Consider the following 57,671-nt stretch of genomic DNA (forward strand, 5'->3'; position numbering starts at 1 on the left):
GATTCATTTTACTTTGGCATTTGAGGCCTCTTTGAAGTATTTCATTGGAACCCATAACATTCCGAAACATTCGCCCTGGTATTTCCCTAAGTGTTTATGATGCATTTTATGGGCCCTTCTGATGGCCATAAAATAGGGAGCATTAGAGTTTCTGAACCATTTAAATCTTTGATGAATAAATACATCGTGGACCAGGAAATAAGCGAACCCATAAATCGTGATACCCAGTCCGATCCACAGCAGGGTGTTATAGCCCTCATAAATGCCCAGATAGAGACAAAGGATCCCAGGGATTGCGAAAATCAGGAAAAAGAAGTCATTTTTTTCAAAAAAATCTTTGTCATCCCTTTTGTGATGGTCGGCGTGAAGTGACCATAGGAAGCCATGCATCAGGTATTTATGAGCCAGCCAGGCTACGCATTCCATTCCCACGAATGTGCCTGCGACAATTGATAGGTTAATAATCCAGCTATTCATGATGATTGCAAATTGAGTTGGTTCTTTTCAATACTTCTGGAAGGCATATCTTAAACCATTCAGTATATTGTTCGGGATGAAGGGCAAGGTCGGCAAGTAAAGACTCTGCTGACATATATCGGTATCCAGCCGCTTCAAGGGGATTGGGAAGGGGCAATTCATCCGTAACACCGATGTATACATGGTCTATTTCATGCTCTATCAGATCTTGATCCAGCTGAGCATGGTACTGAAACTGGAAGACAAACGCAAGAGGCGTCTCCAGGCCCATTTCTTCACGAAGTCTTCGGTGTGCAGCCTCCGAGGTAGTCTCTCCATTATGCGGATGACTACAGCAGGTATTCGTCCAAAGGCCCTCTGAGTGGTACTTTCCATGCTGTCGCTGTTGAAGAAGCATCTCACCTTTGGAGTTAAATATAAATACGGATATGGCGCGGTGGAGCGCCCCTTTCTCATGGGCCTCCAGTTTTTCCATCAGGCCCGTTTGTTCATCGGCTTCGTTCACCAATATCACCATTTCGTTTCTCATATCCTCTAATTTTCATTGCTAACATTACCCTAGGTCTGCGGCTAAGACCAGCGAAACAAGGGCCAAAAGGCATGATCTAAGCCCGACTTGTCTGAGCAGAAAACAGGCGCTTAGCATCATTTGTTCCTTATCCAACAATTGTCCTAACCTATAAAAGATTAAACTGATGTCTTAAAAGGGATCTACACATAAGGCCGATTTTATTAAAATCGGGTATTCTGATCCGGGCATTCATTACCTTTTCAGGTGGGGTAGCTTTAATTCGTAAGTACAATTTAAAATAGTAATAGTAGGCCAGATATACTCCTCTGCGTGCTCCCGCTGGTAGCATCCGTATTCCGACCAGCGCCTCTGCAAAATCACTATCTATCTCCATTTCAATTTTTTCCTTATCGGCTTTGGAAAAATGATTGAAGTTAACCCCCGGGAAATAAGTACGACCCAGAACCTGATAGTCGGCCTTCAGGTCGCGTAAGAAGTTAACTTTCTGGAATGCCGCCCCCAGCTTCATCGCATAAGGTTTGAGTTGCTCATATTGCCGTTGATTTCCTTCAGTAAATACCCTCAGGCACATCAGCCCAACTACTTCCGCAGAACCCAATATGTATTGATTGTAACTTTCACTGGTATAAGATATGTCTTTTAGGTCCATCTCCATACTTTTAAGAAAGGTGTCAATTAATTCCCATTCAATATTATAGCGATGTACGACATGTTGAAAGCTATTCAAAATAGGGTTAATACTGATCTGATTTTCCAGGGCCAGCTCAGTATCCGTTCTAATCTTGCACATAAGGGCATCTTTGTCATAGTCGTGAAAGCTATCGACAATTTCATCGGCAAGTCTTACAAATCCGTAGATACCGTATATAGGATTTCTAAGGGCGGGTTTTAGGAAATAAATCCCTAGAGAGAAAGACGTGCTGTATAGTTGCGTGGTTTTTTTGCTACAGGCGTCCGATAAGTTGTCGAAGAGAATTTTCATACATCTAAATTTAGGGATTTGAGTAGTTCTTGAGCTGCAATTTGCCCTGAGATTATAGAAGGAGGAACCCCTGGGCCCGGCACTGTAAGTTGGCCGGCATAATAAAGATTTGCAACCTTTTTACTGCGCATTTTAGGTTTGAAAAAGGCGGTTTGCATCAAGGTGTTTGCCAGGCCATAAGCATTGCCTTTAAAGGCATTATAATCCATGATAAAATCTTTTACGCAATAACTTCTTTTATACTCAATTCTTGGTCGTATAGGTTCTCCCGCAAATTTTTCTAACCGCTCCATCAGCATATCAAAATAGGTTTCCCGTAAAGCTTCCGTATCTTCCAAGCCGATGGCGATGGGCATGAGTATGAAAATATTTTCTTTGCCCTCCGGAGCTACCTCAGGATCGGTTCGGGATGGGCAGCAGACATAAAATAATGGCTTATGAGGCCATTCCGGGGTTTTGTATATTTGCTGGGCGTGACCCTTAAAATCTTCTTCGAAAAACAAGTTATGGTGTCTTAATCGATTTAATTTCTTGCCGATGCCTAAATAAAAAATAAGGGAGGAGGGGGCGAAGGTTCGACCATCCCAATATTCTTTGGGGTAGGACTGATGCGATTTGGGAAGCAGCGAACCTTCAATATGCGCGTAGTCTGCTGATCCTATGAGAGCATCCGTCAAATACTGCTTTTCTGCCGACTGAATGCCAACTACTTTATCATTTTTTATGTTGATCCTGTCTATCGTTTGATTATAAATGATATTAACACCGTTTTCCTGAGCAATTTTATGAAACGATTCTGCCACTTTGGCGAATCCCCCCATGGGGTAAAAGGTACCTTGTTTTAATCCAGCATAATTCATCAGACTGTACATGGCAGGGGTGTCCGATGGCATTGCACCTAAAAATAAAACGGGAAATTCCATGATTGCCAATAGTCGGGGATCCTTGAAATACCGGCGAATATGGTTGCTGAATGAGGAAAATATCTGTAATCGGAAAGCATCTTTTACCAAAGAAAAGTCCATAAATTCTCTGACAGAATGAGCGGGTTTATATACCATATCTCCAACCCCTACCTCATACTTATATGCCGCATCTGCCATAAATCGAATTAAATTTTCTCCTGCTCCTCTTTCTATTTCTTCGAATAATCGACAAATGGCTTCAAAATCGGCAGGGATATCTACTACCTCCTGATTAGCAAAAACAACGGCAAAGCCAGGATCTAGCTTTTTAAGGTCGTAGAAGTCGGAAGTTGTATATCCAAATAAATTATAATAGCGTTCATATACATCAGGCATCCAGAACCAGGAAGGCCCCATATCGAATCGAAATCCTTGTTGAACAAATGACCTGGCCCGGCCTCCGCAGGATTCATTTTTTTCGTATACCGTCACTTCAGCGCCTTCTTTTGCTAATATAGCCGCGGCTGATAAGCCGGCAAATCCAGCTCCTAATACTGCTATGGAGGGCCTAAGTTTTTTCATTGTTCTAACTGTAGTTTTAGGGCGTCTATACTGTTGATGAATTCTATTTGTCGCGGGTAATTAGAAGAGGCTGAGGGGTGACTTTGCCCTGCCACGCAAATCTTGACATTTCGAAAAGATTCTACTAAAGATAATAAAAAGTGTTCTATATATTCCACACTCTGGTTACTTACGATAAAGGTACAGAGGTGAGTGGGGTTACAAATCTCCACCACTTTTTGTAAGTTAGGAAGGGGGACTCGGCAGCCTAGATAGACTACCTTCCCCCCTTGTCTGCTGATGATATAATGTGAAAAAAGTAGACCGATTTCATGATCTTCCCTTTCATTAAGAAAGAGAATCCAGGTTTGGCCATTGCCCTCGGTGGGTCTTAATGAGCTTATAGCCGTAAAGAGCCTTTTTCTTATAATATTGGATAAGAAATGTTCCTGTGCAGGGATTATCCGATCGCTTACCCATAACAGACCAGATTTTACAAGAAGTGGATATAGGAATTTTTCATAGGTCTCTTCCAAGCCTATTTCCTCTTCCAATTTGTCTATCAGTAAATCTAAGTTGTCTTGATCGAATTGTGTCATTAATAGAATGGCCTTCTTAATTGCTACCGTTATTTTGCCCTCGGTAGGGGCTTGATTTTCCCAGCTTTGAAGAACGAGTGCTTCAATTTCTTCTTTGGCTAACAAGCCTATTTTTGAAATTTTCATGCCAGTGTCAACCAGCATGGCCACATTTAATATTTTTTTTAAATCATCGTCGGAGTAAGTGCGGATATTCGTTTCTGTGCGACCCGGCGACAGGATATTATATCGTTGCTCCCATATCCGAATGGTATGGGCCTTAAGATTCGTTAGCCTTTCTAGGTCTTTAATTGAATAACTCCCCATTCTTTTTGTTTAATGTTTATCAAAAATAGTTAAACAAAAATACATTTAAAAATGTTACGACTTTATTTCTAGGAAAATTTAATGGTATGAGCCCTTAGACCTCTCGACTACCCGCATTTAAAAGAGTAATGGCGGAAGCGTAAAAGATGAAGGCTCTATACGTTATTAATTTATTTTCAGAGGGTTGTATTGTAAAAAAAGAATGATAAGAATTGAAAGTATCAAAAAAATAGATATATTTGATACTGCTAATATCTTTGTAACACTAAACACTATTTAAATGAAGAATCAGGCGATTTACTGGGCAGTTAATATTAAATTCTTGAGAATAAGGTATAAGTTAAGCCAGGAGGCACTAGCCGAGAAGTTGGGAATTTCCAGAGTCAAGCTTAATGCACATGAGAGTGGTCGTACGGCGAATCCTACGATAGATGACTTAATTAATTTTTCTGAATTTTTTAAAATGAGTATTGATAGTTTGTTGAAAATAGATCTTACTAAGCTTTCCGAAGGAAAACTTAGAGACCTTGAACAGGGCAGCGCCTTGTTTATGAAAGGGGAGAATATTAGAGTATTGGCTATCACAGTAGATAAGGAGGACAAAGAGAATATAGAATATGTGCCGGTTAAAGCCAAAGCAGGCTACAGGGCTGGCTATAGTGACCCTGAGTTTTTAGCTTCCCTCCCTAAGTTTAACCTTCCCAATCTTCCCCGTAATGGTACATTTCGTATGTTTCCTACCATTGGTGACAGTATGTTGCCTATTCCGGAAGGAAGTGACATTATTGCCAGATACGTACAGGACTGGACCAATATCAAGCCTGAAACTGCTTGTATTGTCATACTGAAAGGTGAACAGGAATTTGTATTTAAGCAGGTAACATTTCAGAACGATGGTTCTGTTTTGCTCCAGTCCTTTAATAAACAGTATTTCGCTTATACGGTCCCTGTAACGGAAGTCCTCGAAGTATGGGAATATTATAGCTTCCTAAGTAAATCCTTACCAGAGCCTCAGACTGACCTCCAGATATTATTAAAAATGTTACAGGAAATGAAATCTGAAATTAGCGATCTTAAAAAGGGAGAAAAATAGATTTGTTTATAGTAAATATTGGATAAATAGATAGAATTCGAACAAGGAATGTAGTAATTCTTAATTTATATGTCGAAACATATATAGAAGTATAATCCAGTATGAAAAATTGTGTGTAATAGTCTTTGGGGTTCCTATGTCGCAGATCTGGAAGGCCCCTCATGGTTTTAAAAGCAGACCCCCGAAACGGTCTGGTTAACCTCAATAAAACATAGGTTTAGACCATTTTTTTTAGCCTTTAAGTATGCTCCGTTAGATTTGTGGAAAAATAAACCCTAATCAACTATGCATATTTTACTAAAAAAATCGAAGGTTTTATCCATCCTGTTTTTACTGGTTTGCAGTATCTCTTTGGCTCAGAGCCCGACAGCTCCAGCTATGAAATTTAATATTTTCGTTAAAGGAAATACGATATTAAAATCCTCTGAAACGGAAGGCCCGGTGGCCATCGGTGGTGATCTTACTACCAACCAATATCAAATCAGTTTTGATAAAGCGAATGGTGTATTCTTTAGCGGAGGGGCGTCTATTGGTTTGGCGGTCAGAGGGGGGATTAAATTGAACAGTGGTTCGCTCACAATTAATGGTACGAATTATATTAAAATTGGAAACTGTACGAGTCCAACTCCACTTAAGACCTGGTATCGTGACAATAATGGTGCGGCTTCTACTATTAGAATTACTGAATCAGGAAAATCTTACAGTTCAAACCCAAACATTACCATCAATGCTTCCGCCACTTCTTTTGGGGGAGCCGAACTAAGTGATTCCAATAATCCGGTTTGTCAGAATGTTTTTGGAACGGGTCTGGCTCAAATCGACATGGATGGGGCCTTTACCAATATGATTTCCAACTCTGCCAAATTAGCAACCTTAGCAGACAATTTGCCAATCAGGGATCAGAATGGTAGGATAATTTCTGGAGCTGAGGTGGGACCTTACAGCGCTTCCAATCAATTTGGAAACAATCCCAAAATAATTGTGGACCCCAATAAGGTCAACGTTTTAACCGTGTCAGCTGAATTATGGAATTCCATTAATAACATTAATATTGAGGGTATACCGTCGGGACCATCGAAGATAGGGGATCCTATCCCTAATACGAAATTTGCTTTGATAGTTAATATTGTGGATTTCCCCTCTTTTAATAAGAAGATAAATTTTCCAGGTTTTGGAGGGCTTAATGATGCTCAAGGCAGCTATGTGCTATATAATTTTCCTGATGCCGTCGGAGCCTTATCTATCGGTGGAAACGCCCAAATATCTGGTACAATAATGGCACCTCAGGCGAAGCTTACCAAGGAAAATAATGGGAATATAAATGGGCAGATCATCGCAGCTGAATTTGTACACCTATCCGATGAAATTCACTTTTGGCCTTTCCAGCCTTCAGTACCCCTCCCAGAGGACAAAACAATAACGGCCTCGGGAAATTCTTACTGTGAAAAGGATGCTGCTTGGATGGCCTATACTATTACACCCAATTATGATGCTGCTGGTGCCATGGCTAAGATAGAATGGATCAATCCTTCGGGACAGGTAGTGAAGACAGAGACAAATCAGCCCTTAAACGGTAATATCCTGTTTCCCGGAGCAGCAGTAGATGCCGATGGCAAAGGGATTGCCTGGCCGGGATGGGTTAAGGTGGATGGGAAATGGAAGGAAGTTGATGATTTGAACGGATCCATTAAGCAGGCAGGTTCCAAAGTACGTGTAACGCTTACCCCATCAACTACCTTTGATATTACCTATCCTAGCTCCACGAACACCTGTAGTACCACGCCCACTTCTGATACGCCTTTGCCTGTCAAACTGGTACGTTTTGAAGCGGAAAATGTTAATTGCGAAATACAGTTGAAATGGGAAGTGGCTGAGGCTGAAAACTTCTCTCACTTTGAAGTTGAGCGCTCTTCGAATGCACGTTCTTTCGAATTGATAAAAGAAATAACTTTTACTTCTGCCCAAAATAAATATAGCCTTACCGATCGCCCCTATACTCAGGAGGTTGCTCAGGCAGGAACACAATATTATCGTTTGAAACAGGTCGATCTGGATGGAAGTTTTGAATATAGTAACATCAAGGCTATTGCCGAACAAGGATGCGCTGTAGAGCAGTCTGTGATGGTATATCCCAACCCTGCTATTAGTGAGGTGAATGTACGAAGCCAATCTGATTTAAAGATTCTGGAAGTTTACAACACCCAATCAAAGCAGATTATACGGTGGGCTCCTAAATCTTCCACTAAGGATATAGTCGTACCGGTTGGTGGACTGGACTCGGGTACTTATATTCTTAGGGTGGTCAATAGCTCTGGCCAAACTGTAAGTAAGTTTTACAAGCAATAAATTAGTGCACCTAGGATCGGAGTGCCGGAATGGATAGGTATTTTAAAGCGAACCAAACCAGTCTGATTATCATAAGCCAAGTCGGGCTATCAGACAATATTAAAGCTAAAAAATAGGATAGCTGTTGATTCCATTCAAATAGACTTTACTACTCAACTTGTGAAATCTTTTGGCGGGAGTGGCGTAAGCCACTCCCGCTTTTTCGGGTAAGAGCAGTAATATCAGCAATTCAGCTAAGCTGCCGATCCTTCCATATATAATGCTTGTCCTGGGCCGCCAGGCCAAAATAACTTACATAGAAAGGATAGACCAACTGGGTAAGTATTAAGTAGGGTAAAGAAGTCGTTTTACCAAAAAATTGCAGTACGGGAATCAGAAAAATCCATTCTGCCAGACATTTCAGGAGCCAACCCCAAAGCATTATAGAAATGGGAACGAAACCTGTGAGTGCCAGAATACTGAGGGCAAGTAACGAAAAATTGGAGATAAATATGAAAATGGCCAATACCTTTGGTGTGAGGCTTTTATAGTGTTTCCATTTGCTACCCCATCTTTTTCTTTGCTGGAAAAAAGAAGGCCAAGTCTGGTGAGCTCCCGTATATACAATGGCCTCCTGCATTTTTACAAAGCCCAACCTCCCAGGAAACTGATTTGCAATTTTATGCATTAAAAATTCGTCGTCGCCAGATGCAAGGTGATCAACGCCTGAAAATCCCCCAACCGAAAGAAATGCCTCTTTTTCGTAGGTAAGATTCGCACCATTGCACATGGAAGGGTAGCCTTCCGATAGCGAACATGCTCCACTAGCTACCAAACTGGCAAATTCAATAGTTTGTAGGTGGTCTGTCAGGCTCGATTCTGGTAAGAAGGTAACAGGGCCACTAAGGAGCTTATGGTTCGTCGTCTCATATGCCATTGCCAAACTATGTAGCCAGAATGGCCCTACGCGGCAATCTCCGTCCGTCGTGGTAATGAGCTGTCCTGAGGCAAGGTTAACACCCGTTTCAATGGCTCTTTTCTTAGGCGATTTGCTAGCGTGTACTGGGAGATCAATGAGCCGGAGCTGACATACGGAAGTCTCCATCTTGGCTTGCACCAGTTGGGCAGTACCATCTGTAGATCCATCGTTCATAATCAGGATTTCATAAAGGGCTTTCGGGTAGTTCTGAGCCTCCAAATCCTCAATTAGTGCCCTTATATTTTTCTCCTCATTCCGAACCGGAACGATAATGGTAAACTTGGTTCTGGGCAATGAATCGGGTGTCGATGTGTTAACATTTTTTATTCTATGCCAACTTATGGCCAGACCTAAGGTAAATAGGGCGTAACAAATTAGGAGAATCAATATCCCCATTCCAAGCAACATATTAAATGAAATCACCAGCATATGATTATTTTCCAAAATAATTTCTTTTGATTTTCACCTTCCACAACAAATACATTCCAATAAATAAAGGACCCAGCACATTCACTACCCATATTAGAAAGGTGGCCGCGAGAACCTCTTCAACTGGTAAATAAAATGATTGGAAAACATATAAGGCCGTGAATTCCCGGATGCCCAGATCGCCTATTATATTGATGGCTGGCAGGATGGTTTTGACCAAAAATATCAAGGAAACACATGAAGCCAGGGAGGCTGTATCGACAGGAAAGTGGAAAAGTGACAGGGCTAGCAAAAACTGTCCTAAAAACACCAGATACCTTAGCCCTCCCAAAAACGTAGCGTATAATAAATGTTGACTTTTATACGCTCCAATTACGGATAGGTATGTTTTTATACGGATCAGAAAAGGTTTTCGGGTGTTAAAAGAGATCAGGTTTTTTCTGAAAATTCCAATAAGAACTCCCATCAGACATAAACATATCAATAGTGTCAATATAGAGTCTTGTTGGCTGTTTGGTAGGCCGATTCGGTCGGAAATAGCAAGCCATCCTAGGGTTCCGCCTACAATAGAAACATAAAACTGAATGCCGTTTGAGACTAGAGCGGCTCCAAGGGCTCTCATCCTATTCTGGGAGGGTAAGGCGCCCAGGCGACCTAAGGTATCGCCCACTTGGGCGGGAACGGCCACACCTACCGCCAGGCCTGTCAGTGTGCCTCTAAAGGCCTGCCAGAATGAAATTTTAAAGATTTTGTTCACCAAAGTCTGCCATTTCAGACTTTCTAATGCCCAATTAAGGGGGATTAGTATAACCAATAGTATGATAATGAGAAGGTTATCGTTACTCCAGACTTTATTTAGGCTTACCAGAATATCGGATAGCCCCTTCTGTTCGCGTTGAAAGGTCTGAAAGATATAACTGAGAATTAATCCAGTTATCGTTAATTTTGCCAGAACAACTAATTTCTTCCAACGAAATGAAGGGAGGGATGTGTTTGTTTTTTTATCTTGAATCATCATGAAAAGCATACTGGCAAATAATAAGGAAAAGGTGATCATCGGAGTAGATCCGGGTACACAGGTGATGGGCTATGGGGTGATAGCCGTGAGTGGCCAGCAAATATCGCTTATTCAATATGGCGTCATACATTTGAGCAAATATAGTACGCATGAGCTCAAACTTAAAAAAATATTTGAAAGGATCACTCAGTTGATCGAGGATTACCTCCCCGATGAAATGGCCATTGAGGATCCATTCTTCGGTAAGAATCCTCAATCAATGCTCAAGCTAGGCCGAGCGCAAGGAGTGGCTATGGCGGCGGCTCTTGCCCGTAGCATACCCATTGTAGAATATGCCCCTCGAAAAATAAAACAATCGGTAACGGGCAGTGGAAATGCCTCCAAGGAACAAGTGGCGTATATGTTAGAAAAAATTCTTAAAATGGAGCTTTCAAGAGAGTTTATGGATGCTACCGATGGTATTGCCATTGCTATCTGCCATCATTATCATGCCAATTCCCCCGCGTCAACGGGAACAACCAAGGCCGGTAAGTCTAAAAAAGGTGGATGGAGTGCTTTTATAAGCGAGAATCCTGAACGTCTCAAATAGAAACTATGCGCTAAGGTTTGAACCTTCTCTAAATATTTATGGCTTCATTACTACCCTTAAAATCTCCTGAATTTTGGTCGCTGATCTGGCAATATTTTCGTGATCTGATAAGCTAAAACTTCTATCCAGGTAGTAAAATTGGCAACCTCAAGACCTGAAATGCTGCGAAAAGTGCCCATATTCTGTTTGGAATCTTCAGTTAAAAGATCAGTCCATAGCGTTTGTCATCAGAATTGGCTTGTTGCCTAGTGGTATGGGGACGAACTCATGGTCTGTAGCCAAGTATCAGCCATTCCTTTTGAACTGTGCAAAAAGGAACTCCATCGTTTTATATCATCTGCGATGGAGCAAGTCTTCCTGCAGCCAAATGCATATTCCTTCCCAAATCTTCCGGGTGAAACAAACTCCCTGTTCGATCATAAGGATAAATCTTGGTGCTCCTCCTGATGGCATGGGCAAGGGTTGGCAGTAACTGCACGTGACCGCGGTAGCGCCCAGTCTGAGAATCGGAAAGATAAGGAAGGGAGACACGCACTAGTGCTCATGCATACTGAAAATCTTTATTCATAATGCAGCATGATGAGGACAGCGGTAATCTGTTGGCTGATCGATTCAGTACCAGGAAAGGTCGGCCTCTAGAAATAATTCGAACCTTGCCAATTGATTATAAGTGGGACATAGTTTTCATGATGACCGCTATTAGTAAGAGGAGATCTTATTGAGAAGCCGGTTAGCCGAAATTGGAATTATTTAAATTATTCGGTCAAAATTATCATTATAAAACAGTTGTTTAAAATAATTAAACGTTTGTTTGATTATATATCCTGCTGCACTTAACTTTACGCCGAGATTTAGACCCTAACACAAAATATATATGGAATACGGACCAAAGCAACTTCAGATCATTTCGGTCGCCGAGGCTCTTTTTGCGAAAAAGGGCTTCGAAGGGGCTTCTATTCGAGATATTGCGCAGGAGGCAAAGATTAACATATCTATGATCTCTTATTATTTCGGCTCGAAAGAAAAATTGATTGAAGCCTTATTTGATGTCAGAATGGTAGAAACTCAGTCTACTTTGATGAGTATACTCCAAAACTCGGAATTAAATGCCCTACAAAAAGTAAGTATTTGGATCGATGGCATAGTGGAGCGATTAATGCGAAGCCAGAATTTTCATAGTATCATGATGCGTGAGCAGTTGTCTGCCCAGCGAAGTTTAGCGATATCAGAGCATATTATGAACTTGAAAATGAAGAATATCGAGCTTATGCGTCAAATGCTCGATATGGGCTACCGAGAAGGAATATTTAAGGAGGAGCACGATCTTAGTCTGATTCTTACCACGGTATATGGTACGGTCAATCAGGCGATTGCCAATAAGGCTTTCTATAAGAAAATTAATCAATTAGATCATTTAACGGAAGAAGAGTATATCGAAATGATGATTATGAAATTAAAGGTGCATTTAAAGAATATTTTTATTAATACTGTGAGTAATGAAACTAGCAATGATTAAAATTATCCTTGGAAGTTGCCTGATCCTGGCTATGCCACTTCTTACAAAAGGGCAGGGGGTGAAACGGATAAGTTTGGAAGAGTCCGTGGGCTTGGCTTTGTCGCATAGCAAGCAGTTGAAAATCAGTCAAGCCAATTTAGACCTGGCAGCATTACAGATTCGAGAATTAAGGGAAAGCCAACTGCCTTCACTCGAAGCGAGTGCAACCTATTTAAGATTAAACAGCCCGAATGTTAATTTGAAGTTGCCCCAGAGTGGTACAGATAGCAGCAACGCATTGGGAAATATGGCTCTGCACCAGGCTATGTATGGCATGGTTAGCACCAGTGTTCCAATCTTTGCAGGATTTAGATTTAAGTATGCTATCCAATCGGCTAGGTTTTTGGAGCGAGCAACCGAGCTCGATATACTAACAGATCGTGAGTCAGTAATATTAAATGTAGCTCAGGCCTATTGTAATCTCTATAAGGCCAGTCGAGCGGTAGTTCTGGTTTCTGAAAATTTAAAAAGTGAGCAAGAAAGAGTGAAGAAGTTTGCCGATAGAGAAAAGAATGGATTATTGGCACGAAATGATTTAATGAAAGTCAAATTGCAGGAATCAAATATTGAACTCGCCCTTTTAGATGCTCAAAATGAGCTGAAGATTACCCAGGTTAATTTTAACCTAATGCTAGGATTACCCACTTCAACGCAACTGGAAGTTGAAGAGTTATATTTTGATCAACTTCCGGAGGTCAGTCCATTGTCCCAGTGGTCCGAACAAGCACTTAGCCATCGTAAAGATCTGGCTGCAAATCACCAGAGACAAAAGGCCGCCAACTCCAACGTAAAGGTAGTCAGAGCGGATATGTATCCTTCTGTGGCCCTAACAGCGGGCTATGTGGCTCTTGGATTACCGGGGTTGGTTACGGTTCCAAATGCGATGAATGTTGGGATAGGCGTCCGATACAATATTGCCTCGTTATGGACGAATGATTCTAAGGTTAAAAAGGCCCGAGTAGAGGAGTTTCAATTAAGAACGGTGGAAGGGATGATTACTGACCAAATAGAGTCAGAATTGACTTCTGCATACTATCATTATATATCCAGTAAGCAAAAAATTGGGGTTTATGAAAAAGCCAAACAGCAGGCGAAGGAAAATTTCAGAATTACGAATAACAAATATGATAATAGTTTAGTAAGCACCACCGAGTTGCTTGATGCGGATGTGGCCCAGGTCCAATCGCAGATTAATTATGAAATGGCCAAGGCAGATGCCTGGTTTCATTATAAGAAATTGCAGGAAGCTGCTGGAATTATCAATTTAGATAGATCAGAAAACTGATTATTCTCGATCCTAATTATAAAGAAATGGAAAACAATCAAAATCCTAAAGAAGGCCCTAAAAAGACAAATAATCGTTTTATTATTATTTTAGGTTTATTGATATTGGTTAGTGGAAGCTGGGGTATAAGCAAGTATTTGCATGGTCAGCATCATGAAGAAACAGACGATGCCCAAATTGACGCCCATATCAGCCCTGTTATTCCCCGGATATCTGGTTATGTCACCCAGATCAAAGTGGAAGATAATCAACTGGTAAAAAAGGGAGATACTTTAGTCCTTCTCGATGATAAGGATCAACGAATTAAACTTCAGCAGGCTATGGCGGGACTGTTGGGCTCCGAAAGTAATTTAACAGTCGCCAATGCCAGTACTCAGGCCTCCAGAGCCAGTGGTAGTACCTACCAGGCCAACGTAGCTGTGGTTCAGGCTCAGATTGAGGAAGCAAAGGTAGCTGTATGGCGCGCAAATCAAGATTTTAGCCGGTATGAAAATCTGATTAAGGATCACTCCATTACTCAGCAAGAATTTGAACAGGCCCAGGCAGCCAAGCAGAAAGCCGAACGGGGACTTGCCGTTTTAGTTGCACAGAAGCAGGCAGCCGAAAGGCAGGCTAATGCAGCAGGTACCCAAACCGTGGCTACTTCCCGGCAAAAAGAAGTTGCTGCCGCTAATATTCAAGCACAACAAGCCCTAATTGAAAATGCCAAGCTATTGCTGTCGTATACGGTCATTACCGCGCCCACCGACGGACGGGTCTCAAAAATAAATGCTCAGGTAGGCCAATTTCTACAGGCTGGACAAACGCTATTTAGTATTATATCCAAAGATGAACCATGGGTAGTTGCCAATTTTAAAGAGACTCAACTCTCCAAAATGAAGGTAGGTCAGACTGTCAAGATTCATGTCGATGCCTACCCCGAACATATTTTCGAGGCACAGGTAGCTTCCTTTTCTCCCGCAACTGGAGCTCGGTTTGCTTTGCTACCTCCAGACAACGCCAGCGGAAATTTTGTCAAAGTTGTCCAGAGATTACCAGTTAAGATTGAATTTGTAAAGCAAGAGGCCTCACAGTTAGCCTTACTACGGCCGGGGATGAACGTGTTTGTGGATGTTGAATTAGATTAAGATGCTTAGGCCAGCGAGGTTAAAAACTCAGGCACTTGTTATATTGGATTTATGGAATTACAAGAATCTCTGGTCGAATATGGGTCCAGAAGGGTGATCATCACCATAACTGCGGTCTTGTGTGCCTTATTGGAAATAGTGGACACAACCATTGTAAATGTGGCATTAAATGACATGCGTGGCAATATGGGCGGTACTTTGTCCGAAGTCAGCTGGGTAATTACAGCTTATGCTATTGGTAACGTCATCATCGTTCCCATGACGAGTTGGTTGTCTCAACAGTTTGGCCGACGCAATTATTTTGCCGCCTCTATTATTATTTTTACTGTCGCATCTTTTCTCTGTGGTCAGTCTGGTACGATCTGGGAACTTGTGCTTTTTAGATTGATACAGGGTATTGGAGGCGGAGCATTATTGGTGACCTCTCAAACGCTGATAACCGAGAGTTATCCCCCTGAAAAAAGAGGTGTTGCGCAGGCTATATATGGCTTGGGGGTCATCGTTGGGCCTACCCTAGGGCCTCCGTTAGGTGGCTACATTGTCGATAATTTTAGTTGGCCTTATATCTTTTATATCAATATACCACTGGGGGTAATTGCTGCATTGATGACCCTCGAGTTTGTTCGGAGTCCTAAATTTGCCAAAAAGAAATCGGCTAATGAGATTGATTGGTGGGGAATTGTTTTTCTAGCTACTGCTGTTGGCTCCTTGCAGTTTGTATTAGAAAGAGGCCAAGAGGAGGATTGGTTTAATAATAGCCATATCGTCTTTTTTACAGTTACTGCCGTGCTGGGACTGTACTTCTTTATTTGGAGGGAGTTGACCTATAAAAATCCCATAGTAAATCTGAGGGTACTGAAGAATGGAAATTTAAGAGTGGGTACCATCCTGTCGTTCATACTCGGCTTTGGCTTGTATGGATCTACATTTATTATCCCCTTATATACCCAAGCGACCTTGGGGTGGACAGCGACTCAATCTGGTATGCTTATGGTACCTGCAGCCATCGTAACGGCTATGATGATGCCGGTTGTTGGGCAATTAATTCAAAAGGGTATTCGACAGCAGTATCTGGTAGCGGCGGGAATGCTATTTTTCTTTATCTATAGCTTTTGGGGCTATAAGATTCTTACACCTGACACAGGGGCTGATGACTTCTTCAACATGCTGCTGATAAGGGGAGTGGGGCTGGGTTTATTATTTGTTCCCATTACAACATTGGCTTTGTCCACTCTTAAAGGGGCTGAAATTGGTGAGGGAGCTGCCTTTACGGGAATGATGCGACAGTTAGGAGGTTCTTTTGGAGTAGCCATGATCACGACCTTTATAGCCCGCGAAACCATGATGCACCGGAGCGATCTGGTAAGTCATTTGGATGTAAATAGCCCGGCTACTCAACAGCGCGTTATAGCTTTGCAGCAAAATTTCCAGAATAAAGGAATGGGTGCAGACCAGGCATTGAGAAGCGGTTATCAATTAATGGACTTCAGCATTGGCAAACAGGCGATTGTTTTATCCTATATGGACGTATTTCTCTATTTAGGAGTTTTATTCCTTATATGCATTCCATTTGTTCTGATGACTAAAACGGGTAAAACCAAAGTTGATACTTCTGCCTTACACTAAAGGGCATTATGAACCCATCAGGGAAATAGATTATATTTGCCCTCAGAGGCCAGCGAGGCTATTGCCTAAGCTATCCGACAAGGGATATGTAGGTTTGAAAATCGTCTTCAACAAGGCTAAATAATGATATGAATCAAAAGGCAGAATCCCAAATTAGGAACATTGTTGTGGACCGCTACATTACGCCCTTAAGGGAGGGAGGTTCTTTACCAGCTATTGTAGAGGGTAACGATGGCTTTCGCTATGTCCTTAAATTTCGGGGAGCAGGGCAGGGGTTAAAAGCGCTCATTGCTGACTTTATCGGAGGAGAAATTGCCCGTTGCCTAGGCTTCCGGGTCCCCGAAATGGTTTTTGCAGAATTAGATGAAGCATTCGGCCGAACGGAGCCAGATGAAGAAATCCAGGATCTATTAAAAGCTAGTTGCGGTATAAATTTAGGTGTTCATTACCTCAGTGGTTCTATGACCTTCGATGCCGCAGCTACACCCATTGATGCACATACTGCTTCTGGTATCGTATGGCTGGACCATCTCATTACCAATGTGGATAGGACAGCCAGGAATACAAATATGTTGCTTTGGAACCATCAGTTATGGCTGATTGATCATGGCGCCTCTTTGTATTTTCATCATAATATAGAGAGCTGGAAGACGAGTGCTCTTAAACCTTTCCTGCAAATTAAAGATCATGTCCTATTGTCCAGGGCTTCGGAAATCGATAAGGTAGGCCCAGTGTTTAATGCGATACTAACCTCAGAGCGATTATGGGAAATACTATCGCTCATACCTGATGAGTGGCTGCTGAACGATCGCGTATTCGAGCAGGCGGATCAATACCGTCAGGTCTATTTGGAATTTTTATTGCTCAGACTACAGCAGTCTGTACAATTTGTAAAGGAAGCCAGCCATGCAAAATAAGTATTTATACGAATACGCACTGATCAGAATTGTTCCCTGTGTAGAACGGGAAGAATTTATTAATGTAGGAGTCGTTGTTTTATGTGCAAATAAGAATTTTCTGCAAACGGTAATCTCCTTAGACGAGTCTAGATTAGCATGTCTTAAACTGCATACCGATTTGGATCAGATTAGAAGTTATCTGAATAATTTTAATGCCATTGCCCAGGGCAAATCCGATAGCGGCCCAATAGGATTATTGTCCTTAGCTGCCCGTTTTCGATGGCTTACCGCCAATCGGAGTACTGTAATCCAAACTTCCAGAGTCCATCCAGGTCTCACATCCGACCCGGAGAAAACGCTACAGCGATTATTTCAGGAATTGGTCAGTTTATAAGTAAGGATGACTGTTCTGACAGCCATTCTATAGCATTCCGGTTAAGGCGTAAGGCGCCATTTTGCTCCATCTTTTTTAATAAACGAGACACGACTTCACGAGAAGTATTCAGATCATTGGCAATTTCCTGATGGGTAATTTTCAGCTCGGTATAATTAATCTTTTTGAATTGATTTTTTAAATAAAATTCTAAACGTTCATCCATGCCCTTGAAAGCAACATGATCGATGACATTAAGTAATTCTTCAAAACGGGAACGGTATGTCTCAATTACAAAGTAATACCAGCTTTTGTAATTTTTCATTAATTCATCCATCAAGGCCACTGGGATCAGTATTGCCAGGGTTGTTTCTATAGCCATCGCCATCACTTGACTCTCTTCGTTCTTTGCCGCGCAGATCATCGATAGGGCACATGCACTACCTGGTGCCAATTCGTACATAAATACCTCGTTCCCCTCATCTCCCTGCCGATAAAGCTTCACTCGGCCCCCCGCAATAAGCATGGCATGCTTAAAGTGCTGACCCGTACGCATCAGCACTTCTCCCTCCGAGAATTGACGCAAGGAGCAAGCGTCAGCCAACCGTTTCTTTAAACTGGATTCAAAATAGGGAAAGTGCTGGTCTATTAACTGTAGGATGGTGTCGGACATATCATGAAACAATAATTACTAATGTATGAGCTACGTTTCAGGATGGCTATTTGTTCCCTTTATCTAATATATATTTATGGACTGATCAGTCTACAAAGTCTATATTTTATAAGGATTTTATGCTTTTTATCTAGAAAAATAGTATTATTTTGATTATATTTAGCTTCGTTTATGGTCTGAAAATGCTATTTTGAAATATGGACCCGTGTACGACTTAGCTTCGTACTATGACTTTATAAAATGTTTTATTTAATGAGATCTAAGTATTTTACTTTGATTTATAAATGATCCATAATAGATTTGTGTAGCCGAATTGCTTTTTCAGGTGACAAAAATATTTGAAAGCAGATTTACCAAGTTCCCTGTCCTCTCTACTGACATTTAACCGGGACAGTATATAGTATTCGCTCTACTTCGCCTCTGGAAATATCCAGCTCGTTTCTACTCTGTATAGTCTAACTCATTTCCTCATAATAATATGAAAACCATTGAAGAAATAAGATCTGATATCTTTCAACAGATAGATGATCTAAAATTAGAATCCGGTATCAACAATAAGTTGAAGATTGACTTGGATGGAAAACTGGCCATTATAACCGGTCAGTTTCACGATCAGGAACAGAAGAGACGAATTCTCGAAATTATCACTGCATATCCCCAGATGAAGGTTCTTTGTGATGCAGGTGTGGAAATGGATATGTCCGAGTCGGAGGCAGATCGATGTTTGAAAGAACAGATAATGAAAACCCTAGGTGAAGGTTTACGTTACTATCAAAATGTAAGGGTGCTGGTAAGTGCAGGGCGCGTTTTTTTAGATGGGAAAGTAAGTCAAGAAAAGGATCGTCAGATAATATTTGCCCTGATAGATCAGCTTTCCGGGGTGAAAAGTATAATTAATAATCTTACCTATTCAAGAAACTTTTCGCGCATGAGTCATTCCTAACTGGCTTGTTGGCCTACTTTCAGTTTCAGTTAGAATGGGTAACATTCAGTTGGGTCCCTTGACAGGGTTTTATGCCCCAGTGAGAGAAACTTTCACTTATTTCAAGAAACGCCATCAACTAAATTGGCCCGGAATAGCTTCTGCGCCCCTTAAAATGGGCTTATCCTTACCCATTATCGGCAAATCCAGGATAAAGTGTCATTCCACCGTCTATATATATGGTGGCACCATTTACGTAGTCTGAGTCATCTGAAGACAACCAGGCAACCGCTTTGGCAATATCCAGGGCCGTTCCAATTCTTTTATACGGTATTAATTTAAGTAATTCCTGGCTCTTCTCAGAATCGGACCATACCTCTTCATTAATAGCAGTTTTGATGGCTCCTGGGCTAACGGCATTAACTCTGATTTTCATAGGGGCTAGTTCCTGAGAAAGTGTTTTCATTAACATCAACACGCCCCCTTTAGAAGCCGCGTAATTAACATGACCCGCCCAGGGGATTACGTCATGCACGGAGCTCATCAATATCATTTTCCCTATGCAGGCATCTTCTGAAGGCGGTGTATTTTTGGCCTGCTTCACGAAAAGTCGGGCAGCCTCGCGGGTGCAAAGAAACTGACCTGTCAGATTGACGCCAATTACCTTATTCCATTCGTCGAGACTCATGTCAAGGAAAGATGAATCTTTCTGCATCCCGGCATTGCTCACTAATATATCTACTCGTCCAAAAGCCTCTACAGTCTCTGAGAATAACCTTTGCACATCGGCTTCATTGCTCACGTCGGCCTGGACAAGGATGCCAGTGCCTCCTGCCTTTTGAATCTTCTCCAAGGTAGCTTGCCCTTCCTCCTCGCTCCGGGCATAATTAACCACTACTTTGGCTCCCAAAGAACCTAAATATTCCACACAGGCTTGCCCTATACCGGAACTGGATCCTGTAATAATGGCCACTTTATTTTTAAGGTCAGAATAGCTCATAAGACGTCTTTTTCATTAAATTTTATTTTCTTCCACACCTTCCGATTAATATTTTTGACGGCCCAGTTTTTTGCTATTAAAATTGATTTTCTTAAGGCCTTAACCGGGTCTATATTCTCGTGACTCAACAGGTCCTGAGCTATTAACAAGGCACGTTCCCGTGTTGTGGGAGTGAGGTACATCAGTTCTGGTACTTGGTGTATGGATTCCTTATTGATCATGGTGTTAATAAATTAGTTGACAGTGACATAAATGTAAAAAGGATGCCAGCATCACTACCTGTCGAAATTTCCATATAAATACGACAATTTTACACATAACGTGACATATTGAGCAAAAAAAATCCCCATCCGTAAAGATGGGGATTAAGATATATATTAAATGCTTATTTCACTTCTTCGAAATTTACGTCAGTTACATCATCCGCATTTCCGCTAGAGGCATTCGAGTTCTCAGCACCATTATTGGCTGCACCAGCACCAGCTCCGGGAGCTCCTTGATCTGGTGCGCCTTGAGCATACATTTCCTGAGAGGCTGCTTGCCATGCCGCATTTAATTTTTCCATGGCAGCATCGATTCCTTCAATATTTTGGGCGGCATGAGCGGCTTTAAGCTCTGTCAAACCACTTTCTAAGGTCGTTTTATTGCCTTCAGAAAGCTTATCGCCATATTCTTTAAGTTGCTTCTCCGTAGAGAAAATCAAGGTGTCAGCAGCGTTAATTTTATCTACTTTCTCGCGTTCAGCCTTGTCAGCCGATTCGTTGGCTTTTGCCTCTTCACGCATTTTATTGATCTCCTCTTCGGTAAGACCGCTTGATGCCTCAATTCTAATTTTCTGCTCTTTGCCGGTTCCTTTGTCCTTAGCCGAAACACTCAGGATACCGTTGGCATCCACATCGAATGTTACTTCGATCTGAGGCACTCCGCGCTGAGCCGGTGGTATGTCAGAAAGATGGAAACGACCTAGAGTCCTGTTTTGATTGGCCATTGGGCGTTCACCTTGAAGGACGTGTATTTCCACAGAAGGCTGATTATCAGCGGCAGTAGAGAATACTTCCGTTTTCTTAGTTGGAATCGTGGTATTGGCATCAATTAATTTGGTTGAAACACCACCCATCGTTTCTATTCCTAATGACAATGGAATAACGTCTAGCAGAAGTACATCCTTCACTTCTCCAGTTAAAACGCCTCCTTGAATAGCGGCACCAACGGCGACAGCTTCATCAGGGTTTACATTTTTCGAAGGTTTTCTGCCAAAGAATTTCTCAACTTCTTCCTGAACTTTTGGAATACGGGTACTTCCCCCAACCAATATCACTTCCGTTATGTCACTATTGCTATAGCCAGCATTTTTCATAGCTCTTTTACAAGGCTCCATCATTCTCTGGAACAAAGTATCGGCTAATTGTTCGAATTTCGAACGAGTAAGTGTACGTACTAAGTGCTTGGGGATACCATCTACTGGGAAAATATACGGAAGGTTGATTTCCGTTTGAGTAGAGCTGGACAACTCTACCTTTGCTTTCTCCGCAGCTTCTTTAAGACGCTGCAGCGCCATTGGATCTTTCCGCAAGTCTACTGCTTCATCTTTCTGGAACTCGTCGGCAAGCCAGTTAATGATTACCTGGTCAAAATCGTCCCCTCCAAGATGGGTATCACCATCGGTAGATTTTACTTCGAAAACCCCATCGCCCAACTCAAGGATAGAAACATCGAAGGTACCACCACCAAGGTCGAAAACCGCGATTTTCATATCCTGGTGTTGCTTGTCGAGACCATAAGCCAAGGCCGCAGCCGTAGGTTCGTTAATGATCCTTTTTACATCCAACCCGGCAATCTGACCGGCTTCCTTGGTAGCTTGACGCTCTGCATCGTTAAAGTAGGCAGGAACCGTAATTACTGCTTCGGTTACTTCCTGTCCTAAATAATCTTCAGCGGTCTGCTTCATTTTCTGAAGAATAAAGGCGGATACTTCTTGTGGAGTATATAGGCGATCGCCGATGGGTACACGTGGAGTGTTATTAGGCCCTTGTTCTACGGTATAAGCGATCGTTTTCATTTCACTGGATACATCGTTGTACTTCTTACCCATGAAACGTTTGATCGAACTGATAGTATGCTTGGGATTGGTGATTGCCTGACGCTTGGCAGGCGCACCGATCTTACGCTCACCATTATCCATGAAAGCAACCACGGAGGGGGTCGTGCGGGCTCCTTCGCTGTTGGCTATTACGACAGGCTCGTTACCTTCCATGACAGCCACGCAGGAGTTAGTAGTTCCTAAGTCTATGCCAATTATTTTTCCCATTTGAATCGTTATTTTGGTTATTTAAATTAAGTCCTCTTTATTTTTCGATAGCTCTTATAGCTTTGGTTTAATACTAAAAACCCCGTACCAAACCGGAGAATAAGCCGCTGTGGTGACAAAGTGTCAGTCCCGCATACCCGGTTTATTTACCGATTATGCGGGACTGTAAAGCCGAAATTGGAGGATTAGGAGATTACACCATCCTGCCCATAAATGGATCTGTCATGCTCTCCCGACCGCAGTCTACTCGCCCGGCATAACGCTGGGAAAAGGAGCTATTTCCCTCAATGGTCACCGTAATGTCGTACCAGTAATGGTTTTTTTGGAGGTCCAATTTGACTGTAACAGAGCCTTCATGAAGGGTTTTGGGATCAATTATCTTGCTCAGGGTCTTAGTATTATAAGCATTATCCCGGATTTTGACAGTGAATTTCGGCTGGCCTGTAACAGGCTTAATCTCTAATATAAGATCTCCAGTAAATTTGCCGGCCTGGTCTTTTGCATATCGGCATAGAATGTCGGGAGTGATGCCAGATTTTTCACCTTTATATTGACGGTAAAACCCATTGGGTCCATTTACTTCTAGATCGTAGTTCTGATTTTGGAAGGAATTCAAAGGCCATTGATCTTGAAGACTGTCACCTGCACGAACGGCATAATTCCTGACAGTCTGATCAGGATCAGCCTCGAAATTTCGGGCATATACGATGAAAGGACTGCCAGATGATTTGGCGCCGTGCATATCGTTTCCCGCTTTAAACGATATTTGAAATGCATTTAAATCTGTCTTGAAGGATCCGTCGGCATATAGTTCATAGGGTAGGGCACAGGAAGGACGTATGCCCGGTTCTTGCTGGGGGAGTACCTTGGACTTATGTGGAGCCTGATTGGCCAATTTTATTTCTTCTTCTGTGAGCGCTTTAAATCCGCTCGGAAGTTTTTTGAATTGAGCATTATGAATGCCCTCCATAAATTCATTTCGATCGAGAAAACCTGGTAATGCAATTTTTTTTCCATCGTAAGGGCTGAAGGAAGCCGTAAGATCACTACAGATAGTACGACGCCATTCACTGATATTTTCCTCCTTAATTTGCTTTCCCGTTTTATGAGTCAGAAAATGCTCCATAAACTGAAGAATAGAGGTATGATCAGAGATTTGGGAGAAAACCTTTCCCCCGCGATTCCAGGGTGAGGCCAGAACCAACGGTACCCTGTATCCTAGCCCAATAGGACTTTCTCTGCTTTGAGATTCCTCTTTCTGGCGCATATCCTGCTCCTTAGTAACATAGTCAGTCTTGCAGTCAATACCATCCGAAACTTTTCCACTATCCGATTTGTAGGGATTAGGAACGACATACGGCGGAACATGATCGAAATACCCATCATTTTCATCATAACATAGGATGAAGATTGTTTTCTTCCAAATCTCCGGATTTTTTGTAAGTATGTCCATTACCTCCGAAACATACCATGCCCCATACCAGGGAGAGGTGGGGTGGTCCGAAAAGTTTTCGGGAGCTACCAACCAGGAGACGGTAGGTAGCCGATCATTGTTTACATCGGTCCGAAACTGATGCAAAATATCGCCCTGGGGCGCTTTTGCCTCTCTAATAATGTCCCCATCATGATACTGGACCGTCGTAATACGCCGATAATCAGGGTCGTTAATATTGGTCGTGTATGCCCTTCTATGAATACTTTTCTGATACTCAGTGAGCTTGTTAAAATTTTCCGCACTCCATTCCTTTTGTTCGGCCTGAAGAAATTCAACTAATAAATTCTTGTCTTCAAGAGATTTACGGAGTTTTTTTGCGCTGGATTCATCCTTATTCACTGCTCGTAATTCGGCACGTATTTCCGAAATTTCTTTCCGTAGCTCGGTAAGTTTTTTGGAAATATAGTTCTGGTAACCGGTATGATATCGAATATTATACTGTTTGAACCATTCTAAAGGACTATCTGTAAAATTGGCCAGCCATTCTTCTTCCTCCCCCTCGAATCCGGTCCTTATACTGAGTTCGTTCTGATAGATTCGCCAGGGAATTCCTGCATCTTCCAAACGTTCCGGAAAGGTTTTCCATGAGGCCTCACGCTCGTCATTTACGTTTTCATTTCTTACATTGGCATATGATTCAGTGCTGGGAGTTTCGCGTATTGTTCCTGTCCATAGGTACAGTCTGTTGGGGGTAGTACCGGTCATAGCAGAACAGAAATTTTGATCGCCTACTGTAAAAGCGTCCGCCAGGGCATAGTAGAAGGGGATATCTTCACGATTATAATAACCTTGTGCTAATGGCATATGCTTGTATAATGAATTGCCCGGTTGTTTGGCAATCAGCCAATTATCATATAAACCCTTGTTTCGAGCATCCACTTGGTCGGTCCAGGAGTGGGGGAGCGAACCCATCCAGGTGGCATTGGAGGCCCTCATATTTAAGCGAAAGGGTACATGTGTGGCTCCAAATGCATCAGTTTGCATCCAGGCGAGATTTCCATTGGGAAGCCGTATCGTTCTGGGATCATTGAATCCTCTAACACCCTGAAGGCTACCGTAAGCATGATCGAAGGAACGATTCTCCTGCATTAATACCACGATATGTTCAGCATCGAGGTAGGTACTTCCAGGGGCAGGATCAATGGCCAGAGCTTTTTTTATGGATTCCGGAATACTTCCCATCATACCTGCAGCACCTGTTAATAATGTAGCTTTTCTTATAAATTCTCTTCTAGACTCCATCGTATCGTTTGTGGTTTAGGACCATTAAAGTAATTGAAATACGATCGATAAACCAAATGATACCATACACCATGCACATATTTAACGATGGCATCATATATACAATAAAAGCCCAGTGCCTAAATTCATAGACACTGGGCTTTTCAGGAGTTTATATATTACTTATTTCCCAAACAGACCTCCTAGCATGCCGCCAAGGTCTAATCCCCCGGCCTGATCTTTACCGGTCTTGTTTCCACCCCCCATCAAACTTCCACCTACGTTAATCAGATCGTTCATATCTAATTTCCCATCGGCCAATGCGTATCCAATCTGATTAAAATCGAAGCCGCCACTCGTAGAGGGTGCGGCTTGACTGCTGCCGCCGGCAAGCCCCCCCAGGATACTATTAAAATCGATGCTAGAGTCGTTGGGGTTGCTAACCTTACTGATTAGGCTTTGCAGAACACCAGGAAGTACGGATGCAACGATTCCCGAAGCAGCTCCGCTGTTCAGGCCAAATTTTTCTGTGATCGATCGGATGGCATTATTAGCAATAGAGGACACAATGGGATTATCCATTAAGCCGGCCGAGGCAGACTGTCCTTCCTTGCCCGAAAGGAGACCCATAATTCCCTGCATGTTGCCTGAGGCCGCCTGCTGTTGCATACCTCCAGTAATAGCACTCATAATGGTGGTCATTACATCGTTATTTTTTTCGTTGGGCACCTGAGGGTTTTCCACGATTGCTTTCTGAGAATTTTCCTGAATGAGGCCTAATAGTTGGTCTAGCATGGTTTTGCGTTTAGTGTTATAGGTTTGAGACTGTTCCCAAGCCTTGAAGTAACACTAATTAAAAATTGTTTCAAAAAAAAATCCCGCCAATTGGCGGGATGCTGTTTTATTTTACTTGATCAACGATCGCTTTAAAAGCATCGGGATGATTCATTGCCAGGTCGGCAAGCACCTTTCTATTAAGAGCAATTCCTTTATTTCCCAATTTGCCCATTAATTGGGAGTAGGATAGACCATGAATTCTGGCTCCTGCATTAATACGCTGAATCCAAAGTGCACGGAAATGGCGTTTCTTCTGTTTACGACCTTCATAGGCATAGCTTAAAGCTTTATCTACGGCGTTTTTGGCAACGGTCCATACATTCTTGCGACGGCCGAAATAACCTTTCGCTAATTTTAATACTTTTTTACGTCTTGCACGCGACGCAACGTGGTTCACTGAACGTGGCATAATTTAACTGTTTTTGATGGTCGGCGCTCCTTAACGGAGACTTGAAAGCCGGCAATCGGGTGGAACAAAAAACCGAAATGGTATTTTATAAATAGGGGCAGTGTTCGCTTAGTATTTGCGAAGCATTGCCAGAACTTGCTTCTCGTTGCTTACATCGATCAAACCAGTTTTCATCAATTTCCGCTTGCGCTTATTTGATTTTTTGGTAAGAATGTGGCTGTGAAAAGCATGTTTACGCTTGATTTTACCTGTTCCAGTAAGCGAAAAGCGTTTTTTCGCACCAGAAATGGTTTTCATTTTAGGCATAATAAAAAATAGAATAGTTGATTAAATATAAAACAGCGTGCAAAATTATAAAGAATACCTCAAAATAAAAAATCGTAAAGGTGTGAAGACACACTTTTACGATTTTTTGAATATAAGATAGACTATTACTTCTTGGCAACCGCAGGTGCCAAAATGATCGTCATACGTTTTCCTTCGAGCTTTGGCTGCATTTCAAGTTTTCCATAGTCAGCTAACGCTTCCGAGAATTTATTGAGAAGATTGGAGCCACGTTCTTTGAAAACAATAGTACGACCTACGAAGTGGACGTAAGCCTTCACCTTTGAGCCTTCTTTTAGGAAGTTAATGGCATGCTTTAATTTGAATTCAAAATCATGGTCGTCGGTATTGGGACCGAAACGAATCTCTTTAATAACAACCTTTTGAGCCTTGGCTTTTATCTCCTTTTGTTTTTTCTTCTGCTCGTATTTGAATTTGGAGTAATCCACCACCTTACAAACAGGTGGTACCGCAGTAGGCGCAATTTCCACCAGGTCAAGGCTTTGAGCCTTAGCCATGGCTTTCGCCGTTGCAATATCAACAACTCCTGGTTCTATATTTTCGCCTACCAGACGAACTTCTTTTGCTGTGATTCGATCATTTATTTTATAGGGTTCTTCGGGAACTCTGAACCGGCCGCTATGGGGTCTTAATGCCATATATGATTGGATTGGTGATTTTTTGGTTAAAAGTGGAATCAATGATTTAACACTAACGCCACAAAAATAGTGCCTTATTTACTTAATTATAGTAATTTATCCTGAAAACTTCAAATTTTAGCTTCTTTTTTAAAGAAATCAGCAAATTCTGCAATTGTCAGACTTCCTAGATCTCCTTCTCCTTTGCGTCGGATAGAAATTTTGCCTTCCTCCATCTCTTTCTCGCCTACAATAAGCATAAAGGGAACTTTCGTCACTTCTGCATCTCTAATTTTTCGCCCTATTTTCTCGTCCCTATGATCTACAAATCCACGTATATCATGGTCTTGTAATTGGAAAAAGACGTCTTCTGCATAATCAGCGAATTTTTCAGAAATCGGCAGGATGGCAATTTGATCGGGTGAAAGCCATAATGGGAATTGCCCAGCTGTATTCTCAATAAGGATAGCAATGAAACGCTCCATAGATCCAAAGGGTGCCCTATGGATCATGACCGGACGATGCTTCTGGTTGTCGGAGCCTGTATATTCCAGTGAAAAACGCTGAGGCAACTGATAATCTACCTGTATGGTTCCGAGCTGCCATTTTCTTCCTAGTGCATCCCGAACCATAAAATCAAGTTTGGGTCCGTAAAATGCAGCCTCTCCAAGCTCTGTAACAGTGGCTAGCCCCTTCTCTGCCGCAGCTTCGATAATGGCTTGTTCCGCTTTTTCCCAGTCTTCATCGTTCCCAATGTATTTTTGTTTATTTTCCGGATCCCGCAAAGAAATCTGGGCACTGTAGTCATCAAATCCTAAGGAATTGAAGACATATAATACAAGGTCGATTACTTTCAAAAACTCTGACTTAACCTGATCGGGACGACAGAAAATATGTGCGTCGTCCTGGGTGAACCCGCGAACCCGCGTTAGGCCATGTAATTCCCCACTTTGTTCATATCGATATACAGTACCAAACTCAGCAAACCGTAAAGGTAGGTCTTTATAGGAGCGGGGTGAGGTTTTGTAGATTTCGCAGTGATGCGGACAGTTCATGGGTTTAAGCAAATACTCTTCACCTTCATTGGGCGTTTTGACCGGCTGAAATGAATCCTTGCCATATTTTTCCCAATGGCCGGAAGTAATATATAGTTCTTTGCTGCCGATATGAGGTGTAACCACAGGTAGATATCCGGCTCTGGTTTGGGCCTTGCGAAGGAAACTCTCAAGTCTTTCCCGTAACATTGCTCCCTTAGGCAGCCACAAGGGGAGTCCCTGACCCACTTTTTCGGAAAAAGCGAATAACTCCAGATCTTTACCCAACCGTCGGTGATCTCTTTTTTTGGCCTCCTCCATAAGTGCCAAATGTTCATCGAGTTCCTTTTGTTTGGGAAAAGTAATACCATAAATGCGGGTCAACATTTTGTTTTCCTGCTTATTTCTCCAATAGGCCCCAGCAATATTCGTTAGCTTGATGGCTTTGATAATTCCTGTATTGGGAATATGAGGACCTTTGCAAAGATCCGTAAAGTTTCCTTGTTGATACAAAGTGATGGAACCATCTTCCAGTCCATCGATCAGTTCAAGCTTGTATTGGTCCCCCTTTTCAGTGAAGTAGGCAATGGCCTCTTCTTTTGAAATTGGTTTTCTGACATACTCGTTTTTCTGGCGGGCCAGCTCGAGCATTTTCTTCTCTATTTTAGGGAAATCATCCTGACTAATGGTATGCTCACCTAGGTCTATATCGTAGTAAAAGCCGCGCTCAAGGGAGGGTCCGGTACCGAATTTCACCCCAGGATACAGCGCTTCCAGAGCTTCTGCCAATAGGTGAGCAGATGAATGCCAGAAGGTTGCTTTACCATCATCGTCGTTCCAGGTTAAAAGCTTAACCATCGAATCTTCCTGGATAGATCTGTTGGGATCCCAAACTTCATCACCAACTTTGGCAGCGATTACATTTCGGGCCAATCCTTCGCTAATGCTCAGGGCTATGTCTATGGCTGTTGCACCTTTGGGGTAATTTCGTTTGCTACCATCTGGAAGCGTTATAATAATTTCGGACTCGTCTTTCATTCAATTATAATATGTATTGCGATTGATCTTGATGTATGCTAGTCGACACAGAAAAAGGAATTTTCAGCCTTTTTGGTACGTATATCTTGCAAATCTATTCAATTTTGGCCTTTCTTAAGGTATCTATCTTCAAATTTATAGTTCCTTTAGGTTGGATCGGGCTGATTTTAATTCTGGAGCTGTCCCTATGAGACTCATTTTCGTCAGATAGGAGAGGTGAATGGTCCTTTTGAAGATAGGCATTTTCCAGAGATTGAATACGATACATGCCATAACGCGCATTCTGATTACTGGAATTTGACTCTAAGATACGGGTATAAATGGCCTTGGCCTGGACAAAATTTCCCAGTTTTTCAAAGGCATATCCCGACAATTCCAGTATTCCGGTGTCGGCGGGACGAATTTGCTGAAGTTTTTCTAAAGGAGGCAGGGCCTGACTGTACGCTTTTTGACCTATCGCCGTTTTGGCCCATTGCATTAAAGCCTTTTCATAGTCAGGCTTCAATGCAACTGCTTTGCGATACTGAATGATTGCCGTGTCAGGTAATGCCATTATCCGGAATACCTCTCCTCTCTCAAAATACAGCTCAGGACGGTCTGGAAATCGATTAATAGCCAGATTGTTGATCTGTAAAGCCTCGGTTGGTTTGCCTAAACGGCGATAAATCCTGGTCGATTCTTCATAAGCCCGGCGGAACCTCGGATTCAGGTTAATGGCTTCTCTTAAGCTTTCTAAGCTTGCCAAACTGTCGCCCTGATGCGCCTGGATCATCCCCTTAACAAAATAGACTGATCCATCGAAGGGTGTCATCTTCATGGCCTGATTTAAATATGCAACGGCCTTCCGATGATTATTACCAGACTGATAAATATCCGCTAACAGTATATATAGCTCAGGGCTGGACTGCTGCAGAGCTTCTGAGCGCTCCGCATCGGCAAGGGCCTTTTCGATCTGTTCTAGTTCCATATAGATTTTCCCTCTTAAAAGGAAAAAATCGGATCGGTTGGCGTCTCCCTCAATCGCCGTATTGATATCAGACAATGCCGCAGGGTAGTTCTCCTGGTCAAAATAAATTCTTGCCCTTTTAAAATAATTATCTTCCCGATCGAGTCCTCGCCGGATCAGATCCGTTAGAGAAAGGATTGCAGTCTTTTGCCACTCTTCCCTGGCATTTTCTAGAACCGGTGGAATGCGCGTGTCGCTTTGATCTTCTTTTTGACAAGAAGATAAGCAAATAAGTAAAAGGACTAATATATATAAGCTACAACGTATCACGCCTTATGAAAATAATTAAAATATAGAACTCTTAAAGGCATTCCACTCCCAGGTGTATCTTGAGGGCATGATTATTAGGAAATATCTGAAAATCGCGAAAAAACGCCAAGTGGCAGTTTTTTATTAAAACTATCTGGAATATATAATTCGCCGAATTCATGTTTAATTCCCTCTCCAAAATGAGCTTTCACAAGATTGTCAACGATCAGTGCCGACAATCCCAGAGAATAAAGATTGATGATAAAGAAATAATTTTTTTTCTTTAACAGTAAAGCCGATAAGCGGAGGAGTTCATTTAACTGCTCTTCCAGAACCCATTTCTCACCGTCGGGGCCCCTGCCGTAAGCTGGAGGATCTAATATGATTCCATTATATTGATTTCCACGTCGTACTTCTCTCTGAACGAATTTGACAGCATCTTCAACCACCCAACGGATATTATTCAGGCCAGAAAGTTCCATGTTTTCACGCGACCAGCTGATGACCTGCTTGACAGAGTCAACATGGGTTACGTCAGCACCAGATGCTTTAGCGGCTAAGCTAGCGATACCGGTGTAGGCAAAGAGATTTAAGACGTTAGGCTTTTCTTCATGAATATCCTTAAGCTTGCTGGCTATAAAGTCCCAGTTAGTAGCCTGTTCAGGAAAAATTCCAACATGTTTGAAAGAAGACAGGGCCAGTTTTGCACGAAGGTGAAGATCCCCTGTGCGATATTGCATTACCCAGCGATCGGGCATGTCATTGCCGACAATCCACTGACCTTTGTCTTGTGCATTTTTGTCTTTTTTGAAAGTTGCATTACTCTGTTGAACCCATTCCTTTTCGGAAAGAGATTTGTCCCAAATGGCCTGTGGCTCAGGACGACGCAAGGTGTAAGGTCCGAATTTTTCAAGTTTTTCGTAAGCACCGGAATCTATCAGCTGGTAATCAGTATGTTGGTCTGGCGTAAGTAATAACACGGAAAGCAGGTTGAATGATAAGTATGATGAAATTATAAAATAGCAGATGATTGGTTCCCCTGTTTCTGCCGGGCTAGCACAACTGTGTCTTGAATCAGTGTTCTATTTTGGCTAAATAGTAAATATTCCTTCGTCCACGGTTTTCGGAGGATGTATTCGGGTTGCTAATTCGTTGAGAACCCCAGGCGATATAGTAGTGATCGTACCAGAAATCAATATCATCCGTTTCAGTTTTCCGTATTTTGTCTCCTTCCACGCCCGTGGGGAGCGTAAAACTTGCCTCTCCCTTGACTACCCTGTTTTGGCTGATGGTTTTGCTCATTACCTTACCACTTTTAGTATAAGCGAGTTTAACCTGATCGCCAGCAAGTGTCTGAAGCTTAACCTTCTGCCGTAAATCCATGGATTTTACCCCTTCAAAATTTATATGGTTGTCCCATATTATGTTTCCAGTTGCAGAAATGCCAGCGACGATAGCATGGGTGTAGGTAAAACCATCGAATATTTGTTGATTATAAGCCCTTCCGTTGTACATGGGATTGTAAAGATAAGGGTTATACAAACTTCTGCCAAAGGGGTAACCCATCATGGACTGGTATCCGGACCCCATGCCTGGAGTCTGATAGCGGAATTCCGGATAATAGACTTCCGCCAGCAATAAATAGTTTTCGTTATGGGGAATAAGATCGTGAAGTAGTAAGCGGTAATTGAGCTTTAAGTCCTGGCCTGCTTCTTTTTTCTTATCAATCCTCTTTTCGAGTTTTTCCTGCTGACGTGGATTTAGGAATTGAAAGAAATTGCTGAAGTCGGTAAAACTATGATAACGAGCATATTGGACTTTTCCATCCACAAATTTACTGATAAATATCCCCTGGCTGGCTGCAGAGCGTGTACTCTGCATGTTCCGATAGCCGTAAGTACCCACTAGAAGTTGCGTATTATTATCAATTATCTGCAATCGGCCATTGATAATGGAATACTCTGGCTCGGGTACTTGTTCCACCTCTAAGGCCACCCTGCCCCTATCGTCGTAGGCCCTGACCAATAATTTAGTTTCTTTGCCATTTTTAATGGCGTAATTGACATGAACCAGGCCATGAAGACTATCTACTTCTAATGACTGAATGACGCTAGATCCTTGCATTGCAGAAGGAAGAATTCTGGTTTTGGGAGTATCGAGTTGGGAATATAATAATACGGCTTCGTTGCGCAATTTTCCAGCCATAAAAATGGAATATCCCATACTGACAAAATCTGTGAGTTCAAACCGGGGCATGGTCTCTATATGAAAAGTCTCTAGAAATCCTGGCCCAATATTTACTTTTACGATTTTATAGATGCTGCTTTTGGTTTTATTAAAAAGTAGGTAGATCGACTTTCCGTCATAGGTTGTAGTTATCAAATCCAGATTGGCTCCTAACGGACCCTCAATGGACCATATATTGTCCAAATCGGTACTAAATCTGCGTACTAGGAATGAGTCTTTGGTAGGTTTAGAAATGACTATAACACCTTTTTCTCCGATCGGGATGGTCCGGATGGTTTCTACATTACCTTTAATTGGAATTTCAATTCGACGAACTTCCTGTCCAAGCGCTGTGGACCAATCGAATGTCAACAAAAACAGTAGTAAAATAATGATACGACTAAGGTTCATAAGCAAGGGCAACGATATGATCAAACTCTTCCATTTTTAACGGGCATACCGACAATCTTGAGAGTTTTACCAAGGCAATATCTTTCAGTTGAGGGTCCTGTTTGATCTGTGCTAGGCTGATGGCCTTAGGAAGTTTCGCGACCGGTTTGAAATGCACCACTACCCATCTGGGGTCGTCTGAGGTTGGGTCGGGGTAATGTTCTTTACTCACTTTGGCGATTCCGACCACTTCTTTGCCGACATTGCTATGATAGAATAGGGCCTGATCGCCTTCTTTCATTGCCATCATGTTATTACGAGCCTGATAATTTCGCACGCCATCCCACATGGATTCTCCTTCTTCTACAAAATGATCCCAGGAATACTTAAATGGTTCCGACTTGATGAGCCAGTAATTCATATTTGACAGTTTTTCTTAATAAAGAGTATAAGCTATCCGCTGCTGAATGGATTACGTCACAGCGGATAAGCAATAAATTTGATCAGGGAAATTTAGGGAATTTGCTGAAATCCGGGGTACGTTTTTCCAAAAACGAATTAAAGCCTTCCTTAGCCTCTTCACTCAGATAATATAGGAGCGTAGCATTTCCAGCCAACTCCTGAATTCCAGCCTGACCGTCAAGTTCGGCATTAAATGAACTCTTTAACATGCGAATTGACAAGGGGCTTTTAACCTGAATCTTCTTACACCAGGCTATGGTGGTCGCTTCTAATTCTTCCAGCGGAACAACCTTATTAACTAAGCCCATCTGCAATGCTTCGTCGGCATCATATTGGTCACAGAGAAACCAAATTTCTCTGGCTTTTTTCTGACCGACTACCCTCGCCAGATAAGAAGCTCCAAATCCACCGTCAAAACTACCTACCTTGGGTCCTGTCTGACCGAACCTAGCATTGTCGGCCGCAATGGTCATGTCGCATACTACATGCAACACATGTCCACCACCTATAGCCCAGCCTGCTACCATGGCTATCACGACTTTGGGAATCGATCGAATCATTTTTTGTAAGTCTAGCACATTGAGGCGGGGCACATGATCTTCTCCAATATATCCACCATGCCCTCTCACCGATTGATCGCCACCTGAACAGAATGCCTTTCCTCCCTCACCGGTAAGGATAATTACTTCTATTTTCGGATCTTCCCGGCAGATGTGCATCGCATCGATCATCTCACTGACCGTCTGAGGGGTGAATGCATTATGTTTCTGCGGGCGATTAATGCTGATTTTGGCTATACCCTCATGCAGGGTAAATAATATATCCTGATATTCTTTAATGGTTTCCCATTGAACTGAAGCTGACATAAAACTGATTTAATTATACTATATGACCAAAAAGCTTATTTATTAATTCTACATTCTCCCAATGTACAACTTTTATTCTTGTACGATTTACAATCGGATTCTGATTGGTGCATACCATACAAGTACTGCGAAATTAAAGATTGTTTTTCGGACAGTCAAAAACTTATATTTATCTTTCGCCCTTCAAATGGAAAAGGAGAGTCTGTTATAACCATCCTTGATATATTAACTGCCTTAGGACCATACCTTATCTATGACCAATTATTGGTGTACCAACCGGAAAGCAATAGCGGCTGGAGATAGCCCGCTTCTACCTCAATTTCAGAAAGCTTATGAATTCATGAGATGCTGGCTATCGGGCCAAATGGTTTTCGATCTACAAACATCAGGATCAACAGGACTTCCCAAAACAATTACGGTTAACCGGCGTCAGCTTGAAGCTAGTGCTCGAATGACCGGAACCGCCTTTTCATTAGGGAAAGCCAGTCGAGCTTTGGTTTGTCTGAATACAGACTATGTTGGAGGCCTGATGATGCTTGTAAGAGGGATGGAACTGGATTGGCAGCTTACCCTCACGCCAGCCTCCTCCAATCCCCTTCAGTCAGTACCTGATGGAAGTATATTTGATTTTGCGGCTCTGGTACCTCTTCAGATGGAAAATATTTTAGAAAGTCCGGAAAGTAGATGTAAACTGGACGATGTAGATACTATACTTTTGGGTGGCGCACCTGTTTCTGAAAGCTTAATTAGCAGCTTGCGGTCGCTACCTACAAAGGTATATCAGAGCTATGGGATGACAGAGACGCTGAGTCATATCGCTATTCGACGGCTGAACCCTGTCCCTGAGCTTACCTATTCAGTGCTGCCGGGTATGGAAGTGGGTCATGATCAGCGAGGATGTTTGTTTGTTCGGGGAGGAGTTACCGATGGACAGCTGGTCCAGACCAATGATATCGTACGTTTTACTTCTGGCGATAAATTCGAGTGGATTGGAAGAGCCGATCATGTGATTAATTCTGGAGGCATAAAAATTATTTTAGACCTGATCGATCGGCAGCTTGGTCCAATCCTTCTGGAAGCTGGAATCAATGCTCCGTTTTTTAGCTGGTATGAGCCAGATGATCGATTGGGTCAAAAATTAGTGTTATTTTTGGAACATCAAGGGTCGGAAGGAGTAGAAAGCACCCTGAAAACCAGATTTCTTAAGGCTATGAAACGTTATGAAGTGCCAAAGACCATTCATTTTGTGGCCCAATTTGCTAGGACAGCGACTGAAAAAATTGATAAGCTGAAAACGGCTGACATTGTATATAAAAAACACCCATGATTACAGATCTTGAAATACCAGGCAGGTACACCATACGGTTCCAAACCGCACCGGCAATACCCGCACCATTTGCTCATTATGATAGTTTAAGAATGGATATTCGTTCGGAGAATGATTTGTTCATTGATTTTTCAACCAAGTATTTACATCGTGAGGATCTGACGGACGATGAAATTTATAATGAAGGGTTTACTACCGACGATGACTTTAAATTTAAAGGAAAAATCCCTGCTGTCTGGATTGAGGAATTTAAGGATATCCTTACCTCTTCTAAGATTATCCGCAAACGGGAAGAAGTGGAGTTTGAAGACTTTGTAGAAATTGAAATAGAAGAAAAAGGTAAGCTAGTAACCATATATCCTGTTGATCGCGAGCGCTGGGCATATTTTATTCAAGAATTTATGCAGGCAATAGTTGAAGTAGCAGGAAAAGAAAAACCATTTGAGCTTACTTATCTTGTGATAGGGCAGGATGAATTGTCTGTGGATCTTACGGCATCTTTCGCCAACAAGTCTTTCTATATTCGAAATAGCCTGGGCAGACAGGAAGAACTTGCCTGGAGTCAATTGAAGACAATTTTGGATACGATCTATAGCGCGGAATTTCTATACGATGAGGCCACCGAGAACCGACCAAGAAAGAAAGGTAGCTATCTAACTGCTGGAGATGGCCTTTGGTACCAACTTGGAGTTTCCGTTGTTGAGCCTTCTAATAAGAGCAAGAAGCTGGATGAAATTACAACGATTTTGCAGCCTTTACTTCAAGGCTGATCTTAGCCGGATGTGCTCTAACCAATAATAGGAATAGAGCACATTCTTATATCATTTCCGTTTGAAACCGATCTATTTCTGTTTTTAATTCATTTGCCAAACTAGATAATTTATCTAAAGATGGCTTTGATGAGGGCATTTGTTTTCCTACATAGGCCTGGATGGCCCATACTTCCAGGACTTCCTGGATGGGTATCTCCATATCTGCAATACCATTATGACAGGCCATGGCAAGTAGGGTGCCATTTTGTTTCACCTGGTTGGCCACTTGGCGATAAACTATTCCATGTCTTTTAAGTACCAGAACATATTTTTCTCCGTGACGTATATCGTACCAGTTCCCTACGAATGTGCCGATTAATATCGAATCGGGAAGAGGGAAGTCAGGGCCACTTTCGAAGGCTCTGTAGTATCCCTGGTCTAAATTTGGTAGTGAAAATACGGGTAACTGAGCTATATATTGAGGATTTTGCAGGTTTTTCAAATAAGTTGCCTCGTCTTTTAATGATACCCACTGAATGCTGGGGTAATGGGATTTAGGCAGTAAATTTTTTGCCTCCGTTTGGATGGGGTCATAATGATTATTAAAAACCGGAATACTACCCCTTTCGTTTCCAGCTTCTGCAATATCTCTTACAGGTGAATGATGAGTATAGGGCTGCTTATCTGTGCGAGTCGGTGGGATGTTACTGGACGTATGAAACGGGTGGCCATGTATAGGTTTAAGATTAACCTGACGAGATACGGTTCTGATTTCTGGTGCAACCGGGGAAAACTTATCCATCAATTTCTCTAATGGCTGTGGTTCTGAGAGAACGGATAATCTGTTACTGCTCGGGCCCGTGTTGCTGGCAGTAGAAATGGTAGTCTGTCGCGATACATTTAGTGGAAGTAAGGTGTCGGGTGTTTCACGCAATCGACGTAAATCATTTTTTAGCAAATTGTCAACTGAAACGCCAAATGCCGCCGCCATATTCTTCAGATTGGTAATATTCGGATTGGCGCGGGCCTCTTCGTAGGCTCCTAAAAGAGACCGTTTAATGGCTATTTTTTTAGCAAACTGCTCCTGAGTCAACCCGTTAAGTCGACGAAGGTATTTGATATTATTGCTTACGATACTCATCTTAACACGATATTGACTGAATTTTCTTTAGTAATTAGCAAAAATTTTAGTAATTAATCAATATCGCAAGTTTTGTAGACCTTTTTTTTATAGATGGAGCGATTCTTTTACCGGAATAAAAGCATTAAATTGTTTTTTTACCATTAATTACTCCGGAGGATGACTAACAGCGAGATAGAATTTATTTTTCAGTCACAGAAAGCCAATAAATTTGTCATTGGTCAAACTGTATTTGAAGAGCGAAAAAGGAAATTGATCGCCATGAAAGACTACCTTTTGGCTCATCTCGATACTGCCTGCGAGGCCACCGCCGTGGATCTGCAAAAGCCAAAGTCGGAGACCCTGATCAGCGAAATCTTCGTGCTGATTAATGAAATCAATTATACGGTAAAACATCTGAAGAAATGGATGAAACCAGCCCGGCAGGTAAGTGGATTAGCTGCCATCGGCACATCTAACCATATCTATTACGAATCGAAAGGTCAGGTACTGATAATAAGCCCATGGAATTATCCAATCAATTTAGCGCTTAAACCCCTCATTTCGGCCGTAGCTGCAGGATGTGTAGCCATCCTGAAACCTTCAGAGCTGACGCCCGCTTCCAGTTCTTTTCTCTCCAAGATGATTGAGACAATATTTCCTTCTACAGAAGTTAAAGTAGTGGAAGGAAATGTGGAGGTAGCACAAAAGCTTTTGGAGCAACCGTTTGACCATATATTTTTCACCGGTAGCACTGCCGTGGGTAAAATTGTAATGAAAGCTGCTTCAAAAAATCTTACCTCTGTTACTTTAGAGCTTGGGGGAAAATCACCATGCATTATCGACGCTTCCTGCGATCTGGAATCAACGGCCAGACTAATAGCCTGGGGGAAATTTTTTAATGCGGGACAAACGTGCATAGCCCCCGATTATGTTTTGATAGAGCGATCCATTCAACCCCAATTCATGGAACTTTTAGGGCGAGTGATTTCCAAAATGTATGATCCAGAAGGAAAGGGGGTTCAGGCTTCTTCCTCACTGGCGCGAATTATCAACGGTTCCCATTTCGACAGGCTTGTTGGATACTTGCAAGATGCTGAGAATAAGGGAGCTCAAATCCTGATCGGGGGGCAATATCAGAGCGAGCTTAAGTTTATAGCGCCTACAGTAATAGATCAGGTAAAAGACGACATGTTGCTTATGCGGGAAGAAATCTTCGGCCCCATACTTCCCATTATACCTTTTGCAGACTTGTCGGAAGCAATCGACTATGTAAATGCCAGAGATAAACCCTTAGCGCTATACATACATTCGAAGCATCAGGACAATATCGAAAGAGTCCTTAGGGAAACAAGTTCTGGAAACGCTTTGGTCAACGAGGTTTTATCTCATTTTGGAAATCCTGATCTTCCATTTGGAGGTGTCAACCAGAGTGGAATAGGTAAATCTAATGGCTTTTACGGATTTGTCGAATTTAGCAATCCAAAAGGGGTTATGAAAAGAAGGTTTGGGACCATTAAATTTCTTTTCCCTCCTTATGGGCCAAAGCTTGAGATGTGGTTAAGAAGGGCCTTGAAGTGGATGTAGAATATTACGTGCCTGGGGTAACTGCCCAGGCACGAAACATATCAGGCATATATTTCTTTTTTTGTAGCCTTCAAAGTGTTGGTAAGTAGTCCGCAAATGGTCATGAGGCCTACCCCGCCAGGGACTGGGGTGATATAGCTGGAAACGGGCGCAACCTGAGCAAAATTTACATCCCCTTTGATCGCAAAACCGCTTTTTTTGCTGCTATCCTCAACTCGGGTTATACCCACATCAATTACCACAGCTCCTTCTTTAACATAATCGGGGGTAACAAATTCGGGTCGGCCCAGGGCCACAATCAAAATATCTGCAGACTTACAAATTTCTTGTAAATTTTTGGTTCTACTATGTGTTATCGTAACGGTACAGTTTCCAGGATATTCATTTCTCTGCATAAGTATGCTCATGGGTAGCCCAACGATTTGGCTTCTTCCAATTACAACGCAATGTTTACCTGCAGTCTCTATAGAAGCTCGTTTGAGCATTTCAATGATTCCAAAAGGAGTGGCCGACAAATATGCAGGAAGACCTTTGCACATGCGTCCTACGTTGATTGGGTGAAAACCGTCGACATCTTTTCGGTAATCTACCGCTTCCATAATTCTGTTTTCAGAAATATGCTTGGGAAGTGGAAGTTGCACGATAAATCCGTCTACATCCTCATCATTATTAAGTGAATTTACTGCCTCCAATAATTCATCTTCTGTAATATCGGCATCGAATTTCAGTAGGGTAGAGGTAAAGCCAATTTCTTCACAGCTTCGGATTTTAGAGGCCACATACGTTTGACTGGCTCCATCTGCTCCCACGAGTATGGCCGCCAAGTGAGGCTTTTTACCACCGCTTTTTACCCATTCAGCCACGTCCTGTTTGATTTCGGATTTTATTTCTGCCGATATGGCCTTCCCATCTAGTAATTGCATGTTCTGTATTTTCTTGTAATTATTTGTAATTGCGAAATTAGTTAAAAACTAATTTCAAAAGTATTCCCCAGTTTTAATTATACGCTTCTAGCAGAATATTTGTGACTATTTGCATGCCTACTGTGGCTTTCTCTTCAATAAGATGATAGTTGGGCCTTGTTCGGATCTCGGGAAGCTTGGGATCGACTAGAAAGATGGAAGCCTTCTTGGGAGCATAATGTATCAGTCCAGCAGCCGGGTAAACTACCAGTGAGGTGCCGATAATTATAAGAATGTCCGCCTCCTCTACATGCGGTATGGCCTCTTCCATTTTTGGGACAGCCTCTCCAAACCAAACAATATCCGGACGTAATTGACTCCCATCCTCCGAGGTATCTCCTATATTGAGTTCCCATCCTTCTATAGGATAAGTTATCTTAGGATCTATACTGCTCCTGGATCTAAACAGTTCACCATGAAGATGCAGAACCTGAGTAGAGCCGGCACGTTCATGAAGGTTGTCAATATTCTGGGTTATGATTTGAACATTGAAGTGCTTTTCGAGCTCGGCTAAAGCCAGATGGGCGCTATTGGGGACCACCTCGAGGGCATTCTTACGGCGCTGATTGTAAAATTGGAGTACAAGCGCCGGGTCTCTGGCCCAAGCCTCAGGAGTGGCAACTTCTTCTATACGATAATTTTCCCAAAGGCCATTTTGGTCACGAAATGTACTGATACCACTTTCTGCACTGATACCTGCTCCAGACAAAACAACAATTTTCTTCATCCCTTAAAATAATCTAGGCGCTTAAATTTTTAGGTAGACCTGTATTGGGTGTAGAATGAAACGTAAATGACCCATTCCAGGAAGAATGGGCCACTTGATTCGTTATTCTTTTATTTTCTTAGTTGCAGTTTTTTTGGTAGCCGTTTTTTTTGCAGCCGTTTTTTTAGCTGCAGGCTTTTTGGTTTCTGTAGTTTTTTTTGCAGGAGCCTTTCGACTTCCTCTTCCCACAGGCTTATCTGGTGTCTCGGCCGCAAGCTTTACTACTTGCTCAAAGGTTAAAGATGCTGGTTCCTGATCCTTGGGAATTTTAACGTTTTTCTTCCCAAAGGCAATATAGGGTCCATAACGTCCATTCAAAACCTTGACGTCTGGATCTTCGTCAAACTCCTTGATGAGTCTATTGCTTTCAATAACCCGTTTGTCCTTAATGATCTCAATGACCCGATCCTCTGTAACAGTCATAGGGTCATCCGTTTTAGCCAAGGAGTAAAACTTATTCTGATGCTTTACATAGGGGCCAAAACGACCAATATTGACCGTCAATTCTGCATCTTCGAAGGACCCAACTACCCTGGGTAACTTAAAGAGCTCCATGGCATCTTCAAATTTGATGGTTTCCATCAACTGACCCTTCAGTAGACTGGCAAACTTTGGTTTTTCTTCGTCTTCTACATCCCCAATTTGTACATATGGACCATATTTTCCGATTCTTACACTCACTTTTTTTCCGGATTCCGGGTCTTCTCCCAAATCTCGGGAAGTTAGGCTTTTATCGACTGCCTCTTCTTTTACCTCGTTTAGCTTCTTATGAAAAGGGGTATAAAAGTTTTTGATCATATCCCGCCAGGAAAGTTTCCCTTCGGCAATGTTATCGAAGTCTTTTTCTACACTAGCTGTGAAGGAGAAATCAAAGATGTCTTCAAAGTGATTTACCAGATAATCGTTGACCACCATTCCTGTACTGGTAGGGAAAAGCTTCGATTTTTCGGCCCCGTGATTTTCGGTTTTAATCGTACGTTCTATTCTTCCATCCTGAAGGGACAGTTCGGTAAACTTACGTTCGTGACCGTCACGATCTTCTTTCACCACATATTCCCGGCGAATGATTGTTGAAATAGTAGGAGCGTATGTTGAAGGACGACCAATGCCCATTTCTTCTAGTTTTTTCACCAGACTAGCCTCAGTATATCTTGGCGGGTGACGCGTAAAGCGCTCAGTAGCCCTTAAATCTGATAGTTGAAGTACCTGATTTATACTCAATGGAGGAAGCATACCTTTCTGCTCCTCATCTTCTTCGTCACTGGACTCAAGGTATACCTTGAGAAAACCTTCAAACTTAATGACTTCACCTTGTGCTACCAGGGTCTCGTTTGCGGTAGATATTGCAATAGTTGCTGTTGTTCTCTCCAACTGTGCATCTGCCATCTGTGAAGCGATAGCACGCTTCCATATCAATTCATAAAGCCGTTGCTCATTTCTTTCATTACTCCCTTTTAAAGTGGAGAAGTCGGTAGGACGTATGGCCTCATGAGCCTCCTGAGCCGATTCAGATTTTGTTTTAAATACTCTTTTGGTAAAAAAGTCCTGGCCATATTCCGTTACTATTTGCGTCTTTGCCTTACCTACCGCTTCTTCAGATAGGTTTGTAGAGTCGGTACGCATATAGGTGATTTTACCCGCCTCATAAAGCCGCTGGGCAATGGTCATAGTCTGGGCCACAGAAAAGCTTAGTTTTCTGGAGGCTTCCTGTTGCAGGGTAGAGGTGGTAAATGGTGCCGCAGGACTCTTTTTTGCGGGTTTGGTCTCCAGGTTTTTTATACTAAACTCGGCGCTAAGGCACTTTTCTAAAAATTCTTGTGCCTGTTGTTCCGTACTGAAGTTTTTGGCCAGTTCGGCGTTAAGGACCTTACCTTGTCCCAGATCGAAACGCGCGGTAACTTTATAACTACCCTTGGTTTGAAAGGCCTCAATTTCCCGTTCTCTTTCTACCACAATTCTAACGGCTACCGACTGAACTCTTCCGGCAGATAAACCACCCAGCCTTATTTTTTTCCATAAAACAGGAGATAGCTCGTATCCTACCAGCCGATCCAGAATACGACGAGCCTGCTGAGCATCCACCAAATCAAAGTCTATCTGCCTAGGTTTGGATATGGCATTTTGTAATGCCGTTTTAGTAATTTCCCGAAAAACGATACGTTTGGTAGTATCGGGAAGCCCTAGGGCTTCCTTAAGGTGCCAGGAAATTGCCTCTCCTTCCCGGTCATCATCCGTTGCTAGCCATACTTCTGCTCCTTTTGCCAGTTTCTTTAGTTCGGAGATTACCTTCACCTTATCAGATGAAATTTCGTACGAAGGTTGAAAATTGTTCTCAACATCAATGCCCATATCATGCTCGGGCAGGTCACGAACGTGCCCAAAGCTAGACTTGACAATGAAGTCGGTACCTAAATAATTCTCTATTGTTTTGGCCTTCGCCGGTGACTCCACGATCACCAGATTTTTTGACATAATTTTCGATTTAGTTTTCGATACGGCTGTTTTCGTGCTCAAATATAGGATAGATTTAAGCAGAAAATCAAAGTAGTTAGAAATTCATTGCCCAAATAAAGGGTATTTTCGTACAAAATAAAGGGTGTCAACCCTGCCGGATCCCGAAATTATTGCTTGCAAGCGTTGCCGATGGGTAGGATTAGTATATAATCATGCTAAATTATAGGAAAAACGTCCTGAACGCCCTTAAATATTCTGGAATTTCGTAGTTTCGCATGTTTAATTGACAACAAGATAATTTCAATTTTGATTTAATACTATGGCTTTTGACTTAGACATGATCAAGGGTGTTTATGCCCGCATGCAGGAAAGAGTGGAGGTTGCCCGCAAGGTAACTGGCCGACCCTTGACTTTAGCAGAAAAAATATTATACGCCCACCTTTGGGAAGGAGCTCCCTCCCAGGAATATACCAGAGGTAAGTCCTATGTTGACTTTGCTCCTGATCGGGTAGCCATGCAAGATGCCACGGCTCAAATGGCCTTGCTGCAATTTATGCAAGCCGGACGCCCTCAAGTAGCCGTTCCATCTACTGTACATTGCGATCACCTTATTCAAGCTGAAGTAGGTGCCGCTGCCGATTTGGAAAATGCAAAAAATAAAAATAAAGAAGTATATGACTTCTTGTCATCTGTTTCTGATAAATATGGACTAGGCTTCTGGAAACCTGGTGCAGGAATTATCCACCAGGTCGTTCTGGAAAATTATGCTTTTCCTGGTGGGATGATGATTGGTACCGATTCGCATACCCCTAATGCTGGTGGTTTGGGAATGGTAGCCATTGGAGTTGGTGGTGCCGATGCCAGTGATGTAATGTCTGGTCTGGCCTGGGAGCTGAAAATGCCGAAATTAATAGGCGTTAAATTAACCGGCAAACTTAGTGGCTGGGCTGCCGCAAAGGATGTAATCCTTTGGGTTGCGGGACAGCTTACCGTAAAAGGTGGTACAGGTGCTATTGTTGAGTATTTCGGGGAAGGGGCCGAAAATTTATCGGCTACCGGAAAGGGTACCATTTGTAATATGGGTGCGGAGATTGGAGCTACCACTTCGATTTTTGCCTACGATGCAAAAAGTGCAGCCTACCTGCGTGCTACCGATCGCAGTGACGTAGCCGATGCAGCTGATGCAGTTGCTCATCTCCTTCGTCCCGACGACGAAGTTCTGGCCAACCCTTCGGAATATTATGATCAGATTTTGGAATTGGACTTGTCTACTCTGGAACCCCATGTAAATGGACCATTCACTCCAGACTTGGCATGGCCTCTTTCTAAGTTCGCCACGGCGGTCAAAGAAAATGGCTGGCCGGAGATCCTTTCTGTAGGATTGATAGGTTCATGTACAAACTCATCTTACGAAGACATCAGCCGCGCAGCCTCTTTGGCTCAACAGGCGGTCGATAAAAAGTTAAAGGTAACTTCGGAATATACCATTACCCCTGGCTCTGAGCAGGTTCGCTTTACCGTGGCGCGTGATGGCTTCCTGGATACATTCGGACAGATCGGTGGGGTGGTACTTGCCAATGCTTGCGGTCCTTGTATTGGACAATGGGCTCGCCATGGGGCGGAGAAAGGTGAGAAAAACTCAATCATCACTTCTTTCAACCGTAACTTCTCTAAGCGTGCAGATGGTAACCCTAATACCCATTCATTTGTAGCTTCTCCCGAGATCGTGACGGCCTTGTCTATTGCCGGTCGCCTTACATTCGATCCGCGTACAGACAAACTGATGAATACAGATGGTGTGGAGGTGATGCTGGACGAGCCTACGGGCTGGGAATTGCCTACTAAAGGCTTCGCCGTTGAAGATGCCGGTTACCAAGCTCCTGCCGAAGATGGTAGTAAAGTAGAGGTATTAGTGAGCCCAACTTCTGACCGCTTGCAACTGCTCGAACCATTTAAGGAATGGGAAGGTACTGATCTTAAGGGTCTCAAACTTCTCATAAAGGCGAAAGGAAAATGTACTACGGATCATATTTCTATGGCTGGACCCTGGTTAAAATATCGTGGTCACCTGGATAATATTTCCAATAATATGTTGATTGGTGCAGTTAACTTCTTTAACGAAAAGACTAATACTGTGAAAAATCAGCTAACGGGCGAATATGGGGAGGTCCCAGCCGTTCAGCGCGATTATAAGGCAAAGGGTATTGGATCCATTGTAGTAGGAGACGAAAATTATGGAGAAGGTTCTTCCCGCGAGCATGCGGCTATGGAACCCCGCTTCCTTGGAGTTCGTGCGATTTTGGTGAAATCATTCGCTAGAATTCATGAGACCAACCTAAAGAAGCAGGGAATGCTCGGGTTAACTTTTAGTAATCCTGCTGATTATGATAAGATTCAGGAAAATGATAATATCGATATCGTAGGCTTGGAGACTTTTGCTGAAGGTGTACCACTAACGATTGTATTACATCATGAAGATGGCACCAGTGAGTCATTTGCTGTCAATCATACCTATAATGCTCAACAAGTAGAGTGGTTTAAGGCGGGGTCAGCACTGAATATTATTCGTAAGTCTATCGCTTAGATTGAGTGAATATTCATAAAAAAAGCGGGTCGAAAGGCCCGCTTTTTTTATGAATATTCTTACTACACATCCTTACGAAAAGTATAGATATTAGGCTTTTTCTTGCCACCAATCAAACTCTGCGAGAAAAATAAAAGCATTCCTACCATTATGGAAACATCAGCCATGTTGAAAATGCCAGTCTGAAAAAACACAAAATCCATATGCATGAAATCGGTGACAGATCCCCGAAAAAGCCGATCATAAATATTTCCCAGTCCACCTCCTATGGCGAAGGCTAATGCCAGTCCGCTTACCAGGTTCAAATCTTTTCGGACAAAAATATAATATAGGCCAAAGAGTAGGGTGCCAAGAGGTATCAGGGAAAGTAAGATAAGTTTTACTTGCTCCGGCATATCACTGCCAATACTTAAGAATGCGCCCTTATTTTCTACCTTGGTGAGAGTAAAATAACGCTCGACAATCGGGATGATTTGATATTCATCTATTTCCTCACGAGCCATATTTTTAGTGATCTGATCGCAGCCCAAATTGCATAGTAGTACGAATATGATAAGCGTATTTTTTAGATAGTTATTGCGCATGTGTAACGGAGTTGTAAGCAGAAATATGCGTTCGATTTAGTTCTAAAAAAATATGCCTGGCCTCTCAATTGAATTTTTTTGGCTAAAATACTTATAATTATTTGATCTATGGGAAGAACTTTGGTTCCAAATGAAATTATCTGCAGACTTGGACATTTAGTTTTTATTAAAAAATAAACTGTAGGATTTGGAGTTTAATATAGTTGGATACCCAATTGCCAACAAAATTTATTTTATGAGAATTAAGTTATTCTGGTTGTTTTTTGTCTTAACAGGGCCTGTGTTGGTCGCTCAAGATATAAAGGAATATAAGGGGAAGATAACCCAGCAATATTCCTTAAATGCTTCTACAGTTATAATTAATGAACAAAATAGAAAACCTCTTAGTCTGGCTCAGTACGATAGGCTCAATAAGGATTCGCCAGGGACTTACCGCTTGGTGCCGCAGTTCAATCGTTTTGGGAAGGTAGATCATTTTCTGATGGTTAATAGAAAAGGAGAAGCTGGTTCCTTCATTCTCTTTGAAGAGGATCTGATGCCTGAAGTGGGAGAGGAGTTGCCAGCTTTTGAAATGCTAGGACTAGACGGCAAAGTTTATAAGTCAGAATCATTACGTGGGCAGTATATTCTATTGGGCTTTTGGGTACGGTTTGAAAAACCCCTATATACCCTTGCAAGCACCCGGGTAATTTCAGACTTTATTGGAGAGCAGGCGCGTAAAGGGGTTCATGTCGTCTCTTTGGGTACTACATTGAACACCCGGGAAGAGTGTTTAAAGGCAATTCCCAAACGTAACTGTGGATTCGTACCCGTTCCCCAGAGTTACGGTTTCAACCATCGATACCATATTGGCGAGACGCCCTATTTTATTTTAATCGATAAGCACGGTAAGGTACTGGCCAGGGCTGCTCATACCGAATTCGAAAAAATTGCAGAGGTGAAGCTGAAATGATTAAGTTGAATATAATATGGTATAATTCCCCGGTTGATTACTTTCCTTATAAACTGTAATTAAAACCATATGAATCGCCGTCAAGCCATGGGATCATTGCTCGCTGTTACCGGCAGTAGCGCCATGTTCCCCACTATGATCCCAACACGAAACTCCCCGTTCATCTATTCACTCAATATGTCCACACTGCGTGGGCACAAACTGGGATTTCGAAAAGAATTAGAAGTTGCCGCTCAGGCAGGATATGGGTCGGTGGAAATCTGGATCAGTTCTTTAGAGGCCTACCTTGCGGAAGGCCATAGCTTAGCCGAAACCAGACGGCTGATTGCGGATTTGGGGTTGAAAGTTGAAAATGCAATTGGCTTCGCCAATTGGATCGTCGATGATGTGACTGTCAGAAAAAAGGGAGTGGATCAGTTAAAAAGAGAAATGGATCAGCTTGCGGAAATAGGCTGTCACAGGGTCGCTGCACCTCCTGCAGGTGCGGTAGACGGCAATCTGCTGGATCTTGCTGAAGTCGCTGCCAGGTATAGGGCCATTCTTGAGCTAGGCGATCAAACGGGCGTTGTGCCCCATCTGGAATTATGGGGTTTTGCCAAAAATCTGAGCCGGGTAAGTGAGATTCTGTATGTAGCGACGGAAACTGCCCATAGAGATGCTCGTTTACTAATGGATGTCTACCACCTACATAAGGGTGGGTCTGGCCTGGATAGTGTGCTCAATGTAGGGCCATCCCTCATAGAAATTTTTCATATGAATGATTATCCTCGTGATCCCATAGCGGCGGATATCAAGGACGAGCATAGGCTTTATGCCGGCGATGGAATTGCACCATTACCACAACTTCTTCAAACTTTATATAGAAAGGAAAATCCTGTGGTATTGTCCTTCGAAGTATTTAATAAGAACTACTATGCACAGGATGCATTATTAGTAGCCAGAACAGGGCTTTCTAAAATGAAAGAGGTAGTAGCAAAATGTGATTTTGGATAAACTTCAGTTATTCAGACAAGCGCTGGATATACTCTAAGGAGATATTTTCGAATTCTACTTCAGCGCCTTCGCTCTGTAAGGCTATTTGCCCATCCGAAGCCGTGGCATTGAAGCCGTAGTTCACCAGGACACCATTTAGCCATACTTTAATACTATTCTGATAGCACTCAATCTGATAGTTATTCCACTCTCCCAAAGGTTTTTCAGTTCCTTCGGTCAGATTAGGAATGCGTCTGGCTTTTCCTTCACTAACTCCCCATGTATTTCTGGGGCCTCGGCGGTTCTCCATATCCGGGACGGTTATATCTTCCTGAATGCACCAGAAATCCCCGGCATTTTCATGCATCATCTGAATCTCAATGGAGCGTGGAAACATACGATAGAGCGATCTGGGCGTAGATACGAAGACCAATATGCCACAGTTACCTGGCTTGTCAGTAAAACGATAACGAAAACTAAGACGGAAATTTTTATACTTCTTATCTGTAATGAGATGACCCCCAGGAGTACCCAGACTTACTAGTTTGCCAGCTCTAACCATAAAAGGAATCCTTTCCGTTTTGTTGCTGTCCAGTGCTGGAACATCCCAGTGCCAGCCAGCCAGATTTTTTCCATTGAATAAGGATACTTTACTCCCTTGTGCCCAGATTTCATTACCGAATCCCGAAAAGAATAATAATATGATTAGAGTAGCCTTGGGCTGCATACGAAGCATAGGTTGAATAATTTTTGACTTGGCGTCTATAATTAATAGGCTAACCGTTGGAGGTTTCCAAACTGTTCTCAGTAGATAAGATCTTAAATAAATTATCTATAAACTCAAAACTATATCTACTAGCCACATGCTTTACAAATTGGGTGAAATCATTTTCTGCATTATCATTGGCCTTGTCTGAGATTACCCTGAAAATAATAAATGGGATTCCATTTTCATAACAGACTTGAGCCACGGCTGCACCCTCCATTTCTACACAGAGGATTGCAGGAAGATTCATAAGTAAATCATTCCTTTCGGCGTCAGTCGATACAAATTTATCCCCGCTGGCTATGAAGCCTGCAAACAATTTTGGCTGAATGATTCCGAACTCATCCAAAGCCTTCTCCCCTAATAATTGATGAAGATAATTTTGGTCTAAGAGATTTTGAACAGCAGACGTTGCCAAATCAATTTTATCTTCAGGACTGGCAATAAAACTCATATTGAGCAAGGGTAATTCATAACGCTTTATAAAAGGCCTTGCGTCCATGTCGTGCTGAATAAAGTGAGTTCCCAGCACGATGTCGCCAATATTTAATTTTCCTTGGATCGCCCCTGCGACCCCTGTGAAAACCAATTCTGTAACCGAAAAGAGGTGTAGAAGGGTTGTTGCTGTAGTTGCTGCTGCAACCTTTCCCCAGCGGGAAAATACCAGTACGACTCGAATCCCATTAATTGATCCTTCAAAATAGGTTCTCATACCGATGACTGTAGATTTTCTATTCTCGATCAATTCTGTTAGCCCTTCTATTTCCTCTGGCATAGCACTCATGATGCCGATGATTCGTTGCCGCATTGTTTGTTTTGATGAATAAATTACACTGCTAAACATTAGTGAAGGGCAAAGTTAAATGATCCTGCTAAAGAATCTACTACAATATAGTTATACTACCTTAATCTAAGGGTTTTCATGGATAGGAGTTATTATTTATTAGGGGTGACGTGGCCGTATTCCTATGATACATTCCTGATTGTATCAATAGAATATGTTACTATTTTTTAACTTACATAATAGTCCTGGCCCGAAATATTTAAAATAGTGCCCTACGGGTATTTATTCTGGACTTGGTGGGAAATGTAAAGGGCGTAAGTAGGGAATTCGAAAAAATCAGAACATCAGATAGTTAACCAAAACGTCAGGTGTAGCCCGTGGATTATAATTTCGGTATACGGAAAGGTTTGGAGGGGAGGTGATGCAAGCCAGATGCATTTTTGCTTGGATGATCAGCAGAATTATTATAGGGAGACCATCGTAATAAATTAAGCTCTCAGGGATCGAAAATTATTACGATGGCTGTTTAGCATTTTTCAGGAAGACTTTGGTTTTCTTCCAACTTTTGGTCGTTGTTTAATCTTGTCTGGTCTTGGACGTATTTCTTTGTCGGCAAAATATAATTTTAAGGATTCCAGAATAATATCTTTCTGGGTCAGTCCTTCCCAATACCCATAATCTTTCATGTTTTCCATGAGGGAGAATTCGCATTCGAAGGTTACTTTCGTAGAAGGCCCTTCTGAGGCAGGCTGAGTGGGCTCATTGGTTTCGGACACTTCCTCAGTATCAACAATCAAAGGTAGCGGAGCAAAATCAAATTTCCTTTCTTTAGCCATAGTGTCAGTTGTTTATTCTTTCTAAAATCTCTTTAGTTAATTTGTAATAATCTTCTGCCCCCTTACTGTTAGGGGCGTATTCAAATATTGTTTGGCCGCTGGCTTGCGCCTCAGATAAGGCTATGTTATCACGGATGTACGACTCCATAAATACGTCCCCAAGTTGCTCCTTGGTAGCCGCAATAAGTTCATGACTTATCTTTTTCCTTATTTTCGGATTATAACGGGTAGCAAATACACCGCCAAGATTAGTACCCGGACTGATCTTTTTAATTTCTGCCGAATAAACCAGGAAATTACGAAGTCCTTCATAGCTAAGGAATTCGGCTTGCAGGGGAACGTAATACTGGTGACATGAAACCAAGGCCAGTCTGGTGTTGCCGTACAAAGCGGGTGGACAATCGATGACCACAAAATCGTATTGATCCTTCACCTTTTCCAGCGCAATTTTAAGGTTGAAAGGGAAAATCGGCGCCGACTTGATGGTGTCTTCTCTATGAATCATTTCTGCCGATCCCGGAAGTATATCAATACCCCCCACATGCTGAACGATCTCCTCGAACTCGTGCTCCCCCGTTATAAACGATCCACTGTCTTTCTTGAGTCCGGCATGGGTGATGCCGAAACTTTTGGTTAAGCTAGCCTGGGCATCCAGATCTATTACCAATACGCGAGCATTAGCAAACTGGGAAAGTCCAGCGGCTATACTTTGAGCGGAGGTGGTTTTTCCTACGCCCCCTTTGTTGTTAACAATACTCAGGATCTTCATTTAAAAGTAATATAGATATAAAATGTTTGGAGTTTACTTGCTATGGGCATGTAAATAAACATAAAATATTTATAGAACTTATCTATTTAAATGAAAAGTCTTAAAAGTTTAAATTAGGCCTAAAAGTAATATTCTTTTTATTAATAATAAAAGTATACAAGCATTATTTTAACATGGTTAGTGTAAATAGCTCATTATGAGGATATTTTAAAGTTTAGTCCGGTTTTGGATTTAAGGGCAATTGAGTGGAAGGTATGTGTGGATGGTCTTCGTGGTTCCTGGATTTTAGATTTTGATGAATAACCCTCATTAAAAATATCGTAATTACCACAGCTATAACCACCACAAATCCCAATGTTGGATAGTTTTGAATTTTCCCATCCTCACCTTCGCTGACTATAAATCCAGCTATTAGAGAAGCTATACCGCCGGCGATCTGTTGCACTGAAGCGTTAATCCCCATAAAGCCTCCGCGATCCTGAACACTTGGAATCGCTGTCATCAGCGCAGATGCAGCAATCATACGTCCCGATATACCCACGAATAATAGGACATTCAGGATCATAATAATCCATAGAGGAGTAATTGACAGGTTACAGTAAATCAGGGTCATTACACTCGTTATAATGGATCCGATGACAAACATCGGATATTTACCGGTTTTGTCACTTAATGTTCCTATCAATGGACTAAAAATGAGCATACAAAGTCCGGTGACCATATACAGGAGGGGTAGTTTTTCTAGAGAGATACCCAGGTTTTGAACACCATAGGCACTTCCAAAGGGCATTAACATAAATCCGCCTGTGGCCAGCAAGGTAGTGGCAGCGAAACCCTTTAAATAGAACCGGTTTGTGACAATACCTAAGAGGTGCTGAAATGCATTTCCGGGCTTCGGGTTCCGAAGGTGATCGTCTATTGGACGGAGTTTAGTGAAAATGACGATACCGATAATGATGCTTACAATTACAATCATTTGAAACGGGGTATGCCAGTCCCAGTGTGTGGCCAGATAAAGACCGACTGGTATACCAAGTACCTGGCTGAGTCCAAAGGCCATTTGCACAAATCCCATTACTCTTCCTCTTTTTTCTAATGGAAACAAGTCGGTGACAATTGCAAAGCTAATGGATCCGATAACCCCGCCGAATAGTCCCGTAAGGATACGAGCCCAAAGTAAAAAAGTGTATCCTGGAGCAATGGAGCATAAAAAGGTTCCCATGATGAAACCAACATAAAAGAAGAGGAGTAATTTTTTTCGATCGTATTTGTCGGCATACCCTGCCGAAAGAATTCCTGAAGCCCCTGCGCTAAAAGCGTAGGCTGAAACGACAAGGCCAAATTGTGAAGTGGAAATAGAAAGCTCGGATAAGAGAATGGCGCCCAGTGGCGAAAGGACCATAAAGTCCAGAACAATGGTAAATTGTAAGAAGGCTAAAATAGCTACTACAAATATTTGGTAGCGGTTGAAGCCACCTTCGTTATTTTCTTTCATATGCATGCTCAACTGGGAACTGAAAAGTCTTTGTCTAAAATAAAATCTGAAATAATTTTCTTGTTATATCCCTTATAGCCACCCAGAAAATCCCTGCCAACCTGCTGAATATATCGCTTCATTCTGGGGGAATTTAATTGTGTTAAAAGTGCCTCGTAGTCAATACAGGTTTTAATAAAGTAACCAGAATAAAGGGTGCAATCAGGGTTTTCATATAAAACAAAATTTGGCTCCTTATTAATAGGGGAAAAAATGATTTTTTTGCCAAAGGAATGATCCAAAGCTTGTCCACGACCGAAAGCGTACCAGGCTACAGCATTGGGTGTTCCTTTATCTCTTAGGCTTAAATCCGCCTTGATACTACATAAATATCGATAAGCAAAAGGGAAACGCTCTTTCAGAACCGATTCAGGGATGATTTTATTTTTCCCTTTACTATTCTTTTGATAAGGAAAAATAATGTACTCCGTAATAGGGTCATCTGAACATTTAAGTTTGGAGCCTTTAATGATAGGGCGTAGGAGCGTCGATTCAATAGCTACGCGATGCCCTTGTCGCGTTTCTATCATAGCCAAATGTGCGGCCTGTTCGATAAGTCTGACGATATACAAATGGTCGGACAAAGTGGTAATACCAACCGATATTTCACAAATATCCCCAAGGCGGATTCCTATAGCCCCAGGCGAGGAGGTGAGCCCCATATTCCATGCTTTTCCGATTTCAAGATACTCATAAGGAATGTTTGTTTCCCTGTATCGGAAATTACTATCGCAGACTTCGTATCTTATGGAATTTTGCTGCTGGTTTCTAAAGATGCTTATCGCTGAATAGGTGCCTACAGATCCAAACAGGCGCTGAGCTTCATAATTAATTATTTTTACCATAGATCGGGTGGTACGAATATGATCCCGTAAATGCTGAGCGGCCGAAGTGGTAAGGTACGAATTAGGCGTAATGATGACACAAATACCTGTATCGCTTAATAGATGGTACGCTTGTTCGAAGAAGGCCAGGTAAATATCGGAGGAGCCAAAGCTACAAGTTACATAACTCTGGAGCAAAAAGCTCCGATATTCAGGTGCAAGGTTCTGTTGTCGGATATAAGGAGGGTTACTGAATATGAAGTCATAATGCTGTTGCGGTTCATTATTGCGTAAGGCGTCACAGCATCTAAGATTCCAGTCAATTTGAAAGGGGTAGGGTTCAAGTAATTGGTTTAGTTTATTTCTACATTCATTTATTGCCTGTGCATCCGTATCCCAGCCATAAATGTTCATGAGCGCCTTTTCTTTATTTTCCTCGGGGTAATTATACAGAATATTTTTAATGATGGGAATAAGAAATCTTCCGTCTCCACAGGCCATATCCAGAATTAAGCTATTTTCAGAAGCCCAGTATACACCCGATTCCATTAACATTTTTTCAACTATATGATCGGGGGTGTATACCTTGCCAAGGCGTTTGGAAGCTGGTAATGGTTGCGAGTCAGAGGGCATAGAATACTCGAGCAATCTAGTGGTTTTAAGGGAATAACTGGATGTCTAGCAATGAAAATACGGCTAAGGAAAGGATGGTTGTTTCCGTAAGACAGTAGATGATTTGTAATATTTGAGGCATTAGATCTCGAATTATGAAAGATAATGTAATCGATTTTTATTATCTGCTTTCCTGGTGCTAGAATAATTCAAGTCTTCGTTATCTCTTTACTTTTGTGCTTATGATGTCCTTTTTTCTTTCCAAATATACTTCTAAATTAGCTGCTACTCAAATAATGATCGCAGCGATCCTCATCCGACGTATGAATCATTAAATAACCTAAATACCTTGATAATGTTAAAATTAGGATTCAATAGTGCTATTTTAGCCGGATTTGGCTTGGAACATGTATTGCAATTTGCCGGTAATCACGGTTTTTCCTGTGTAGAGGTCATGTGCTGGCCGGCCGAGAATACCGATACACGGAGATATGCAGGGGTCTCACATATTGATGTAAATGCATTGAATAACAAGAGAATGGCGGAAATCCGATTTGCCCTTAATGAGACTAAGGTAGGCATTTCTGCATTGGGGTATTATCCAAATATAATGGACCCAGATCCCGTCCGGTCAGAATTTTACCTTGAGCATCTTAAATCAGTGATTCGTGCCGCAGCAAAACTAAAGGTGCCTGTGGTGACAACTTTCATAGGGCGCGATCCTTCCAAAAATATTCAGGAGAACCTAAAGACTTTCGCTGATGTATGGCCCGGCATTGTAAAGGTGGCTGAGGAAGAAAATATCAAATTGGCTATTGAAAACTGTCCCATGTTCTTTACTAATGACGAATGGCCCGGAGGAAAAAACCTCGCCATCAGTCCGGCAGTTTGGGACCGGATGTTTGAAATTATTCCAAGTCCAATTTTTGGACTCAATTATGACCCTTCTCATATGATTTGGCAGATGATGGATGAGATAAAGCCAATTTATAATTATAAAAATCGTTTGCATCATATCCATTTAAAGGATGCCAGGATTTACAAGGACCAATTGGATCGTGTTGGTATCTTGGCCAATCCGCTGGAATATCATTCCCCCAAATTACCGGGTATGGGTGATGTGGACTGGAGGGCATTCTTTGCCGCCCTTACCGATGTTCGCTATCGGGGTCCTGTAGTCATAGAAGTAGAAGATAAAGCCTACGAAAGCAATCTTGCCGATGTTAGAACCGCCATTTTAACGAGTAGAAATTACGTAAAACAATTCTTGGGCGATACGGCTGTATGAATGGAGGTCGGATAGATATTGCTTTATCCTAAGGCTCTGGCTTAAGGAAGAGGTATAAAAAATCCAGGATGCTTGTTTACAGGTATCCTGGATTTTTGCATTTATAACTTGGTTTATATTAATTTCGAGCGTGAGGCTAAAATCGCTGTGCATGAAGCCAAGAGGGCCACAATCAAGAAAGATAGGCGCAGATTGGAAAACTGGGCAACGATTCCTATTAAGGGAGGGCCAATCAGAAAGCCAATAAAGCTAATGGACGAAACCGCTGCCAGAGCCATGCCCGATGACATACTTTTGGAGCGTCCTGTGGCTCCGTAAACCAAGGGTACGACCGATGATACTCCGAAACCTACCAATAGGAAACCTAAAGTAGCTGTTTCTAAGAAAGGAAGAGCAATTGCTATGGCTAGACCAGTACCCATTAGGATACCACTTAGCCTGAGGATTTTTTTACGACCTATGCGGTTAGCTAGCCAGTCTCCAGTAAATCTCCCGGCCGTCATAGTGGCCATAAAGGCAACATAGCCCAGTGAAGTCCACTGCGTGGGAACGGCAACTACTTCCTGAAAATATACCCCGCTCCAGTCGAACATAGCCCCTTCACAAACCATGGCACAGAAACCAATTAAACCCAGTATTAATAGATCTCGATCCGGTTTCACCCACAAAGGCGCGGCATTTTCTTTGGACTGGCCGCGATCTGGGAAAGAATGTCTGTTTGCAATTAAGATAATGGCCAGAGCGGCAATGGCTATAAAAACAAAATGTATATGCGGAGGGACACCTTTTGAGATAAAAATGGAGCCAATCATAGCGCTGATAAAGCCTGCCAGACTCCATAGACCATGAAATGAGGCCATGATAGATTTTCCATAGGCTTGCTCAACTTCAACAGCCTGAGTATTTACGGCTATATTGGTTAGATTTCCCCATAAACCAAAGGCAAAAAGCACAATCACCAAGTGCTCGACACGGGTAACGAAACCAATACAGGTAAGGGTCAGAGCATAGAGTATAGCGCCTACAAAAACCATTTTCCTGCTACCATATTTAGTGACCATCCAGCCCGATAAGGGTAGGCTTGCCATTAATCCTATAGGGAGTGCGAGTAAGACCGTTCCCAGCCCACCTTCAGAAAGATGCATGAGCCTTTTAATATCAGGAATACGGCTGGCCCATGCGGCAAAGCTCAGTCCTTGCACGAAAAAGAAGGCTGCTACGGCCCAGCGTAAAAAACGTCGGGAGTGTGAAGGTGATAGAATGGATATGTTCATAGTATATATTTTTATTGGAGAAGCTGGTATTGCATTATTTTGCTATTAATTCATCTCCTTAATGTTCTGGATTTTTATAGGCATATAACAAATAGGCCCTTCATTTTACAAAAATAAACGTTTTTAAGATTTATTGATTCACTAAAGTTGTACTTTTTTAATAATA

Annotated in this window: 52 protein-coding genes (1 of these 52 only partly in view); 17 read left to right on the top strand and 35 right to left on the bottom strand. The window is 42.2% G+C overall.

Annotated features, from left to right (window positions below):
• The 6 genes from X939_RS0101465 to X939_RS0101490 form a co-directional block, all read right to left on the bottom strand.
• Positions 1 to 55: the start of a lycopene cyclase domain-containing protein gene (locus tag X939_RS0101465; RefSeq protein ID WP_374754292.1), read on the bottom strand. 713 nt of this gene lie to the left of the window's left edge; the window shows 55 of its 768 coding nt (coding positions 1-55); its start codon is at positions 53 to 55; its stop codon lies beyond the left edge, outside the window.
• Positions 4 to 477: a sterol desaturase family protein gene (locus X939_RS0101470; RefSeq protein ID WP_025761481.1), complete on the bottom strand. Its 474-nt coding sequence runs from the start codon at positions 475 to 477 to the stop codon at positions 4 to 6. The genes X939_RS0101465 and X939_RS0101470 overlap by 52 nt, the downstream gene beginning before the upstream one ends.
• Entirely contained in the window at positions 470 to 1,006 is a 537-nt protein-coding gene (idi, locus tag X939_RS0101475; protein WP_025761482.1) for an isopentenyl-diphosphate Delta-isomerase, read from the bottom strand. Before idi ends, X939_RS0101470 begins: the two co-directional genes overlap by 8 nt.
• A 148-nt stretch (positions 1,007 to 1,154) precedes the next feature.
• Complete coding sequence (locus X939_RS0101480; RefSeq protein ID WP_025761483.1) at positions 1,155 to 1,991, bottom strand: phytoene/squalene synthase family protein; 837 nt, start codon at positions 1,989 to 1,991, stop codon at positions 1,155 to 1,157.
• Positions 1,988 to 3,478 carry a bifunctional phytoene desaturase/3,4-desaturase gene (crtID, locus tag X939_RS0101485; protein ID WP_025761484.1) on the bottom strand — a complete coding sequence of 497 codons (1,491 nt, stop codon included), beginning with the start codon at positions 3,476 to 3,478 and terminating at the stop codon, positions 1,988 to 1,990. Before crtID ends, X939_RS0101480 begins: the two co-directional genes overlap by 4 nt.
• Positions 3,475 to 4,362: a MerR family transcriptional regulator gene (locus tag X939_RS0101490; RefSeq protein WP_025761485.1), complete on the bottom strand. Its 888-nt coding sequence runs from the start codon at positions 4,360 to 4,362 to the stop codon at positions 3,475 to 3,477. Before X939_RS0101490 ends, crtID begins: the two co-directional genes overlap by 4 nt.
• A 280-nt stretch (positions 4,363 to 4,642) precedes the next feature.
• Between X939_RS0101490 and X939_RS0101495 the strand changes: the two genes are divergently transcribed.
• Together X939_RS0101495 and X939_RS0101500 are read left to right on the top strand one after the other, a co-directional pair.
• The gene (locus X939_RS0101495) at positions 4,643 to 5,455 is read left to right on the top strand and encodes an XRE family transcriptional regulator (protein WP_025761486.1); all 813 of its coding nucleotides are present in this window, start codon (positions 4,643 to 4,645) and stop codon (positions 5,453 to 5,455) included.
• A 285-nt stretch (positions 5,456 to 5,740) separates the two neighbouring features.
• Positions 5,741 to 7,801 (top strand): choice-of-anchor A family protein, encoded by a 2,061-nt coding sequence (locus X939_RS0101500; RefSeq protein ID WP_025761487.1) that lies wholly within the window; start codon positions 5,741 to 5,743, stop codon positions 7,799 to 7,801.
• Positions 7,802 to 8,030: 229 nt separating this feature from the next.
• On the opposite strand, the gene X939_RS0101505 is transcribed toward X939_RS0101500, so the two are convergent.
• Positions 8,031 to 9,203 (bottom strand): glycosyltransferase, encoded by a 1,173-nt coding sequence (locus X939_RS0101505; RefSeq protein WP_229235919.1) that lies wholly within the window; start codon positions 9,201 to 9,203, stop codon positions 8,031 to 8,033.
• Positions 9,193 to 10,206, bottom strand: a complete 1,014-nt coding sequence (locus X939_RS0101510; RefSeq protein WP_229235921.1) for a lysylphosphatidylglycerol synthase domain-containing protein — start codon at positions 10,204 to 10,206, stop codon at positions 9,193 to 9,195. The genes X939_RS0101505 and X939_RS0101510 overlap by 11 nt, the downstream gene beginning before the upstream one ends.
• On the opposite strand from X939_RS0101510, the gene ruvC reads away from it, so the two are divergent.
• The 7 genes from ruvC to X939_RS0101550 all read left to right on the top strand — a co-directional run bounded on the left by ruvC (position 10,205) and on the right by X939_RS0101550 (position 17,681).
• Positions 10,205 to 10,795, top strand: a complete 591-nt coding sequence (ruvC, locus tag X939_RS21960) for a crossover junction endodeoxyribonuclease RuvC (RefSeq protein WP_044198182.1) — start codon at positions 10,205 to 10,207, stop codon at positions 10,793 to 10,795. The genes X939_RS0101510 and ruvC overlap by 2 nt on opposite strands.
• Before the next feature lie 874 nt (positions 10,796 to 11,669).
• A complete protein-coding gene (locus tag X939_RS0101525) occupies positions 11,670 to 12,311 on the top strand; it encodes a TetR/AcrR family transcriptional regulator (protein WP_025761491.1) in 642 nt (213 codons plus the stop codon).
• Positions 12,304 to 13,635 (top strand): TolC family protein, encoded by a 1,332-nt coding sequence (locus X939_RS0101530; RefSeq protein WP_025761493.1) that lies wholly within the window; start codon positions 12,304 to 12,306, stop codon positions 13,633 to 13,635. Before X939_RS0101525 ends, X939_RS0101530 begins: the two co-directional genes overlap by 8 nt.
• A gap of 26 nt (positions 13,636 to 13,661) precedes the next feature.
• Complete coding sequence (locus tag X939_RS0101535; protein WP_025761494.1) at positions 13,662 to 14,762, top strand: HlyD family secretion protein; 1,101 nt, start codon at positions 13,662 to 13,664, stop codon at positions 14,760 to 14,762.
• A 51-nt stretch (positions 14,763 to 14,813) separates the two neighbouring features.
• On the top strand, positions 14,814 to 16,388 hold the full coding sequence (locus X939_RS0101540; RefSeq protein WP_025761495.1) for a DHA2 family efflux MFS transporter permease subunit: 1,575 nt from the start codon (positions 14,814 to 14,816) through the stop codon (positions 16,386 to 16,388).
• A gap of 128 nt (positions 16,389 to 16,516) precedes the next feature.
• On the top strand, positions 16,517 to 17,305 hold the full coding sequence (locus X939_RS0101545) for a HipA family kinase (protein ID WP_025761496.1): 789 nt from the start codon (positions 16,517 to 16,519) through the stop codon (positions 17,303 to 17,305).
• On the top strand, positions 17,295 to 17,681 hold the full coding sequence (locus X939_RS0101550; protein WP_025761497.1) for a DUF3037 domain-containing protein: 387 nt from the start codon (positions 17,295 to 17,297) through the stop codon (positions 17,679 to 17,681). The genes X939_RS0101545 and X939_RS0101550 overlap by 11 nt, the downstream gene beginning before the upstream one ends.
• Here the strand turns inward: X939_RS0101550 and X939_RS0101555 are convergent.
• On the bottom strand, positions 17,671 to 18,333 hold the full coding sequence (locus X939_RS0101555; protein WP_025761498.1) for a Crp/Fnr family transcriptional regulator: 663 nt from the start codon (positions 18,331 to 18,333) through the stop codon (positions 17,671 to 17,673). The two genes, X939_RS0101550 and X939_RS0101555, sit on opposite strands and share 11 nt — an antisense overlap.
• Positions 18,334 to 18,811: 478 nt before the next feature.
• Between X939_RS0101555 and X939_RS0101560 the strand changes: the two genes are divergently transcribed.
• A complete protein-coding gene (locus X939_RS0101560) occupies positions 18,812 to 19,276 on the top strand; it encodes a BON domain-containing protein (protein WP_025761499.1) in 465 nt (154 codons plus the stop codon).
• 166 nt (positions 19,277 to 19,442) lie between these two features.
• Here X939_RS0101560 and X939_RS0101565 read toward each other — a convergent pair whose 3' ends face one another.
• From X939_RS0101565 to menB, 14 genes are all read right to left on the bottom strand, one after another.
• Positions 19,443 to 20,255 carry a glucose 1-dehydrogenase gene (locus X939_RS0101565; RefSeq protein ID WP_025761500.1) on the bottom strand — a complete coding sequence of 271 codons (813 nt, stop codon included), beginning with the start codon at positions 20,253 to 20,255 and terminating at the stop codon, positions 19,443 to 19,445.
• On the bottom strand, positions 20,252 to 20,476 hold the full coding sequence (locus X939_RS0101570) for a hypothetical protein (protein WP_025761501.1): 225 nt from the start codon (positions 20,474 to 20,476) through the stop codon (positions 20,252 to 20,254). The genes X939_RS0101565 and X939_RS0101570 overlap by 4 nt, the downstream gene beginning before the upstream one ends.
• Positions 20,477 to 20,640: 164 nt before the next feature.
• Positions 20,641 to 22,563, bottom strand: a complete 1,923-nt coding sequence (dnaK, locus tag X939_RS0101575) for a molecular chaperone DnaK (RefSeq protein WP_025761502.1) — start codon at positions 22,561 to 22,563, stop codon at positions 20,641 to 20,643.
• A gap of 193 nt (positions 22,564 to 22,756) precedes the next feature.
• On the bottom strand, positions 22,757 to 25,300 hold the full coding sequence (locus tag X939_RS0101580; RefSeq protein ID WP_025761503.1) for a phosphocholine-specific phospholipase C: 2,544 nt from the start codon (positions 25,298 to 25,300) through the stop codon (positions 22,757 to 22,759).
• Positions 25,301 to 25,462: 162 nt separating this feature from the next.
• Positions 25,463 to 26,074 (bottom strand): hypothetical protein, encoded by a 612-nt coding sequence (locus tag X939_RS0101585; RefSeq protein ID WP_025761504.1) that lies wholly within the window; start codon positions 26,072 to 26,074, stop codon positions 25,463 to 25,465.
• Positions 26,075 to 26,180: 106 nt separating this feature from the next.
• Positions 26,181 to 26,525, bottom strand: coding sequence for a 50S ribosomal protein L20 (rplT, locus tag X939_RS0101590; RefSeq protein WP_025761505.1), 345 nt, complete (start codon positions 26,523 to 26,525; stop codon positions 26,181 to 26,183).
• Positions 26,526 to 26,633: 108 nt separating this feature from the next.
• Positions 26,634 to 26,831 (bottom strand): 50S ribosomal protein L35, encoded by a 198-nt coding sequence (gene rpmI, locus X939_RS0101595; RefSeq protein ID WP_025761506.1) that lies wholly within the window; start codon positions 26,829 to 26,831, stop codon positions 26,634 to 26,636.
• A gap of 125 nt (positions 26,832 to 26,956) precedes the next feature.
• Positions 26,957 to 27,508, bottom strand: a complete 552-nt coding sequence (infC, locus tag X939_RS0101600; protein ID WP_025761507.1) for a translation initiation factor IF-3 — start codon at positions 27,506 to 27,508, stop codon at positions 26,957 to 26,959.
• Between the two features lie 110 nt (positions 27,509 to 27,618).
• Positions 27,619 to 29,559, bottom strand: a complete 1,941-nt coding sequence (thrS, locus tag X939_RS0101605) for a threonine--tRNA ligase (RefSeq protein WP_025761508.1) — start codon at positions 29,557 to 29,559, stop codon at positions 27,619 to 27,621.
• A 94-nt stretch (positions 29,560 to 29,653) separates the two neighbouring features.
• Positions 29,654 to 30,835: a tetratricopeptide repeat protein gene (locus X939_RS0101610; RefSeq protein WP_025761509.1), complete on the bottom strand. Its 1,182-nt coding sequence runs from the start codon at positions 30,833 to 30,835 to the stop codon at positions 29,654 to 29,656.
• Between the two features lie 74 nt (positions 30,836 to 30,909).
• Complete coding sequence (locus X939_RS0101615; protein ID WP_025761511.1) at positions 30,910 to 31,794, bottom strand: class I SAM-dependent methyltransferase; 885 nt, start codon at positions 31,792 to 31,794, stop codon at positions 30,910 to 30,912.
• 94 nt (positions 31,795 to 31,888) lie between these two features.
• Positions 31,889 to 33,451: a hypothetical protein gene (locus X939_RS0101620; protein WP_025761512.1), complete on the bottom strand. Its 1,563-nt coding sequence runs from the start codon at positions 33,449 to 33,451 to the stop codon at positions 31,889 to 31,891.
• The gene (locus X939_RS0101625) at positions 33,441 to 33,851 is read right to left on the bottom strand and encodes an EVE domain-containing protein (protein ID WP_025761513.1); all 411 of its coding nucleotides are present in this window, start codon (positions 33,849 to 33,851) and stop codon (positions 33,441 to 33,443) included. The genes X939_RS0101620 and X939_RS0101625 overlap by 11 nt, the downstream gene beginning before the upstream one ends.
• Positions 33,852 to 33,933: 82 nt before the next feature.
• The gene (gene menB / locus X939_RS0101630; protein WP_025761514.1) at positions 33,934 to 34,758 is read right to left on the bottom strand and encodes a 1,4-dihydroxy-2-naphthoyl-CoA synthase; all 825 of its coding nucleotides are present in this window, start codon (positions 34,756 to 34,758) and stop codon (positions 33,934 to 33,936) included.
• 253 nt (positions 34,759 to 35,011) lie between these two features.
• Between menB and X939_RS0101635 the strand changes: the two genes are divergently transcribed.
• Together X939_RS0101635 and X939_RS0101640 are read left to right on the top strand one after the other, a co-directional pair.
• Positions 35,012 to 36,085, top strand: coding sequence for an AMP-binding protein (locus tag X939_RS0101635; protein ID WP_025761515.1), 1,074 nt, complete (start codon positions 35,012 to 35,014; stop codon positions 36,083 to 36,085).
• Entirely contained in the window at positions 36,082 to 36,855 is a 774-nt protein-coding gene (locus X939_RS0101640) for a hypothetical protein (protein ID WP_025761517.1), read from the top strand. Before X939_RS0101635 ends, X939_RS0101640 begins: the two co-directional genes overlap by 4 nt.
• Before the next feature lie 46 nt (positions 36,856 to 36,901).
• Here the strand turns inward: X939_RS0101640 and X939_RS0101645 are convergent, their stop codons facing one another.
• Positions 36,902 to 37,978, bottom strand: coding sequence for a helix-turn-helix domain-containing protein (locus tag X939_RS0101645; protein ID WP_025761519.1), 1,077 nt, complete (start codon positions 37,976 to 37,978; stop codon positions 36,902 to 36,904).
• Positions 37,979 to 38,137: 159 nt separating this feature from the next.
• Between X939_RS0101645 and X939_RS0101650 the strand changes: the two genes are divergently transcribed.
• A complete protein-coding gene (locus X939_RS0101650; protein WP_025761520.1) occupies positions 38,138 to 39,544 on the top strand; it encodes an aldehyde dehydrogenase family protein in 1,407 nt (468 codons plus the stop codon).
• Positions 39,545 to 39,585: 41 nt separating this feature from the next.
• On the opposite strand, the gene X939_RS0101655 is transcribed toward X939_RS0101650, so the two are convergent.
• The 3 genes from X939_RS0101655 to topA all read right to left on the bottom strand — a co-directional run bounded on the left by X939_RS0101655 (position 39,586) and on the right by topA (position 43,744).
• On the bottom strand, positions 39,586 to 40,467 hold the full coding sequence (locus X939_RS0101655) for a bifunctional 5,10-methylenetetrahydrofolate dehydrogenase/5,10-methenyltetrahydrofolate cyclohydrolase (RefSeq protein ID WP_025761521.1): 882 nt from the start codon (positions 40,465 to 40,467) through the stop codon (positions 39,586 to 39,588).
• 73 nt (positions 40,468 to 40,540) lie between these two features.
• A complete protein-coding gene (locus tag X939_RS0101660) occupies positions 40,541 to 41,233 on the bottom strand; it encodes an SIR2 family NAD-dependent protein deacylase (RefSeq protein WP_025761523.1) in 693 nt (230 codons plus the stop codon).
• A 102-nt stretch (positions 41,234 to 41,335) separates the two neighbouring features.
• Complete coding sequence (topA, locus tag X939_RS0101665) at positions 41,336 to 43,744, bottom strand: type I DNA topoisomerase (RefSeq protein ID WP_025761525.1); 2,409 nt, start codon at positions 43,742 to 43,744, stop codon at positions 41,336 to 41,338.
• 301 nt (positions 43,745 to 44,045) lie between these two features.
• Here topA and X939_RS0101670 point away from each other — a divergent pair, with 301 nt between their 5' ends.
• Positions 44,046 to 46,310 (top strand): aconitate hydratase, encoded by a 2,265-nt coding sequence (locus X939_RS0101670; RefSeq protein WP_025761526.1) that lies wholly within the window; start codon positions 44,046 to 44,048, stop codon positions 46,308 to 46,310.
• Between the two features lie 62 nt (positions 46,311 to 46,372).
• Here X939_RS0101670 and lspA read toward each other — a convergent pair whose 3' ends face one another.
• Positions 46,373 to 46,894 (bottom strand): signal peptidase II, encoded by a 522-nt coding sequence (gene lspA / locus X939_RS0101675; RefSeq protein ID WP_025761527.1) that lies wholly within the window; start codon positions 46,892 to 46,894, stop codon positions 46,373 to 46,375.
• Positions 46,895 to 47,129: 235 nt separating this feature from the next.
• On the opposite strand from lspA, the gene X939_RS0101680 reads away from it, so the two are divergent.
• Both X939_RS0101680 and X939_RS0101685 read left to right on the top strand, forming a co-directional pair.
• Positions 47,130 to 47,846 (top strand): TlpA family protein disulfide reductase, encoded by a 717-nt coding sequence (locus X939_RS0101680; RefSeq protein ID WP_131694683.1) that lies wholly within the window; start codon positions 47,130 to 47,132, stop codon positions 47,844 to 47,846.
• A gap of 69 nt (positions 47,847 to 47,915) precedes the next feature.
• A complete protein-coding gene (locus tag X939_RS0101685; protein ID WP_025761529.1) occupies positions 47,916 to 48,839 on the top strand; it encodes a sugar phosphate isomerase/epimerase family protein in 924 nt (307 codons plus the stop codon).
• 7 nt (positions 48,840 to 48,846) lie between these two features.
• Here the strand turns inward: X939_RS0101685 and X939_RS0101690 are convergent, their stop codons facing one another.
• The 6 genes from X939_RS0101690 to X939_RS0101715 all read right to left on the bottom strand — a co-directional run bounded on the left by X939_RS0101690 (position 48,847) and on the right by X939_RS0101715 (position 54,979).
• A complete protein-coding gene (locus X939_RS0101690) occupies positions 48,847 to 49,545 on the bottom strand; it encodes a 3-keto-disaccharide hydrolase (RefSeq protein ID WP_025761530.1) in 699 nt (232 codons plus the stop codon).
• 49 nt (positions 49,546 to 49,594) lie between these two features.
• Positions 49,595 to 50,428 carry a 5'-methylthioadenosine/adenosylhomocysteine nucleosidase gene (locus tag X939_RS0101695; protein ID WP_198034349.1) on the bottom strand — a complete coding sequence of 278 codons (834 nt, stop codon included), beginning with the start codon at positions 50,426 to 50,428 and terminating at the stop codon, positions 49,595 to 49,597.
• A 476-nt stretch (positions 50,429 to 50,904) separates the two neighbouring features.
• On the bottom strand, positions 50,905 to 51,204 hold the full coding sequence (locus X939_RS0101700) for a hypothetical protein (RefSeq protein ID WP_025761532.1): 300 nt from the start codon (positions 51,202 to 51,204) through the stop codon (positions 50,905 to 50,907).
• A 4-nt stretch (positions 51,205 to 51,208) separates the two neighbouring features.
• Positions 51,209 to 51,973, bottom strand: a complete 765-nt coding sequence (locus X939_RS0101705; protein WP_025761533.1) for a ParA family protein — start codon at positions 51,971 to 51,973, stop codon at positions 51,209 to 51,211.
• A 214-nt stretch (positions 51,974 to 52,187) separates the two neighbouring features.
• Positions 52,188 to 53,468: an MFS transporter gene (locus X939_RS0101710; protein WP_131694682.1), complete on the bottom strand. Its 1,281-nt coding sequence runs from the start codon at positions 53,466 to 53,468 to the stop codon at positions 52,188 to 52,190.
• An 8-nt stretch (positions 53,469 to 53,476) separates the two neighbouring features.
• Complete coding sequence (locus X939_RS0101715; RefSeq protein WP_131694681.1) at positions 53,477 to 54,979, bottom strand: Eco57I restriction-modification methylase domain-containing protein; 1,503 nt, start codon at positions 54,977 to 54,979, stop codon at positions 53,477 to 53,479.
• A gap of 319 nt (positions 54,980 to 55,298) precedes the next feature.
• On the opposite strand from X939_RS0101715, the gene X939_RS0101720 reads away from it, so the two are divergent.
• Positions 55,299 to 56,231, top strand: coding sequence for a sugar phosphate isomerase/epimerase family protein (locus tag X939_RS0101720; protein WP_025761536.1), 933 nt, complete (start codon positions 55,299 to 55,301; stop codon positions 56,229 to 56,231).
• A 113-nt stretch (positions 56,232 to 56,344) separates the two neighbouring features.
• Here the strand turns inward: X939_RS0101720 and X939_RS0101725 are convergent, their stop codons facing one another.
• Positions 56,345 to 57,505, bottom strand: a complete 1,161-nt coding sequence (locus X939_RS0101725) for an MFS transporter (protein WP_025761537.1) — start codon at positions 57,503 to 57,505, stop codon at positions 56,345 to 56,347.
• Between the last annotated feature and the right edge of the window lie 166 nt (positions 57,506 to 57,671).

Source organism: Dyadobacter tibetensis Y620-1, assembly GCF_000566685.1.
Taxonomy (GTDB): domain Bacteria; phylum Bacteroidota; class Bacteroidia; order Cytophagales; family Spirosomataceae; genus Dyadobacter; species Dyadobacter tibetensis.

What these genes read in the sequence shown, in the direction of transcription:
- X939_RS0101470 (WP_025761481.1), bottom strand. Translation starts at nt 477, where the DNA reads ATGAATAGCTGGATTATTAACCTATCAATTGTCGCAGGCACATTCGTG.
- idi (WP_025761482.1), bottom strand. Translation starts at nt 1,006, where the DNA reads ATGAGAAACGAAATGGTGATATTGGTGAACGAAGCCGATGAACAAACG.
- X939_RS0101480 (WP_025761483.1), bottom strand. Translation starts at nt 1,991, where the DNA reads ATGAAAATTCTCTTCGACAACTTATCGGACGCCTGTAGCAAAAAAACC.
- crtID (WP_025761484.1), bottom strand. Translation starts at nt 3,478, where the DNA reads ATGAAAAAACTTAGGCCCTCCATAGCAGTATTAGGAGCTGGATTTGCC.
- X939_RS0101490 (WP_025761485.1), bottom strand. Translation starts at nt 4,362, where the DNA reads ATGGGGAGTTATTCAATTAAAGACCTAGAAAGGCTAACGAATCTTAAG.
- X939_RS0101495 (WP_025761486.1), top strand. Translation starts at nt 4,643, where the DNA reads ATGAAGAATCAGGCGATTTACTGGGCAGTTAATATTAAATTCTTGAGA.
- X939_RS0101500 (WP_025761487.1), top strand. Translation starts at nt 5,741, where the DNA reads ATGCATATTTTACTAAAAAAATCGAAGGTTTTATCCATCCTGTTTTTA.
- ruvC (WP_044198182.1), top strand. Translation starts at nt 10,205, where the DNA reads ATGAAAAGCATACTGGCAAATAATAAGGAAAAGGTGATCATCGGAGTA.
- X939_RS0101510 (WP_229235921.1), bottom strand. Translation starts at nt 10,206, where the DNA reads ATGATGATTCAAGATAAAAAAACAAACACATCCCTCCCTTCATTTCGT.
- X939_RS0101525 (WP_025761491.1), top strand. Translation starts at nt 11,670, where the DNA reads ATGGAATACGGACCAAAGCAACTTCAGATCATTTCGGTCGCCGAGGCT.
- X939_RS0101530 (WP_025761493.1), top strand. Translation starts at nt 12,304, where the DNA reads ATGATTAAAATTATCCTTGGAAGTTGCCTGATCCTGGCTATGCCACTT.
- X939_RS0101535 (WP_025761494.1), top strand. Translation starts at nt 13,662, where the DNA reads ATGGAAAACAATCAAAATCCTAAAGAAGGCCCTAAAAAGACAAATAAT.
- X939_RS0101540 (WP_025761495.1), top strand. Translation starts at nt 14,814, where the DNA reads ATGGAATTACAAGAATCTCTGGTCGAATATGGGTCCAGAAGGGTGATC.
- X939_RS0101545 (WP_025761496.1), top strand. Translation starts at nt 16,517, where the DNA reads ATGAATCAAAAGGCAGAATCCCAAATTAGGAACATTGTTGTGGACCGC.
- X939_RS0101550 (WP_025761497.1), top strand. Translation starts at nt 17,295, where the DNA reads ATGCAAAATAAGTATTTATACGAATACGCACTGATCAGAATTGTTCCC.
- X939_RS0101555 (WP_025761498.1), bottom strand. Translation starts at nt 18,333, where the DNA reads ATGTCCGACACCATCCTACAGTTAATAGACCAGCACTTTCCCTATTTT.
- X939_RS0101560 (WP_025761499.1), top strand. Translation starts at nt 18,812, where the DNA reads ATGAAAACCATTGAAGAAATAAGATCTGATATCTTTCAACAGATAGAT.
- X939_RS0101565 (WP_025761500.1), bottom strand. Translation starts at nt 20,255, where the DNA reads ATGAGCTATTCTGACCTTAAAAATAAAGTGGCCATTATTACAGGATCC.
- X939_RS0101570 (WP_025761501.1), bottom strand. Translation starts at nt 20,476, where the DNA reads ATGATCAATAAGGAATCCATACACCAAGTACCAGAACTGATGTACCTC.
- dnaK (WP_025761502.1), bottom strand. Translation starts at nt 22,563, where the DNA reads ATGGGAAAAATAATTGGCATAGACTTAGGAACTACTAACTCCTGCGTG.
- X939_RS0101580 (WP_025761503.1), bottom strand. Translation starts at nt 25,300, where the DNA reads ATGGAGTCTAGAAGAGAATTTATAAGAAAAGCTACATTATTAACAGGT.
- X939_RS0101585 (WP_025761504.1), bottom strand. Translation starts at nt 26,074, where the DNA reads ATGCTAGACCAACTATTAGGCCTCATTCAGGAAAATTCTCAGAAAGCA.
- rplT (WP_025761505.1), bottom strand. Translation starts at nt 26,525, where the DNA reads ATGCCACGTTCAGTGAACCACGTTGCGTCGCGTGCAAGACGTAAAAAA.
- rpmI (WP_025761506.1), bottom strand. Translation starts at nt 26,831, where the DNA reads ATGCCTAAAATGAAAACCATTTCTGGTGCGAAAAAACGCTTTTCGCTT.
- infC (WP_025761507.1), bottom strand. Translation starts at nt 27,508, where the DNA reads ATGGCATTAAGACCCCATAGCGGCCGGTTCAGAGTTCCCGAAGAACCC.
- thrS (WP_025761508.1), bottom strand. Translation starts at nt 29,559, where the DNA reads ATGAAAGACGAGTCCGAAATTATTATAACGCTTCCAGATGGTAGCAAA.
- X939_RS0101620 (WP_025761512.1), bottom strand. Translation starts at nt 33,451, where the DNA reads ATGAACCTTAGTCGTATCATTATTTTACTACTGTTTTTGTTGACATTC.
- X939_RS0101625 (WP_025761513.1), bottom strand. Translation starts at nt 33,851, where the DNA reads ATGAATTACTGGCTCATCAAGTCGGAACCATTTAAGTATTCCTGGGAT.
- menB (WP_025761514.1), bottom strand. Translation starts at nt 34,758, where the DNA reads ATGTCAGCTTCAGTTCAATGGGAAACCATTAAAGAATATCAGGATATA.
- X939_RS0101635 (WP_025761515.1), top strand. Translation starts at nt 35,012, where the DNA reads ATGACCAATTATTGGTGTACCAACCGGAAAGCAATAGCGGCTGGAGAT.
- X939_RS0101640 (WP_025761517.1), top strand. Translation starts at nt 36,082, where the DNA reads ATGATTACAGATCTTGAAATACCAGGCAGGTACACCATACGGTTCCAA.
- X939_RS0101645 (WP_025761519.1), bottom strand. Translation starts at nt 37,978, where the DNA reads ATGAGTATCGTAAGCAATAATATCAAATACCTTCGTCGACTTAACGGG.
- X939_RS0101650 (WP_025761520.1), top strand. Translation starts at nt 38,138, where the DNA reads ATGACTAACAGCGAGATAGAATTTATTTTTCAGTCACAGAAAGCCAAT.
- X939_RS0101655 (WP_025761521.1), bottom strand. Translation starts at nt 40,467, where the DNA reads ATGCAATTACTAGATGGGAAGGCCATATCGGCAGAAATAAAATCCGAA.
- X939_RS0101660 (WP_025761523.1), bottom strand. Translation starts at nt 41,233, where the DNA reads ATGAAGAAAATTGTTGTTTTGTCTGGAGCAGGTATCAGTGCAGAAAGT.
- topA (WP_025761525.1), bottom strand. Translation starts at nt 43,744, where the DNA reads ATGTCAAAAAATCTGGTGATCGTGGAGTCACCGGCGAAGGCCAAAACA.
- X939_RS0101670 (WP_025761526.1), top strand. Translation starts at nt 44,046, where the DNA reads ATGGCTTTTGACTTAGACATGATCAAGGGTGTTTATGCCCGCATGCAG.
- lspA (WP_025761527.1), bottom strand. Translation starts at nt 46,894, where the DNA reads ATGCGCAATAACTATCTAAAAAATACGCTTATCATATTCGTACTACTA.
- X939_RS0101680 (WP_131694683.1), top strand. Translation starts at nt 47,130, where the DNA reads ATGAGAATTAAGTTATTCTGGTTGTTTTTTGTCTTAACAGGGCCTGTG.
- X939_RS0101685 (WP_025761529.1), top strand. Translation starts at nt 47,916, where the DNA reads ATGAATCGCCGTCAAGCCATGGGATCATTGCTCGCTGTTACCGGCAGT.
- X939_RS0101690 (WP_025761530.1), bottom strand. Translation starts at nt 49,545, where the DNA reads ATGCAGCCCAAGGCTACTCTAATCATATTATTATTCTTTTCGGGATTC.
- X939_RS0101695 (WP_198034349.1), bottom strand. Translation starts at nt 50,428, where the DNA reads ATGTTTAGCAGTGTAATTTATTCATCAAAACAAACAATGCGGCAACGA.
- X939_RS0101700 (WP_025761532.1), bottom strand. Translation starts at nt 51,204, where the DNA reads ATGGCTAAAGAAAGGAAATTTGATTTTGCTCCGCTACCTTTGATTGTT.
- X939_RS0101705 (WP_025761533.1), bottom strand. Translation starts at nt 51,973, where the DNA reads ATGAAGATCCTGAGTATTGTTAACAACAAAGGGGGCGTAGGAAAAACC.
- X939_RS0101710 (WP_131694682.1), bottom strand. Translation starts at nt 53,468, where the DNA reads ATGAAAGAAAATAACGAAGGTGGCTTCAACCGCTACCAAATATTTGTA.
- X939_RS0101720 (WP_025761536.1), top strand. Translation starts at nt 55,299, where the DNA reads ATGTTAAAATTAGGATTCAATAGTGCTATTTTAGCCGGATTTGGCTTG.
- X939_RS0101725 (WP_025761537.1), bottom strand. Translation starts at nt 57,505, where the DNA reads ATGAACATATCCATTCTATCACCTTCACACTCCCGACGTTTTTTACGC.